At 54.4% G+C, this 57,671-nt stretch carries 54 protein-coding genes and 1 pseudogene (1 of these 55 running past the window's edge); 33 read left to right on the forward strand and 22 right to left on the reverse strand.

The window, feature by feature from the left end; translation table 11 throughout:
- Positions 1–1,163, reverse strand: a pseudogene (locus ACQY5R_RS09190) (YgiQ family radical SAM protein); the annotation flags it as partial.
- Between the two features lie 434 nt (positions 1,164–1,597).
- Here ACQY5R_RS09190 and ACQY5R_RS09195 point away from each other — a divergent pair.
- The 13 genes from ACQY5R_RS09195 to ACQY5R_RS09255 all read left to right on the forward strand — a co-directional run bounded on the left by ACQY5R_RS09195 (position 1,598) and on the right by ACQY5R_RS09255 (position 13,310).
- Positions 1,598–2,518, forward strand: coding sequence for an ankyrin repeat domain-containing protein (locus ACQY5R_RS09195; protein WP_428607296.1), 921 nt, complete (start codon positions 1,598–1,600; stop codon positions 2,516–2,518).
- A gap of 99 nt (positions 2,519–2,617) precedes the next feature.
- Complete coding sequence (locus ACQY5R_RS09200) at positions 2,618–3,484, forward strand: hypothetical protein (RefSeq protein WP_428607298.1); 867 nt, start codon at positions 2,618–2,620, stop codon at positions 3,482–3,484.
- Positions 3,485–3,907: 423 nt separating this feature from the next.
- Positions 3,908–4,267 (forward strand): DUF1304 domain-containing protein, encoded by a 360-nt coding sequence (locus ACQY5R_RS09205; protein WP_428607301.1) that lies wholly within the window; start codon positions 3,908–3,910, stop codon positions 4,265–4,267.
- A gap of 155 nt (positions 4,268–4,422) precedes the next feature.
- Complete coding sequence (locus ACQY5R_RS09210; protein ID WP_428607304.1) at positions 4,423–5,097, forward strand: alpha/beta fold hydrolase; 675 nt, start codon at positions 4,423–4,425, stop codon at positions 5,095–5,097.
- A 66-nt stretch (positions 5,098–5,163) separates the two neighbouring features.
- Positions 5,164–5,523: a hypothetical protein gene (locus ACQY5R_RS09215; RefSeq protein WP_428607307.1), complete on the forward strand. Its 360-nt coding sequence runs from the start codon at positions 5,164–5,166 to the stop codon at positions 5,521–5,523.
- Positions 5,524–5,898: 375 nt separating this feature from the next.
- On the forward strand, positions 5,899–6,195 hold the full coding sequence (locus ACQY5R_RS09220; protein WP_428607309.1) for a hypothetical protein: 297 nt from the start codon (positions 5,899–5,901) through the stop codon (positions 6,193–6,195).
- Positions 6,196–6,575: 380 nt separating this feature from the next.
- The gene (locus ACQY5R_RS09225) at positions 6,576–8,378 is read left to right on the forward strand and encodes an oleate hydratase (protein WP_428607311.1); all 1,803 of its coding nucleotides are present in this window, start codon (positions 6,576–6,578) and stop codon (positions 8,376–8,378) included.
- Positions 8,379–8,406: 28 nt separating this feature from the next.
- On the forward strand, positions 8,407–9,645 hold the full coding sequence (locus ACQY5R_RS09230; protein ID WP_428607313.1) for a patatin-like phospholipase family protein: 1,239 nt from the start codon (positions 8,407–8,409) through the stop codon (positions 9,643–9,645).
- Positions 9,646–9,992: 347 nt separating this feature from the next.
- Positions 9,993–10,985, forward strand: a complete 993-nt coding sequence (locus ACQY5R_RS09235) for a GGDEF domain-containing protein (RefSeq protein ID WP_428607315.1) — start codon at positions 9,993–9,995, stop codon at positions 10,983–10,985.
- A gap of 213 nt (positions 10,986–11,198) precedes the next feature.
- Positions 11,199–11,414: a cupin domain-containing protein gene (locus ACQY5R_RS09240; protein ID WP_428607597.1), complete on the forward strand. Its 216-nt coding sequence runs from the start codon at positions 11,199–11,201 to the stop codon at positions 11,412–11,414.
- A gap of 190 nt (positions 11,415–11,604) precedes the next feature.
- A complete protein-coding gene (locus ACQY5R_RS09245; RefSeq protein ID WP_428607318.1) occupies positions 11,605–12,033 on the forward strand; it encodes a GNAT family N-acetyltransferase in 429 nt (142 codons plus the stop codon).
- 90 nt (positions 12,034–12,123) lie between these two features.
- Positions 12,124–12,735, forward strand: a complete 612-nt coding sequence (locus ACQY5R_RS09250; protein WP_428607599.1) for a LysE family translocator — start codon at positions 12,124–12,126, stop codon at positions 12,733–12,735.
- 206 nt (positions 12,736–12,941) lie between these two features.
- Positions 12,942–13,310 (forward strand): DUF1304 domain-containing protein, encoded by a 369-nt coding sequence (locus tag ACQY5R_RS09255; protein ID WP_428607320.1) that lies wholly within the window; start codon positions 12,942–12,944, stop codon positions 13,308–13,310.
- Between the two features lie 63 nt (positions 13,311–13,373).
- On the opposite strand, the gene ACQY5R_RS09260 is transcribed toward ACQY5R_RS09255, so the two are convergent.
- Positions 13,374–14,408 (reverse strand): GlxA family transcriptional regulator, encoded by a 1,035-nt coding sequence (locus ACQY5R_RS09260; protein WP_428607322.1) that lies wholly within the window; start codon positions 14,406–14,408, stop codon positions 13,374–13,376.
- Positions 14,409–14,523: 115 nt separating this feature from the next.
- Here ACQY5R_RS09260 and ACQY5R_RS09265 point away from each other — a divergent pair, with 115 nt between their 5' ends.
- The 4 genes from ACQY5R_RS09265 (at position 14,524) to ACQY5R_RS09280 (ending at position 18,802) form a co-directional block, all read left to right on the forward strand.
- Complete coding sequence (locus ACQY5R_RS09265) at positions 14,524–15,642, forward strand: class I SAM-dependent methyltransferase (protein WP_428607324.1); 1,119 nt, start codon at positions 14,524–14,526, stop codon at positions 15,640–15,642.
- Positions 15,632–16,846 carry a flavin-containing monooxygenase gene (locus ACQY5R_RS09270; RefSeq protein WP_428607326.1) on the forward strand — a complete coding sequence of 405 codons (1,215 nt, stop codon included), beginning with the start codon at positions 15,632–15,634 and terminating at the stop codon, positions 16,844–16,846. The genes ACQY5R_RS09265 and ACQY5R_RS09270 overlap by 11 nt, the downstream gene beginning before the upstream one ends.
- A gap of 362 nt (positions 16,847–17,208) precedes the next feature.
- Complete coding sequence (locus tag ACQY5R_RS09275) at positions 17,209–18,009, forward strand: PEP-CTERM sorting domain-containing protein (RefSeq protein WP_428607328.1); 801 nt, start codon at positions 17,209–17,211, stop codon at positions 18,007–18,009.
- 157 nt (positions 18,010–18,166) lie between these two features.
- Positions 18,167–18,802: a response regulator gene (locus ACQY5R_RS09280; RefSeq protein ID WP_428607331.1), complete on the forward strand. Its 636-nt coding sequence runs from the start codon at positions 18,167–18,169 to the stop codon at positions 18,800–18,802.
- A gap of 175 nt (positions 18,803–18,977) precedes the next feature.
- Here ACQY5R_RS09280 and ACQY5R_RS09285 read toward each other — a convergent pair whose 3' ends face one another.
- From ACQY5R_RS09285 to ACQY5R_RS09300, 4 genes are all read right to left on the reverse strand, one after another.
- Positions 18,978–19,244, reverse strand: coding sequence for an anti-sigma factor family protein (locus tag ACQY5R_RS09285; protein WP_428607333.1), 267 nt, complete (start codon positions 19,242–19,244; stop codon positions 18,978–18,980).
- Positions 19,241–19,876, reverse strand: coding sequence for an RNA polymerase sigma factor (locus tag ACQY5R_RS09290; RefSeq protein ID WP_428607335.1), 636 nt, complete (start codon positions 19,874–19,876; stop codon positions 19,241–19,243). The genes ACQY5R_RS09285 and ACQY5R_RS09290 overlap by 4 nt, the downstream gene beginning before the upstream one ends.
- Positions 19,869–20,612 (reverse strand): class II glutamine amidotransferase, encoded by a 744-nt coding sequence (locus tag ACQY5R_RS09295; protein ID WP_428607337.1) that lies wholly within the window; start codon positions 20,610–20,612, stop codon positions 19,869–19,871. The genes ACQY5R_RS09290 and ACQY5R_RS09295 overlap by 8 nt, the downstream gene beginning before the upstream one ends.
- Before the next feature lie 95 nt (positions 20,613–20,707).
- Positions 20,708–21,076, reverse strand: a complete 369-nt coding sequence (locus tag ACQY5R_RS09300) for a DsrE family protein (RefSeq protein WP_428607339.1) — start codon at positions 21,074–21,076, stop codon at positions 20,708–20,710.
- A gap of 512 nt (positions 21,077–21,588) precedes the next feature.
- Between ACQY5R_RS09300 and ACQY5R_RS09305 the strand changes: the two genes are divergently transcribed.
- The 3 genes from ACQY5R_RS09305 to ACQY5R_RS09315 all read left to right on the forward strand — a co-directional run bounded on the left by ACQY5R_RS09305 (position 21,589) and on the right by ACQY5R_RS09315 (position 23,625).
- Positions 21,589–22,215 (forward strand): YbhB/YbcL family Raf kinase inhibitor-like protein, encoded by a 627-nt coding sequence (locus ACQY5R_RS09305; protein ID WP_428607342.1) that lies wholly within the window; start codon positions 21,589–21,591, stop codon positions 22,213–22,215.
- A gap of 24 nt (positions 22,216–22,239) precedes the next feature.
- Positions 22,240–22,485 carry a hypothetical protein gene (locus ACQY5R_RS09310; protein ID WP_428607344.1) on the forward strand — a complete coding sequence of 82 codons (246 nt, stop codon included), beginning with the start codon at positions 22,240–22,242 and terminating at the stop codon, positions 22,483–22,485.
- Positions 22,486–22,686: 201 nt separating this feature from the next.
- Positions 22,687–23,625, forward strand: coding sequence for a S41 family peptidase (locus ACQY5R_RS09315; RefSeq protein WP_428607346.1), 939 nt, complete (start codon positions 22,687–22,689; stop codon positions 23,623–23,625).
- Positions 23,626–23,627: 2 nt separating this feature from the next.
- Here the strand turns inward: ACQY5R_RS09315 and ACQY5R_RS09320 are convergent, their stop codons facing one another.
- The 3 genes from ACQY5R_RS09320 to ACQY5R_RS09330 form a co-directional block, all read right to left on the reverse strand.
- The gene (locus ACQY5R_RS09320) at positions 23,628–24,092 is read right to left on the reverse strand and encodes a hypothetical protein (protein WP_428607348.1); all 465 of its coding nucleotides are present in this window, start codon (positions 24,090–24,092) and stop codon (positions 23,628–23,630) included.
- 2 nt (positions 24,093–24,094) lie between these two features.
- A complete protein-coding gene (locus ACQY5R_RS09325) occupies positions 24,095–24,277 on the reverse strand; it encodes a hypothetical protein (RefSeq protein ID WP_428607351.1) in 183 nt (60 codons plus the stop codon).
- A 119-nt stretch (positions 24,278–24,396) separates the two neighbouring features.
- Positions 24,397–25,572 carry a PEP-CTERM sorting domain-containing protein gene (locus ACQY5R_RS09330; RefSeq protein ID WP_428607353.1) on the reverse strand — a complete coding sequence of 392 codons (1,176 nt, stop codon included), beginning with the start codon at positions 25,570–25,572 and terminating at the stop codon, positions 24,397–24,399.
- Between the two features lie 380 nt (positions 25,573–25,952).
- Here ACQY5R_RS09330 and ACQY5R_RS09335 point away from each other — a divergent pair, with 380 nt between their 5' ends.
- A complete protein-coding gene (locus ACQY5R_RS09335) occupies positions 25,953–26,120 on the forward strand; it encodes a hypothetical protein (RefSeq protein ID WP_428607355.1) in 168 nt (55 codons plus the stop codon).
- A 156-nt stretch (positions 26,121–26,276) separates the two neighbouring features.
- Here the strand turns inward: ACQY5R_RS09335 and ACQY5R_RS09340 are convergent, their stop codons facing one another.
- The 5 genes from ACQY5R_RS09340 to ACQY5R_RS09360 form a co-directional block, all read right to left on the reverse strand.
- Positions 26,277–27,560, reverse strand: a complete 1,284-nt coding sequence (locus tag ACQY5R_RS09340) for an HD-GYP domain-containing protein (RefSeq protein ID WP_428607358.1) — start codon at positions 27,558–27,560, stop codon at positions 26,277–26,279.
- Between the two features lie 315 nt (positions 27,561–27,875).
- A complete protein-coding gene (locus ACQY5R_RS09345; RefSeq protein WP_428607361.1) occupies positions 27,876–28,781 on the reverse strand; it encodes an MBL fold metallo-hydrolase in 906 nt (301 codons plus the stop codon).
- 201 nt (positions 28,782–28,982) lie between these two features.
- Positions 28,983–29,867, reverse strand: a complete 885-nt coding sequence (locus tag ACQY5R_RS09350; protein WP_428607363.1) for an AEC family transporter — start codon at positions 29,865–29,867, stop codon at positions 28,983–28,985.
- A gap of 247 nt (positions 29,868–30,114) precedes the next feature.
- The gene (locus ACQY5R_RS09355) at positions 30,115–31,020 is read right to left on the reverse strand and encodes a response regulator (RefSeq protein ID WP_428607366.1); all 906 of its coding nucleotides are present in this window, start codon (positions 31,018–31,020) and stop codon (positions 30,115–30,117) included.
- Positions 31,010–34,378, reverse strand: a complete 3,369-nt coding sequence (locus tag ACQY5R_RS09360; protein WP_428607368.1) for a hybrid sensor histidine kinase/response regulator — start codon at positions 34,376–34,378, stop codon at positions 31,010–31,012. Before ACQY5R_RS09360 ends, ACQY5R_RS09355 begins: the two co-directional genes overlap by 11 nt.
- Before the next feature lie 251 nt (positions 34,379–34,629).
- Here ACQY5R_RS09360 and urtA point away from each other — a divergent pair, with 251 nt between their 5' ends.
- From urtA to ureG, 11 genes are all read left to right on the forward strand, one after another.
- On the forward strand, positions 34,630–35,919 hold the full coding sequence (gene urtA / locus ACQY5R_RS09365) for an urea ABC transporter substrate-binding protein (protein WP_428607371.1): 1,290 nt from the start codon (positions 34,630–34,632) through the stop codon (positions 35,917–35,919).
- A gap of 142 nt (positions 35,920–36,061) precedes the next feature.
- Positions 36,062–37,675, forward strand: a complete 1,614-nt coding sequence (urtB, locus tag ACQY5R_RS09370; protein WP_428607373.1) for an urea ABC transporter permease subunit UrtB — start codon at positions 36,062–36,064, stop codon at positions 37,673–37,675.
- A gap of 3 nt (positions 37,676–37,678) precedes the next feature.
- Positions 37,679–38,767, forward strand: coding sequence for an urea ABC transporter permease subunit UrtC (gene urtC, locus ACQY5R_RS09375; protein ID WP_428607375.1), 1,089 nt, complete (start codon positions 37,679–37,681; stop codon positions 38,765–38,767).
- Positions 38,764–39,594, forward strand: coding sequence for an urea ABC transporter ATP-binding protein UrtD (gene urtD / locus ACQY5R_RS09380; protein ID WP_428607377.1), 831 nt, complete (start codon positions 38,764–38,766; stop codon positions 39,592–39,594). The genes urtC and urtD overlap by 4 nt, the downstream gene beginning before the upstream one ends.
- Before the next feature lie 15 nt (positions 39,595–39,609).
- Entirely contained in the window at positions 39,610–40,305 is a 696-nt protein-coding gene (gene urtE, locus ACQY5R_RS09385; RefSeq protein ID WP_428607380.1) for an urea ABC transporter ATP-binding subunit UrtE, read from the forward strand.
- A gap of 2 nt (positions 40,306–40,307) precedes the next feature.
- Positions 40,308–41,165 carry an urease accessory protein UreD gene (locus ACQY5R_RS09390; protein ID WP_428607382.1) on the forward strand — a complete coding sequence of 286 codons (858 nt, stop codon included), beginning with the start codon at positions 40,308–40,310 and terminating at the stop codon, positions 41,163–41,165.
- 18 nt (positions 41,166–41,183) lie between these two features.
- Positions 41,184–41,822: an urease subunit gamma gene (gene ureA, locus ACQY5R_RS09395; protein ID WP_428607384.1), complete on the forward strand. Its 639-nt coding sequence runs from the start codon at positions 41,184–41,186 to the stop codon at positions 41,820–41,822.
- Between the two features lie 20 nt (positions 41,823–41,842).
- Positions 41,843–43,546: an urease subunit alpha gene (gene ureC / locus ACQY5R_RS09400; protein WP_428607386.1), complete on the forward strand. Its 1,704-nt coding sequence runs from the start codon at positions 41,843–41,845 to the stop codon at positions 43,544–43,546.
- A gap of 130 nt (positions 43,547–43,676) precedes the next feature.
- Positions 43,677–44,156 carry an urease accessory protein UreE gene (gene ureE / locus ACQY5R_RS09405; RefSeq protein ID WP_428607389.1) on the forward strand — a complete coding sequence of 160 codons (480 nt, stop codon included), beginning with the start codon at positions 43,677–43,679 and terminating at the stop codon, positions 44,154–44,156.
- Positions 44,137–44,826, forward strand: a complete 690-nt coding sequence (locus ACQY5R_RS09410; protein ID WP_428607391.1) for an urease accessory protein UreF — start codon at positions 44,137–44,139, stop codon at positions 44,824–44,826. The genes ureE and ACQY5R_RS09410 overlap by 20 nt, the downstream gene beginning before the upstream one ends.
- 16 nt (positions 44,827–44,842) lie before the next feature.
- The gene (ureG, locus tag ACQY5R_RS09415) at positions 44,843–45,475 is read left to right on the forward strand and encodes an urease accessory protein UreG (RefSeq protein WP_428607393.1); all 633 of its coding nucleotides are present in this window, start codon (positions 44,843–44,845) and stop codon (positions 45,473–45,475) included.
- A gap of 144 nt (positions 45,476–45,619) precedes the next feature.
- Here the strand turns inward: ureG and ACQY5R_RS09420 are convergent, their stop codons facing one another.
- The 8 genes from ACQY5R_RS09420 to ACQY5R_RS09455 all read right to left on the reverse strand — a co-directional run bounded on the left by ACQY5R_RS09420 (position 45,620) and on the right by ACQY5R_RS09455 (position 57,294).
- Complete coding sequence (locus tag ACQY5R_RS09420; RefSeq protein WP_428607395.1) at positions 45,620–47,506, reverse strand: methyl-accepting chemotaxis protein; 1,887 nt, start codon at positions 47,504–47,506, stop codon at positions 45,620–45,622.
- 530 nt (positions 47,507–48,036) lie between these two features.
- Positions 48,037–48,576: a hypothetical protein gene (locus tag ACQY5R_RS09425; RefSeq protein WP_428607397.1), complete on the reverse strand. Its 540-nt coding sequence runs from the start codon at positions 48,574–48,576 to the stop codon at positions 48,037–48,039.
- Positions 48,577–48,633: 57 nt separating this feature from the next.
- The gene (locus ACQY5R_RS09430) at positions 48,634–49,620 is read right to left on the reverse strand and encodes an ABC transporter substrate-binding protein (protein ID WP_428607399.1); all 987 of its coding nucleotides are present in this window, start codon (positions 49,618–49,620) and stop codon (positions 48,634–48,636) included.
- Positions 49,621–49,817: 197 nt separating this feature from the next.
- Positions 49,818–50,906 (reverse strand): enolase C-terminal domain-like protein, encoded by a 1,089-nt coding sequence (locus ACQY5R_RS09435; protein ID WP_428607401.1) that lies wholly within the window; start codon positions 50,904–50,906, stop codon positions 49,818–49,820.
- 152 nt (positions 50,907–51,058) lie between these two features.
- A complete protein-coding gene (locus ACQY5R_RS09440; protein WP_428607403.1) occupies positions 51,059–53,896 on the reverse strand; it encodes an FAD-binding and (Fe-S)-binding domain-containing protein in 2,838 nt (945 codons plus the stop codon).
- Between the two features lie 58 nt (positions 53,897–53,954).
- Positions 53,955–55,343, reverse strand: a complete 1,389-nt coding sequence (locus tag ACQY5R_RS09445) for a TRAP transporter large permease (RefSeq protein ID WP_428607405.1) — start codon at positions 55,341–55,343, stop codon at positions 53,955–53,957.
- A 3-nt stretch (positions 55,344–55,346) separates the two neighbouring features.
- Complete coding sequence (locus tag ACQY5R_RS09450; protein WP_428607408.1) at positions 55,347–55,985, reverse strand: TRAP transporter small permease subunit; 639 nt, start codon at positions 55,983–55,985, stop codon at positions 55,347–55,349.
- A gap of 223 nt (positions 55,986–56,208) precedes the next feature.
- Positions 56,209–57,294, reverse strand: a complete 1,086-nt coding sequence (locus ACQY5R_RS09455) for a TRAP transporter substrate-binding protein (protein ID WP_428607410.1) — start codon at positions 57,292–57,294, stop codon at positions 56,209–56,211.
- A 355-nt stretch (positions 57,295–57,649) separates the two neighbouring features.
- Here ACQY5R_RS09455 and ACQY5R_RS09460 point away from each other — a divergent pair, with 355 nt between their 5' ends.
- On the forward strand, positions 57,650–57,671 hold the start of the coding sequence (locus ACQY5R_RS09460) for an FCD domain-containing protein (protein ID WP_428607412.1). Its footprint extends 719 nt past the window's final position; 22 of the gene's 741 nt are visible here — the first part of the coding sequence; its start codon is at positions 57,650–57,652; its stop codon lies off the right edge, out of view.

Below are 57,671 nucleotides of genomic sequence, written 5' to 3' on the forward strand. Positions count from 1 at the left end.
ATGCGCGTCACGACGACGATGCGACGCACTGCGGTGTCGGCATCCTCCATCGCCTGGATCGAGTTGCGCACGAGGTTGAGGAACACCTGCGTGAGGCGCGCGGCGTCGGCCTCGATCTCGGGGATCGACGGGTCGTAGAGCCGGTCGAACTCGTCGGTCTCCAACGGGATCGGCGGCGGATTGAGCCAGACATCGCGCTTGCCGTGCTGCTGCACCAGGGCACGGGCGTTGCCGGGATTGGTCTCCAGATGGAACACCCGTGAAGCGTGGGCATAGAGCACCGGGTCCGCCACCACTTGGTCGTAGGAGGGGATGCGCACCACCGCATGGGCGCGATCGGATTTTTTCGGTCGCTGATGGAAACTGACTACCTTAGCCCCGGCATCCGGGGTGCTCTCACAGGCCGGTTCGCTCTCATAGGGTGACGGCTTGGGATCGATGCGTCCCGGCTCATCCACCGTACTGGAGTCGATCTCCAGCCACCCTTCGGGAAGACCCTGGCGCATGAAGCCGGTGCCGCGCACATCGGTGATCTCGCCGATCGCCTCACCCTGGGCCAGCCGATGGGCCACCTCGACAATGGCCCGCTCGGCATTGCCGAACATCAGCAGGTCAGCCTTGGAGTCCGGCAGGATGGAACGGCGTACCTTGTCCGACCAGTAGTCGTAATGGGCGATGCGGCGCAGGCTCGCCTCAATGCCGCCGATGATGATCGGCACACCCTTGAATGCCTCCCTAGCACGCTGGGCATAGACCACCACCGAGCGATCAGGCCGCTTACCGCCCTCCCCGTCCGGCGTGTAGGCGTCATTGGAGCGGATCTTACGATCGGCGGTGTAGCGGTTGACCATCGAGTCCATGTTGCCGGCGGTGATACCGAAAAACAGGTTCGGCTTGCCCAGCCGCTGGAAATCCTCCACCGCACGCCAGTCCGGTTGCGAAATAATCCCCACCCGGAACCCCTGCGCCTCCAGCAACCGCCCGATCAACGCCATCCCGAAACTGGGGTGATCCACATAGGCATCCCCGGTCACCAGAATCACATCGCAACTGTCCCAGCCCAGGGCATCCATCTCCTCGCGGGACATGGGCAGCACCGGCGCGGTACCGAAGCGCTTGGCCCAGTACTGGCGATAAGAGAAGAGATGGGGAGCCGATTGCATGGGGGAGTACCGTGAAAAAGTTGACGGGAGAGTATACCGGGTTGAAACACGAAATGCAGGTGGATTCGCCCTTAACCTGATGAAATAAAAGGTTAAAATAGGAAAAAACACCCAGTCCATGGCTCAAAGAGCAAAACACCCCAAGAAAGTACCAGCCCTCCTCCGAGCCGCCAACGGAGAAACTGTTTCACCTACCTGCGATTCTCTGATAGCCTCAAGGAATCTAAGGGATATCTGATCGGCAGGAAGCTAAAAGCCCCGCACTTTTCAGCCGCCGGTCGAATCAGTCCGAACACGGCAGGAAAAATAATGCATAGAACAATAAGTCGTATCATTCACTTACCTGAGCGGGCTTACTGTATTTTTCACTTATCAAAGTGAGGAAGTTGGGTAATCAAATGTTAGATTTATTAAACCCGGAATACTGAGTAGACATGAAAACCGAAGTACAACTGGCAACTCAGAAGTTTAAAGAAGGAAATTGGCATGAGTTTTGTGCCATTGTTAAAAATAATCCAGAGTTCTTGCATACGGCGGGAATGTTCTGGTTTGACATGTCGTCAAGAAAAGAAAACTTGCCGGCAATGGATTGTTTGTATGGGCTTGGAATAGATCTGAATAAACCAGATAGTACTGGGACGCCACTAAGTAAGGCAGCCTCTGATGGCGCTATGAAGAGTGTACAGTGGTTACTAGACAAAAACGTAATCATAGATGAAAGCAGCATTACGAATAACCCCTTATTCGCCGCTATACAGGGCGATCATGTTGAACTAGTCAAATTATTTATAGAGTTAGGTGTTGATACAAAAAAGGTCTATCCGTGCGGGCGTGATGCACTAGCATTTTCTGAGAATTGGGGTAATAGCGATATTATTTCCTTACTGGGAGGTGACCCCAATAGAATGAAAGAACCTTGGGTTAATACAAAGTTACGTGATTTTACAGGTGAAAAAGTAACAGAAGAAATGCTAGAGGGGATACAAAACGAGTTACATATAGTGTTTCCAGAGTATTTTAAAAACTACTTACAGTATTCATTTCCTCCTGATCTGTTTTTTAAAGAATCCAAAGATAACGATGATTGGGAGTGGTTAGGCAGTGACAGCTTGTTGTTCCACACCGCACGTAGTTATATTGCATACAATAGTAAAGACCCTCAAGTATCAAGAAAAGAGTTGCTGTACAGCAGCCATATAGCATTCGGCACAAATGGCGCCGGAGATTTTTGGTGCATTAAGAAAAACGGAGAAGATGACTTAGTTTCCATTTACGAACATGAATTAGATAGCTTTACGGAAACAGGCACTTCATTTGCGCCTTTTGTTCAGAGCCTCATTGATGAATATGAGTAATCGCCAATCAGTTCTAGCTGATTTGAATCTAACAAAAAAAGTCACCCGACGCGCAAAAAGCGCGCTCGGGTGCTTTAAGCGTTCGAAAGAGAAGAAAAAATGAGTATGGGGCAAATCCACGTAAGCCAGCAAAAGCGCATACGATCATTTTCTATAGATAAGGCAGGCCTAAGAGGGTTGCTCGAAATGCTTCAGGAACGGGCGTATGCGGCTGCGGAAATAGAAAAACATAATCTACCAAGAGCGCCAGAACATACTGATGAAAAGTACGAACAAGCGCTAAAAGACTTGGAAGAAGGATTTAAGTTATTTCTAACAGTTTCGGGTTCTGATGGTAGGAAGTTGACTGGTAGCATAGCAGAGGTTTTCGACTCTCCTAATTTTCCTGAAGAGGTTAAAGATGTGTTTTTCGACACTTCGACAACCCTAAGAGCAAGACATAATTATGTACCGTTAAATAAGATGATTCTTTATCTCGATTTCAGTCGACCCGAAATTTTCAATTTTACGATCCTCCCATCGCAGGAAACGCAAAATGAAAGCAAACTGGCCGTTGAAGGTAAAGATGCAACATGGGTGAATGGCGTCTTTAAAGAGTTCTTTGATTTTATTCAAAGCAAACCATCAACATCGCCATGGCTTCATCGACACTCTATATATGATCTTTTGCTTTGGATTGTTGGTTTTCCTCTATCGTTTTGGATCTGCAGCAAACTCTCGCCTTATATAAATTCGGCGTTTTCGCAACAATCAGTGTTTTTAATGTCGGCCCTATATTTTTATGTGTTCATTTTGGCGCTAAATATATTAAGGGTGGCTTTCCATTACGCCCGTTGGATCTGGCCGTTAACCGAGTTCAAAGGGGAACGTAGTTCGACGACAAAGCATAAAGCAATGTTTTCTGTTCTTGCAAGCGGCCTTGGGCTACCCGCTTTGTACGATTTTTTGAAATGGCTCATTCGGTAAAATTCGACTCGGGTAGCCGGGGGTCTTTAACCCCCAGCCCCCACAACACCCTGCATGCGGCTCCGCACAGGGCGTTTCACTTGAAGAAATGGGGACGCAACTATTTTTAGGAGGAACAACCGGGAACAGACCACGGTTTTCTTGGATTGCCCTATAAAAAAACTTGGGTTTCTCCCTGATTATTCCGTTGGCGGCTGAATTATGACTTTGAGCAGAACAAAAGACCCCCACCATTTAGTCGCCACCACACCCCTCAGAGGACTGATAATCTATAAGCCCTTCTATGTATGCCTGACACCTATCTTGGATATCACATATAGCGTGACATTACATGTGTCCATTTTATTGGGGAAAGATCAGCCCTGATTATTCTCATCGGCGGCTGAATTATGACTTTGAGCAGCATAAGAGGAAGACGCTAAAGTGCAAAACATAGCAACTATTGCGACAGGTTTCGTGGCTCTGCTACACCTATACATCCTGTATTTGGAGATTTTTTTATGGAACACCCCAAAGGGACGAAGGACGTTTGGTCTTTCCGAGGAGTTTGCCGCTGCATCAAAGGTTTTGGCTGCTAATCAAGGGCTCTATAACGGCTTCTTGGCCGCAGGTCTGATCTGGGGCATATGGCAAGGTTCCACGGGCCAATCGATCAAGATTTTTTTCTTGGCTTGTGTCGTTGTAGCAGGTGTTTTTGGCGCGGCCACCTCTAGTAAGAGAATCCTGTTTGTTCAAGCACTTCCTGGTGCTATTGCATTGGTATTGGTCCTCTTGTCGGGTTAATCAGAATCAACCCAGAAGGTCAAAGAAATAGAGGATCTATCATATGTTGAGACGAGCCAAACATGGGGCCATCTATTATTTATGAGAAAGGCAGATGCATCCAATTTCATCACGCAAGGGCTACCGTTGTGCATATCGCTGGAAGGTAAAATCAATTGAGAATAGTGCTACTACCAGGTATGGATGGAACAGGGAGGTTATTTTCTCCTCTATTGCCATTTCTGGATAAAGATAGCACTACCATAATCTCATACCCCACTGTAGGAAAGCAGGACTACGACACACTCGCAGAGCATGTTAAGTCAAAGTTACCCGATGAAGAGTTTATATTGGTGGCTGAGTCATTCTCAGGTCCAATAGGGGCTATTCTGGCTAAGAGCAATATACCCAATCTTAAAGCTATAGTTTTTGTAGCCACATTCTTATCAACGCCGAGTCGACCCCTTTTAAAGATCGTCCGCCATTTACCAATAAAACTATTTTCGAAAATGCCATTTGTGTCGGCAATCTATCGATTTTATATGTTCGACCCCCATGCTGGTGAAGGAGTCTTGTCTCTATTTAAAGACGTATTAGCCGAATTGCCATCTAAAACTCTAAAACAGAGAATGGCAGCCATTCAATCGTTGAAGCCAAGTGGTGGGTGTATAGAACTGCCTGCTGTCTATATACGGCCAGAAGAAGATAGACTTGTCCCATATAGCAAGTGCCTTGAATTCAAGTCACTGTTTAAAAATCTTTCCGTAAGAAGTATTTCAGGCCCACACTTCATTATTCAAGTAAATCCTGAAGAATGTGCCAGGGTTATAAATAGTGTTCACGCTTGTTAACAAAGGCCATTAAACGGCTCGCGCTAAGATATATTTACCGCTAGCACCAACATTAACCACAGAACAATGAACAAAAAGAATTCAACTCTATTTACGCTGTTTCTGATAGCCATTGGCATGACGATTGTGGAAGTTTTACTTAACAGCAAGGGTGAAGTCGTATCTGATTCAACCCAATCTCTTTGGGGACTAATTTCACTTATCTTAACCATAATTTGGGCCGTGGCTGATTCAGAAACCAATAATTTTGACAAGCCATTTGATTTTGGCTTTCTCATGTATGTGTTTTGGCCTATCGCATTGCCTTATTATCTCTGTAAAACTCGCGGCACTGATGGATTGATTCTGTTTATCGGCTTCATAGGCATTTGGCTTGGCCCGTGGCTGGCAGGACTTGTAGCCTACACCTATATTTATGCGCCTTAGCTCAGCTAAAAAACTGATGGAACATTGTCGCTTCATGGACTGACCCGTATTTTCTCCTGGCACTACCCTACAGCAGTATGTCGGATGTTAAATGCCACATAGCCATTTAAAAATTAGGTTGGAAAAAACAGCCGCAGCGAACAACCTGGGACAGACCAGAATGGCACTAACTTAAGCTCCCTTATCATAGATTTTATCTCTACTACAGGCACAATTCTGAGACAATTGGGTATGCAATACACGACCCCCTTGCTTCCCGGATTTCATCTTCCCAGATCGTGGCTGGGCAGAACATGGGACACCATTTAGTCGCCACCACACCCCTCAGAGGACTGATAATCTATAAGCCCTTCTATGTATGCCTGACACCTAATCTTGGATATCAAATATAGCGTGACATTACATGTGTCCATTTTATTGGGGAAAGATCAGAGCCAGAAACCGCCACAAATCGAAAGGGCGAGCCAAAGTCGTGCACGTCTTTGGGGTGATGAAGGGGCGCTTCGGGCCCACAAAGGTCAGGTACAAGGGAACGGCGAAGAACGCCCATCATCTCTTTTTATCCTGTACACGGGTGAATCTGGTCATGGTCAAAAAAACGCTCATGCGACGAAATCGGCTGGTATTACAGGCGTAGTGCGCATGGCTATCGGGCCGAAATGGCTGGTCTGAAGGATGAAATGGCCTCCGTGGAGACCCAAGATCATCGGCAATAGAGCAGGTCCTCGCATATTTATTGCCCAAGCGCTTGAAGACATCGATTAACCAGACCTTCCCTAACTATACCGGGGGAAGATCATACCCGCCCAGCACGCCTTCCTGATTCATCAGTATTTTCCCAAGCAGGCTCGCTACTGGTTGTAGCCGAGACCGAGCTTCGAAGGGATGAAGCGTTACTGAGCCACCGCCCTCGAAAGCGACTACAGTGGCGTACGCCCTACAAGTCTTTTTTTCAAGAAAACTGAACTGACGGTTGCACTTGGGAGTTGAGTTCGCATACATTCTATTTGGCAATATTTTCTCGGGCAGAATTAAACTAATTGGGGAGCCTTATGATCGGTAGCTACAGAAATGTCACTGCAGCTCGAAAAGAGGGGATCGAAAAGAAGCGCGCCTATCTTATCGGCGGCGGCATTGCATCACTGGCAGCAGCCGCATACCTGATAAGAGATGGCCATATGACCGGTGAGCAAATCACCATTCTGGAGCAGCTCGACATCGATGGCGGATGCCTGGATGGCAGTGGTAATGCCATTGATGGTTACCTCATGCGCGGTGGGCGCGAGATGGAGGCACACTATGAATGCACCTGGGATCTCTTCTCGTTCATCCCGGATTTAATGCGCAAAGATCCTGACGAGGTGCCCACGAACCCGAGACCCGAACTCGTTTCCAATCCGGACCAAACCGTTTTGAAGCGGATACGCGATGTCAACCAATGGGACCCCAATTCCTCAAAATGCCGTTTGATGAGTAACTGTGGCGATCCGGACCGTGATCCCTCGTTGGGATTGTCGATTGGACATGTCATGGAACTGACAAAATTGACCCTCAAAACGGAAGAAGAACTAGGCGCAATGAGCGTGAAAGAGTTTTTCTCAGACTCTTTTTTCAAAACCAACATGTGGTACTTCTGGACATCAATGTTCGCCATGGAGACCTGGCACTCGGTCGTGGAGATGCGGCGTTACATGCAGCGTTTCATGCACCTGATGCCGACGATGAGCACACTGGAACATATTCTGTTTACTACCTATAACCAATACGAGTCGATGGTTCTGCCACTCCAGATATGGCTCAGGGATAAGAGCGTTAACTTTGACATGAAAACCCAGGTCACCGACCTGGATATAGAAATTACCAACGGTGAAAAAACCGTAACGGCCATTCATCTGTTCCGCGACACAGCCGATAACCACGAAACGATTACCACCACAGTGGATGATCTGGTATTCGTCACCAATGGCTCAATGACGGAAAACTCCACCACAGGTAATACGCATGAGCCCGCTGTTCTCAATAGAGAAGAAGGCGCTTGCTGGACGCTATGGAAAAACATCGCGGCAAAAGACCCCGCCTTTGGCAGGCCCGAGGTTTTTTGCTCGAATATTGATAAAAGCAAGTTTGTTTCTTTCACCATTACGGCAACCGACTCGCCGATAGCGGATTTGTTAAAAGAATTTACCGGTGTGGATCCTTATTCTCACAAGGCCGTGACGGGCGGCATCATGACGATCAAGGATTCCAGCTGGCTCATGAGTGCCACCTGTAACCGACAGCCGCAGTATCGAAGTCAACCTGTGGGTAGCTACCAGCCGAAACAGCACAAGGATGAACCGGACAAAAACGTGCTGGCGATCTGGGCCTACGGCCTGTTTCCGGACAATATCGGTGACTACGTCCAGAAAAAGATGAGCGATTGCAGCGGCGAAGAGTTGCTGACTGAACTGCTCTACCATTGGGGGGCCAAGGATCGGATTCCAGAAATCATGAAAACGGTCAAGGTGATCCCCTGCATGATGCCCTATATCACCAGCCAGTTTTTACCACGCGTAAAAGGTGACCGACCGGAAGTGGTCCCTGAAGGCTGTAAGAATCTCGCGTTCCTGGGTCAGTTCAGCGAGATCCCCGATGATTGTGTCTTTACCGTCGAGTATTCGGTTCGTTCAGCCATCATGGCTGTGTACACATTACTGGGTATAACCGACAAATCGCCACCCGATGTTTACCCTTCCAAGGACGATGTGCGTGTGATCCTCAAAGCAAGCGAAACCATGTATGGCGGGGAGATTCCGGGTGAGCACTTGCTGAAGCACCTGCTGAAAGGAACAAGCCTATCTGGTTCGCTGGATTAGCATCGTAAAGAACTTACGGGTCATGAGTATGAAAACCGAAAAAATCCTGGTCGTTCTTTTATCCGTTTTCGCCCTGAGCACATACAGTGCAACGGGGCTAACCGAACAGGTCATCAAGAAATCCCCTACGACAAAAACCATCATTCTGTCCATTGATGGCGGTGGCATAAAGGGCGTTATTCCCGCGATTATTATTCAACAAATTGAATCATCACTGGGGAAACCGTCTTACCGGCTATTTGATATCATCGGCGGAACTTCTACCGGCGGCATTATCAGCGCCGCCCTGACCACCCCCCGAGAAAACACCGGCAAACCCTATACCGCCAGTGAGTTAGTGGATATCTACCGCAAGGACGGCGATCAAATCTTCCTGGCCCAGGGTTGTGAGATTGAACAGTGTGCAACCTACTTCGCCGATAACGGCAGCGGAAGTGGAATCGAACCCTATATGCGCAAGATGTATGGCCCCGATGTTTCGCTCATTAACAGCCGTAATAAAATGCAATCTTTACCGGGTAACCGCGTAAAGCATATGTTCACAACTTCGTACATCGTGAATAACAGCCATAATAAAGTATCGGTACCCGCCCGTGGTCGAAACTTTGGCCCCTATCTTTTTAACTGGTTTGATGCTGTCAATCGACCTGCGACGGATAACTACACTGTGTGGGAAGCCGCCAGGGGAACGAGTGCCGCACCCACCTATTTCCCGATTGCCCATGTGGGGGGAGGAATATCCCCCAGATCGTCTGCGGCCAGCAAATGGGTAGTGGATGGTGGAACCATGTCGAATAGTCCGGCTGTCTGGGGTGTGACAGAAGCCTTTAGAATCGGCATAGCCTCACGCCTTGAAGACATCATTGTTATATCGCTGGGAACGGGAATCCATGAAGGCGGTGCAGGTGTTGGTATTGATAGTAATGCGATAAAGAATGTTGTTCCTAAAGAAGGTAACTGGAGCACACTGCCCTGGATGGTCGAGAAGCTGGATGATCTTGAAGGTGCCGATCACAGTCGGGGGGCATTATTGAGTATTATTCTGGATGCCGTACAGTCGGTCACTAACAGCCAGTTGACCGCATTGAAACAGGCTGGACTAAAGTATTATCGCCTGGAACCGAAACTCACATACAGTCAAAGCCATATGGATAACATCGACCCGAACAATATCCAGTCTTTAATGACAACGGCAAAAACGTACATAGAGGGTGAAGGCGCAGCAATTTTTGAGGCTGTTATTAATGAATTACGAAGCTCACCTTAACCTGGGATATGTGAGACAGTACTGATTGTCACACTATTGATTTGCCTGTTGAGGCATCATCAACGTGCCGAGTTCCATCATGGCTGGTCGATGGACGACATGGCCTCCTTGGAGGCCTAAGATCAACGGCAATAGAGCAGGTTCTGGCATATTTAAAGGCATCATTGATCAGACTTTGCTTAACTTAACTGATAGTTTTAGCATATCTGGTCATTTACCGTATGAGTGGCAGAAAAAATACAGTCCCGTACCGGAATACGGGAACAGGAAACCGGCATTCGCGATGAAACAGGGGTTGAGTCTGTACGAGCATAAAGATAGTAATCGGCGAATTATAAAACTAAATCATGAAAACTATAACTTCGCTGCACGAAACAGATTTTCATCTTAAATCCACGTTCTGGCTTTCTATCACTGCCGGAACCCTGGTATTGCCTTTTGCCTATTATCATTTGGCATATCAAGACCCGGTAATCGGTATCGGCGCCGTGATTACCTCGGTGAGTTTGTACATGGTTGCCTGGCTCTGTTACAAGAAGATCTATAAAACAATCTATACCTTTATCTGGCTGACCCCTTTTACGACAATTTTTGTCGCTTACCTGACGAATAAAATTGGAATCAGCGGTACCTACTGGTGTTATTCAACGGTGCTGTTGTATTACTTTATGATGTCGGAGCGCCAAGCTTGGCTATCCAATATCTTGTTTATTCTGGTCAATCTACCGGTGGTATGGCAACTTCTGGAGACAACCGAGGCCATCCGGTTCACAGTCACTTTCCTGTTAGTCTGCACTTATTCGGCCATTTTTCTGCACGTCATTACCAGGCAGTATAGTGAACTTACCCATCAGGCGATTACCGACAAACTCACCGGTCTATATAACAGAACACTGCTTCAGGATTCGTTGATTTATGCGATACGTCAAGCCAAACGTACCAAAACGGGATTTACGCTCATCATCATGGACATCGATCATTTCAAGAAGATCAATGACGAACTGGGCCATGATATGGGCGATCAGGTTCTGATACAGCTCGGAGCGTTTTTAAAGAGCTTTTTTCGCGAGAGTGACAAGATATTCAGAATCGGCGGCGAGGAGTTTTTGATACTGACTTACAATACCGAGGAAACCGACTGTATCAAAATGGTGGAAAAACTACGGAGGAAGATTGAAAACCTCCCACTAATACCCGACAGAAAGGTAACCGTCAGTATCGGCGTGGCCAGTCAGGGTTCCGCAAAAGACTGGAAGCAATGGATGAAGGCCTGCGACGAGAATCTGTATGAGGCCAAGAATGGTGGGCGTAACCGGGTAGTTGCCAGTTCGGTTGTCTAGTCAGAACAAAAAGATGTTGCCTAGTCTGAAAGCCAGTTCTGCCCAGTTTGATTAGATTGGATAAGCGAAACGAAACCATCATAGAACAGAACATGGGACACCCGCCATTTAGTCGACAGTAAAACGCGCTATATATGTTCATAAAGACCCCGGAAAACAGGATCTGACACGAATGGCACGTTTGACGGTAAATATCTAACGGCAAATGTCGGAATAGTTCATGACCGTGGAAACGCGCTTCATACTCAGAATCACCACGACGAGTTACTCGTAATCATTGAGGGCAACGTAGATTTCAAAGTTGGCGATGAAGTAAAGAATGTGAGCAAAGGCGATCTGGTATTCATCCCACAACACACGCTCCATGGGCCAATACTCGAGGAGGGACAAAGTCTTGCAGCACTTTCCATGTTTGCCCCCTTATTTTGACCGATCCAAGAGCGATATTGTGTGGACAGAGACTCGCCTTGGTTAAGCCGGAGCCAAACCAAGCTCTGAAGGCAGGCAATTCAAGATAATATTGCAAGCATAGTCGTAATTCATAAACAATTCGCAGAACAAGAGACTACAGTTGACGCTCCTGTTGTTGCATAACCTTCACTCAACTGTGCTGAATATTATGCCTGAAATGACCATCGAAGCCGTCAACCAAGCTGAACTACCGAAGTTGTGCAATCTATTCAATCTGGCTCGGGTTAAGAATGGCTGTTTTCCTGACGAGACTTTTGAGATGGCAGAGTTTGCTCAGGTGATCGAGGGCGAGCGTCTGTTTGTATCGCGAATTGCCAATAAAATCACTGGATTCGCATCGGTCTGGGAACCAGATAACTTTCTGCACCATCTGTATGTGTCGCCCCAGTATCAACGTCAGGGTGTAGGGAGTGCACTGCTTGATTACTGTGTAAACCTGTTCGGGTTACCGATGACACTTAAGTGTATCAAGGCAAATGTCGCGGCATGCGATTTTTACGAGAAGCATGGTTGGCACATTGCTGAGAAAGCCGAAGGTCCTGAAGGGAAGTATTTCCTGTATATCAGGGAGACGTAATCAATGGGGGCAAACCTCGTTGATTAGATTTCACTTTGCTGAGGGACTTCGAGTCAAAGCATGCTAATAGGAGAAACGACTGTGACGTTAATGACAATCTTACTTTTTATACCTGCCTGCTTTGCTTTGAATATGGCACCTGGGCCAAACAATCTTCTTTCAATGGCCAATGCAAAAAGGTATGGCATAAGAACTGCCTGTTATGCGGGAATCGGCCGCCTCGTCGCGTTCTTAGGTATGATTACTCTTGCGGCGACGGGGCTTGCAACCGTTCTGTACACATCTGAAAAGTTGTTCTTTTTAATAAAGGTTGTCGGAGGGCTATATCTCATTTGGTTAGCTTTCCAATTATGGATGGCAGACCCTTCAGACAGTGGAAGTGAAGCGCCAGGAGGAAGCAGCTTATTTCAGTTGGCGAAGCAAGAATTTTTTCTCGCGGCCGGAAATCCTAAGGCCATCTTGATTTTCACCGCCTTTCTGCCTCAGTTCGTAGACCCTACAGGTGCTGTTGGGTTACAGTTTTTAATTTTAGGCGAGCTGTTCTTAGTGCTTGAATGGATAGCAATAGCCGGGTACGCCTTTTTCGGAAAGGCCTTGCGGCATTGGTTCTCTCGGCCGTCAATGAGGCGTCTGTTTAACAGAATTTGCGCGGGGCTGCTTGGTAGCGCCGGGGTTGGACTTCTATTAGCGCGTCGTGAATAGACCAAGAAGATCAATGGAGTCTGACTCCATTGATAGTTTGACTGAGTGATATGCGTAAACAACCGGGGACACAAACAACCGGGGACAGACCACGGTTTTCTTGGATTGTCCTATTAAAAACTGGAGTCTGTCCCTGATTATTCATCTGCTCCCCTACGTCGGCGACTGAACTACGACTTTGAGCGGCATAAGAGGAAGACGCTAAAGTGCAAAACATAGCAACTATTGCGACAGGTTTTGTGGCTCTGCTACACCTATACATCCTGTATTTGGAGATGTTTTTGTGGAACACCCCAAAGGGCCGAAAGACGTTTGGTCTTTCCGAGGAGTTTGCCGCCGCATCGAAGGTTTTGGCTGCTAATCAAGGGCTCTATAACGGCTTCTTGGCCGCAGGTCTAATCTGGGGCATGTGGCAAGGTTCCACAGGCCAATCGATCAAGATTTTTTTCCTGGCTTGTGTCGTTGTAGCAGGTGTTTTTGGCGCTGTAACATCCAATAAGAGAATCCTGTTTATCCAGGCGTTTCCTGGTGCTGTAGCATTGGCATTGGTGTTCTTGTCGGGTGAGTCACCATGAGTACCAAGACAAAATGAGTACAGGACAGAACTCCACCTCACTAGGGTTCAATAGACACCACGTCTAACAAGACCGTCCGCCTCTGAGTGACTGGAAACGCTGGCGGTATCGGCCAGGTGTGACTCCTGTCAGGCGTTTGAACAGTCTGCGAAACGAGGTTGGATCTTCGTAGCCTGTCTGGTGTGCGATCAGGTCGATCGCAGCGTCTGTTGCTTCGAGCAGATGTTTGGCCTCTTCGACGCGTAGCGTCTGCACATAGTCGATCGGCGTATATCCGGTCGCCGCCTTAAAGCGGCGTTTGAACGTGCGCTCCGCCAATCCGGATTGTTGCACCATACCCATGACCGGGTTGGGGGCATCGTAATGTTCAGCCAACCATTGTTGGGAGTTCGCAATTACGGCATCTTCGTGACGTTTCGGTTTGCTCATTGCCGCAAACAGGAGTTGGCCCTCGCTGCGGTCCCCGAACAGGTACAGCTTCGCGGCGTTTACCGCCATGCCTTCGCCGTAATAGCTTGCAATCAGGTAAAGCACCAGATCTTCCCAGGCCGCCATGCCGCCGCAGGTTACGATGCGTTTCTCTTCATCGACCGGCACCAGCACCCGCCCTGCTTCGAGTTTCACCTGTGGATAAAAGCGTTTGAAATGGGCGACATAGGCCCAATGGGTCGTCGCCGGTTTGTCATCGAGGAGCCCGCTACCGGCGAGCAACACCGAGCCGGAGCAGACCGAGCAGACCGTCCCGCCCGCATTGTAAATGCGCTTGAGCCAGCTTTTGACCTGCGGCCACTTATGGTCGTGGCTGGTATCCGGATTGATCGCGAGATCGGTAACAATCACCACATCCGCATAGTCGATCTCATCCAGCGATGCATGCGGCGTAATCGGAACACCGCCCACACAGGTAAAGGGGTCACGCGACGGCGCCACAATCCGCACGTCAAATTCCACCGGATTCTGGGGCCCGCCCATCACTTCGGCCCAGGCGGCGCCAAACGACGAAAGCACTTCAAATAGGCCGTACAACACGGCCCCGGATGATTCGGGAACGGCAACAATACCGATAACCGGCGGTTTTTTGGATTGAGAGGCAGTCATTTCGCCAGCCATATTGGCACGTTTGGCCTGTTTTAGTCCATTTTCACTCTAACCAAGCCACACACGTCCTCATACCATGACCCCTCGAGTAAGCCCATTACGAAAGGAAACGGACATGTACACTGAAGCCGAAAACCGAATACCGTTTGAAAACAGCACCCCTACCCCCGAGGCCGGGGAAAAATTCCTCGAACGTACCTGCGACATCATCAATGCCGGTGCGCAGGCGGTGATGATCTCCATCGGCCACCGCGCCGGGTTGTTCGACACCCTGGCTCGTCTCAAGCCCGCGACAAGCCTGCAGATTGCCGATCAAGCCGGACTGGCGGAGCGTTACGTGCGTGAATGGCTGGCGACCATGGTGACCGCCGGTATCGTCACCTACTCGCCCCAGGGAAAGACCTATTACCTGCCGCCCACGCACGCCGCCTGCCTGACGCGCGGCGCGCCACTCGGCAACGTGGCCGTGTTCGCACAGCATGTGGCAATGATGGGGGCGCTTCAGGAGCAGACCCTGCACTGCCTTGAAAGCGGTGCCGGCACCCGCTATGGCGATTACCCCTGTTTTCACCAAGTCATGGCCGAGGATAGCGAACTGTCGGTGGTCGATTCACTGATCGACACCATCCTGCCGATGATCGACGGGGTCGTTGCACGGTTACAGGCCGGTATCAACGTCCTCGATGCCGGTTGCGGCAAGGGACTGGCCCTGATGAAGATGGCTGAGCACTACCCGCAGAGCCACTTCACCGGTTACGACCTGTGCGCGGACGCCATCACCGAGGCATCGCATACCGCCAAATCCCGGGACCTGCACAATGTCCGCTTTGCCGTTAAGGATATGACCGATTTTGAAGAGCCCGAGAGATACGATTTCATCACCTCTTTCGATGCGATTCACGACCAAAAGCATCCGGCAGCGCTGATTGCCCGCATCCAGCGCGCACTCAAGCCTTCAGGAATTTACCTGATGCAGGACATCGGCGGTTCAGCCCGGCTCGAAAACAATCTCGATTTTCCGATGGCATCATTGCTCTACGCCATATCCGTTACGCACTGCACGCCGGTTTCGATCGGCCAGGGCGGCGAAGGACTGGGTACCATGTGGGGCTGGGAGACGGCCCAGGCGATGCTCGAACAGGCCGGTTTCGCACAAATCGAACGCCGCTTGTTGGAACACGATCCGATGAACGTGTGGTTTATCAGCCGCAAGGAGCCGTCTCATGTCTCCTAATGCCACGGTAAAAGACGATAACGTCGTCATCATTGGTGCGGGTGCCAGCGGACTGGCAGTTGCCGAAGCGCTGCGCGAACGCGGCATCCCGGCTCGAATAATCGAGCAAGCGAACCGCGTGGGCGATGCCTGGTATCACCGCCACCCGCAACTGCGCCTGAACACGCACCGCCATCTGTCCGCCCTGCCGGGGCTCGCCATTCCAAAAGCCGCTGGCGCCTTTCCGTCACGCGATAGCATCATCCGCTATCTCACCGATTACGCGAAACGGCTCAATGTACCCATCGACTATGGCGTAGCGGTGACGCGCATCGACCGGGGTCAGACGGGATGGATGATCACTACCGACTCAGGCCATTATCATGCGCGTCACGTAGTCGTCGCCACGGGCCACGCCCGCATACCCACGATCCCCTCTTGGGAGGGCCGCGAAACCTTTGGCAAACCGATCATCCACGCTGCCGAATTCGGCGATCTCGCTCAATACCGCAAGAAGAAGATCCTGGTTGTCGGCGCGGGCAATTCGGGTACCGATATCCTGAACCATCTCGCCACCATCGAGACGGACCAAGTCTGGGTATCCGTCCGGCACGGACCGGTGATCTTTCCGGTTCGGCTGTTCGGTATCCCGATGCAACGCCTGTCGCCGCTGTTCGCCGTCATGCCGGTGCGCCTGGCCGATGCGATGCTCGCGCTCACCGAGACCGTGGCCTTCGGTAACCTGGCAAAGTGGGGGCTGCGTAAACACCCGCAAGGGGGCATAACGCGCCTGCTGGATACCGGCACCGCACCGGCTATCGACAACGGATTCGTCGCCGCGCTGAAGGCTGGAAAGGTAACCGTCGTGCCTGAAATCACAGGCTTTGAGGCAACCGGTGTGCGCCTGGCCGACAACCAAACCATCGAGCCGGATATCGTCATCGCGGCAACCGGTTACCGTACCGGCTTACAGTCGATGCTGGGGCACCTTGATGTGCTGGACGCCTCGGGTGTTCCGAAGACACATGGCGACGCGCAACTGGATGCTTATCCCGGTTTATGGTTTACCGGCATGCAACCCCGATTGACGGGCTTTTTCCAGCTGGCAGGCAGCACTGCCCGCGCCATTGCCCTGGCAATCGATCGTAATCTGGATCTCTGGAGCGCCAGCTTACCCGCCGACCTGTTCGAAATGCCGATGGATACCCCGTCGCCCCGGGGTTGATCGGGTCATTAAACATAACTAATGGGTCAGCGCCCTTTAGTTAGCGTGGCCCCAGTGGTGGGTGACGGCACACCGAGTCGTGGAGAAAAATCGGCACACAATTGCAGGCCCCTAGGGTTTGGGGGTTAGTGGTCGAATACGGAAAATAAGGCATGATGAAGGAAAATCACGCCTACCCCCCCAAACAAGGGATTTCACATTACCGGGTCTCTGTTTAATCTACGCCACGGATATCAACCTACTGAATCGATACTCTTTATTGTCAATCTAAGTACAGCTTTCAGTAAGAAAGGCGACAAGTTCCGACTCTGCATGTGATGCTGCCGAGAGTAGCGTAAGTAAAAAATATATTGGATAAAATCATGAAGAACTTCTTATCAATAACAATGGCTCTCGTCTGTTACTTATGCAGCAACTCCGCAATGGCGGTGCTTTACGATGTCACCATGACAGGCCTGGTCGAAAAAAATCAAACCAACCTCGGCATCTGTCCGGCGCAAGGTTTTAACGTCTGTCACTACTTTCCATTAAATGACACGATCAGCATGACTTTTCGTTATGATGACACTACACCGGTTGCTTACAACCTCACCGCTAGCAATACCGTCTATGACAACGTGATTAAATCGCTTTCCTTCTCCTCTGATGCAGTGGGCTATACGGGCAGTTATATCGGTGATTTTGGGCAGGTCATCGTTCGCAACGGGACTAAGGATGGCTTGACGTTTCGGTTTTGGGAAAGCACGCAGAATATATTCGCCAATGCCACAGCAGACCCGATGGACTTAACCACTTTACCTACCAGCCTCGCCTATCCGGCCGATGACATCTATGGTGATTTGGAGATTGATGCGATCCGTATCAACCTGACCAGCCTGAGCGACACCCTGTTCAATTCGTCCGACCTGCCAACCGCATTCAGTCTCACCGATTTTGATGATCCGGTATCGACCAACTGGAGCTTTAATGTGCGCACTTCAAGCGGATGGAGAGGCTCTGTTGGGGTTGGTATTAACGGCGTATCTGTTCAACAGGTAGCAGCATCTCCCGGCACCGCTACCAGTGCTACGGTTGCAGAACCTTCCAGCATCATCATAATAGGTTTGGGTTTAGTCGGACTCAGCACTACAAGACGCCGTTTACCGACGGATAAATTGGGATAGTCGGTATCGGCAATCCCAGCGGCGGGTATACCAGGGACGGACCAGGATGACATCCAAACCGAGTCCGCCCCTATTCCACCATGCAAATTCAAGATATTGCCGGCACTGCATTTAACGATACAATATTGCCTGCCATTGACATGCAGGCAGTAAATCCATGCAACAGACACTGATCGTTGAAGACGTCCCTGAAGCGCACAACTGGATTATCGACGGTGTGTCTACGGCTTTTCCGGACACAGTGATTTCCTCTGCCTTTTGTGCCAGGGACGCCAATGAACTTCTGGATAAGCATGACTACAATCTCGCGCTGATTGATCTTCAACTTCCCGATGGCAGTGGTGTTGATCTTATCGAGCGAATCAAGCATGCCACGCCGGCAACAGTCTGTGTGGTGGTTTCCATCTATGACGACGACCAGCATCTGTTCCCGGCGTTACAGGCTGGTGCGGGTGGCTACCTGCTTAAGGACATGCCATTCGAGCAATTTGTCCGCCGCTTAAGGGGGGTTCTGGATAATGATCCGCCACTCTCTCCTGCAATAGCCAGACGCCTGTTGAGTCATTTTAGCGACTCCCGACCAATGCCGGAGCATAATCTCACATCAAGGGAACGCGAAGTGCTTACACTGATCGCCAAAGGCAACAAACTGACCGATGTAGCTTCCAGCCTGTCAATCAGCCCTCATACGGCAGCCGATCATGTTAAAAACATTTATCGCAAGCTCAACATTTCATCCCGGGCAGAGGCTTCATTGGAAGCCACCCGCCTCGGCTTGATCACGCCACCCTGAAGTTTCGATATTTGTGCGGCGCCACTTCGGTGGCAGGTTGAAAAATGGGAAAAGCAGAAGGAACTGTCACCTTGATGCGGCAACGACATGGGTAGGGGGATAACCTGGCGACATCCGGCAGGTTATCCCCTCTTATTACTCACTCAACACCTTTAAGAAAAACCATCATGCTTGATCAGAGGGCATCCATCAGATCTTTCAATCGGTTTTTGAGAGATTCGGGCACTTCATCCTGGCCTGCCTGCTTCATCCGCATATTCAATTCCCGCTCCATCTGCGCCCGGGAGAAGCAGCTCTTGCAGTGAGCCAGGTGGTGCTCCATCTTGTCGAGAGTCTCTTGATCCTCTATTTCGCCATTGAGATAAGCATAAAGATGATCAAAAGCTTCCAGGCAATCACTATCAAAGGTATGGGTGTGATGCATCTCAGTTTTTTTAGTCATGTACTGCACTCCAATTTACTGCTATCGGTAATCAGCCCGGCTTCATTGGCGTGATGCCACAAAGCCTTTTGCAACAGTGTTCGACCACGGTTCATGCGTGATCGAATCGTACCGGCTGATACATTTAATACTTCGGCGGCTTCGTCATAGGAGAAACCGTCAACATTGATCAGCAAGACCGTGGCACGATAAGCCTCCGGTAAACTGTCAATCGCCTTGGTGATCTCTTCGCTTAACAGGTTGCTGACAAACTCCTTTTCCGGGTTCGCCCACCAATTGAGAAAATTGTCCGGTTGCTCGACCAGTAACGAGGCAACCTCTTCCTTTTGATATCCGCCCGGACTCTCTTCATAACAGGTCTCCTCCGGGCGGCGAGACTTTTTTCGATAGTGACTGATATAAAAGTTTCGCATAATGCGAAACACCCAGGGCCGGAATCGGCTGCGGTCTTCCAGTGTGGAGACGGCGGACCAAGCCTTGGCCACCGCATCAGCAACCAGGTCTTCAGCCTCTGCACGATTGCGGGTCATATGCAGCGCCGTCGAGTAGAGGGGACCCATCATCTCTTCGACGCGATTGCTGAACCAGCGTTTTATCTCCCTATCCAGCGGATTGGATGACACCTCAGCCATCGAGCGCCTCCATCCCCCGTCCATCCCGGTAGACCCGGATACTCCCCGGTTTCAATGCCTGCCAATTGTCCTGAGTTAATGGCGCGGTAGCCAATAACACGGTGCTCTGTAGATTGCCGGAAGCAGCGGGGGCCTGTACCAGTTCGTGCAAGTGGGTGTGAGCATGAACAAACAGATACTCGCCATTTCCCAATATGAAATTGAATTCACCATAGCGGCACAGTGACCCAACTGCCGGGCTGATCGCCTCGACCACTCGGGCTGGGGTAACCGCTTCACCGTAATCGATCCGTGATGCCAGGTTCTCCATCAGATAGCAGAAGGCCAACTCCGAGTCCGTATTGCCCATTGGTTGAAAGCGGCTATGGCGCAGGACGCCGGATTCCTCGAAGCCGGGTAGTTTGCCGTTATGGGCAAAGACCCAGGAGTAACCATTCCACTCCCGTTCAAATGGGTGGGTGTTGGCGGTGGCACGACCCACTACGGAAGGATTGGCCTTGCGGATATGGGCGATCACCACCGTGCTTTTCAGTTGGGATCTGGCCAACATGCGTAGATAGCGACTCTCTGCGGCCGGATTGGCGTCCTTGAAGACCCGTGACGCGTGACCCTCATAGTAGGCCACACCCCAGCCATCAGCATGGGGCCCTATCTTGCCCCCTCTAGGCATCAATAATGTCAGGTACTTGTCGACATCCATCGGTTGGTTAGCACTCATGGCGAACAGTTCGCACATCGCTCTCTCCTCCCTCTCAGTATAATCAGTTGTCCTTCACTTGCCGGGTTATTCGATACCGCCGGCATCCACATCGAATGCCGGCGGGTACCCCGTCAAAAGGTCAGCGTCTTCGCGCCTTCACTGACGACACCCAGCATGGCGGTGGAACCGGCCAGTTCGGCCCCTTCGATCAGGTCCTCCTTCTCATATCCGCGCACCATGGCACAAGGTGGGCAGACAAAGATAGAACCACCGCTGTCGATCACATTCTGCATCATCTCGGTAACCGGCGGATCCAGTGGATTAGGGCGGGCATTGACCGCCGCACCCTTGCGTGCCCAATCAGCACCTGAACTCACCAGGAACATGGTGACCTGGTAACCGGAAGCGATCCCACCATTTGCCACACTCCATGCCACTGAGGAACGCTCATCATCACAACCGCGGGTAACCACTACGACCAATTTTTTTGTATCAGACATGACTCTCTCCTTTGGTATTTATAAATAACATCGGCCTGCTTGCCGATTAGCACTTGCCGCTTCCTGAATCGGGGTGTTTGGCAATGTGTTATCGGTAAAGACGCAGGGGGAGAGATTTAGGTCCAGGAAATTTGAAAAAATATTGCAGGAATTAATGCCATATCAGGAATAGGTTCAGATGCGCTAAATCAAGATACTGGTGATCTTGCCTATCGGGGGTTACGGGAGACGCATCATTCTTCATATTGCCAGGCATAAACGTCACAGTAAAAGCCTGCCGTTAAACCGGCTATTAGACAGTCAGAACCGAACACGTTAATCGGCTACTCTTCATAATGTACCGATACAAAACATGCAGTCGATCTTTACGACATAGGTCAGGCCCCCGTCGGTGAAGTGTGACAAATGCATCTAATATGCCGCTGCAAATAGCCAATCGACGGAATTCGCAGTATTGTATTGCCACATCACCATAACGGATTCGCCAAGACCAAAAGGGAGAGGAGAACGCCATGAAACTGACCAGCGGCCAAATCCACAACAACCAGCCCGTCCCCGTTGCGAATACCTTTGGCAAGCATGATGACAGCAGTCATGTGGCGCTTGCCGACAATAGGAACCCGGACCTGAGCTGGGACGACGTACCCGCAGGCACACGCTCCTTTACGCTGATCTGCCACGACCCGGATGTGCCGAGCAGACCGGATGACGTGAACCAGGAGGGACGCGAAGTGCCCGCCGACCTGCCCCGTATCGACTTTTATCACTGGGTATTGGTTGATATACCGGCCAACCAGCGACAGATTGCCGCCGCGTCGGATGCCGACGGCATCACGGCCAAGGGCAAACCGGGCGGAGCTTCACCGGCCGGCGGCATTCGCGGCATCAACAGTTACACCGACTGGTTTGCAGGCGATGCCGACATGGCGGGCGACTACTATGGTTACGATGGCCCCTGCCCGCCGTGGAACGACAGTATCGTGCACCACTACCGGTTTACACTCTACGCGCTGGATATAGAAAGCTGCGGCCTCAGTGGCCGCTTTGGCGGTCCTGAGGCACTGGCGGCCATTGAAGGGCATGTGCTGGATAGCGCCTGTATCACCAGCACCTATGTGATCAATCCAAGGTTGGCCTGAGTGTAGAATCATAAGGGGTAAAATATGCGAATAGTTTTGCTATTGGTGGTAGTACTCATTGTCAGCCTTCTTGCATTGCGCCAACTCAATACGAGTTCTCCCACCCATACTGAAGCGAGCATTGATAAGATAAGCGAAGATATGGGTAGCAACCCTCCGAAGGTCCCTACAAAACCGCAAGATGTTCAAGCGTTTGGTGAGCAAATGAATAAATTTATCAACGATGCCGCCTCCACCCGACAAAAGCAGATAGAGCAACAAAAACAGTAATAGGTACGACACCAGGCAACTTGCTGAATCCGCATCGATGCCATCCCGTTAATGGAACGGCGGGTATTGTTGACTTATCATACCCTATCACGCATTCCTCCTCCGGGAGTACAGGTCACAAGGTGAAGTGGTTCGACATGTAAAACCGGGTAAGCTGAACAAAGAACAAGGCTATTGCTGAAACGACCTTTTGAATTAAACATGAATATCGACACTGCTATTTATTCGAAATCACGGCACACCCTTATGAAACAACTTATTGCTTTGACACTGTTCTTATCGATTGCCGGTTGTGCCACAAATCAAACTCAGGTACACCAGGCAAGCCAATGCGATCTGCTTGAAACGGTAGCGGGCTATCGCCTGTCAGTCACCGATCTGGTCTCCCTGAAAAAGAAGATAAATCAGCAATATACCTATCCTGATGGATCCCGACCGCAGCAAGCGCTGAATGATGGAGAGATATGCGGCCTGATCAAAGCCAGAACCGTGAAACTGTTTGATTCTTCGGAGATAAAGAGGAAGCAGGCAGACCCGGAGAAAGATGTTGTCACCGAGCAGCTTGATAATGGTCTGTTCTACATCAGCATTAAGCGTTTTGTCGATAATACGGCGATTGAGTTAGAGCGAATTTTGGCGGACCAGGCCTTCCAATACGCCGACGGCGTGGTGATTGATCTCAGAGGCAACCTGGGCGGCACACTATACAGCGTCAACAAAGTTGCGCAGCTGCTTGGGCCAACCAACAGGTTAATCGGCGAAACCAAAGGCTCCATGCCTGGCCGGTATTATACCGATAAACGAGCCTCACCGATCGGGTTAAGGAAACCGATGGTTGTTCTGGTGGACGACAAGACGTCCAGCGGTGCAGAGTTGCTGGCCGCATTTATCAAAAACCATCATCTCGGCACAGTGGCAGGGAAGAAGACAGCCGGCGCGGGAGTAGTCAGGACGGTAGTCAGGGTCAACTCCGCGACAATCATGCTGGTACCGGTTAATTATCTATTCGACTCAAATGGACAAGCGATTGAAGGGCATGGCGTTGAGCCAGATATAACCCTCTCTCAAGATGACTGTAAAGAAATTAATCGCTATGGTTTGTGCAAGGCAACACTGGAAAATATCCTAAGCCTCCGTTGAAATCATACCCGTCCACCTGTCTGTGCCAGCCGCAAACACTGCGCCAGTTCCTGCGCTGCCCGTTCATCAATAGTCAGGCGTACCAACCGCTCCATGCGCGCTATCGCCTCGGCACGCCCCTCCCCCGACGCCGCCATTCCGGCAATAATCCCGAACAGCGGTTTGGCATGCCCGTTTAGATAAGCAATCGCCAGATTGGCCACCAACTGCTGGTAGGGAGGGAAATCGGATACTGGCAGTGAACCCGTCAATTGAGTCGCCACCAAACCGCGGCACAACAACTCGCACAGGTTGCGGTCCAGACTGGAATCTCCATCCAGGAGCCGTCTCAGATCCCCTATCCGTTTTTTGCCATCAATCAGGATTAGCAATTTGCGTTTCAGCACGGTCAAGGTTCCCGACCGCTGTTCAAGTTCACTGCGTCCTGCAGCTGTTCTAATTGGCACCAGATCATTGTGCAGCGGCATGTCTACTCTGCCAGGGCACGAATAACGTCACCGAGCAGTTTGACGCTGATGAACACATAGATAGCGCCAAACACGGAAAACACCGAGACCAGCAGCGGACGCACGCCCTCAGGTACCATGCTGAGAAATGGCGGCACCAGGTAGCCGACAGCAAAAAACAGCACCAGCAGAAACAGGAAGTCCAACTTGCGCTTGATCAGCCGAAAGAAAGTTAACAGTAAAAACGCTAGGCTTTATTGTTTTAATCAACCACACAACAAAAAGCCTCGATATCGGGGCTTTTTGTTGTCATACCGCGCCACGTTTAGTGCCGATGTCTCCAGCGTAAGGTTGCCCCGAGACCCAGCAGGCCAATGGCTAAAACAAACAGGGTTGAGGGCTCCGGTACGTTGGTAACCCGGCTGAATGTGGAGATAAATGCCTGCTCGTAGCCATTATCTTCACCGGACAACCGCATATCCACGTGCATCACGTAATCTTCCGGATTGAGCAGTCCGGCGATAAATTGATTCAGCCACGGAGAATAGATGGCATAGGCCGCGTTGTTTGCGCCCAGGTTGTGGTTGAATTTTTCAATCCCGGGATCATTCGGATTGTACACCTGGCAACCGATATCGATACCGGCAGCGATGTTGTTGGTGTCGATACAGACATCACCCGGTGCCAGAGCCCAGTCATCCAGTTCGGGATTATCGATACCGAAATTGCCGTCTCCCAGGTTATTGACACCGTTGTAGAACGTATCCCGTAGATAGAAGGCGTCTTCGGTATCGTCACCGGTGTAGAAGCCGCCGTTCTTATCCACCTCGATAATATTGCCATCAAGATCGGTAAACCAGACTTTAACCCAAGCGCTCAACTCTTGGGTATCACCCAGTTCATTGTGGTTGAAGAACACCACCATCTCTTCGCCATTTAAAAAGTCGACGAGTGATCCGACGTTGATATCCCATGAATCAGTGGAGTCCTGTGTAAAGTCCGGGAAACCATCGGTATTGCCGTTAGGTGTATCGCCATAATCCGGCTCCTCGGCACCTGCCAGGGTCCCACCGTATGGGTTGGCCGTGGAATCACTGGTAACGGTAGAGAAGCTGTCCGAGTTTGCCCCACCGCCATCCGGTGTTTCATAAGCGGGATCGATCAGGGAACTGACATCACTGTTATCATTCACACCCTGATTATTCGTTCCCGTCGCCAGCACGATGTACTGTCCATCCTTACCCAATTCGCCGGGTGACGAATTAACATACCAAGGATCTCCGGCATTCAGGGTATCATCCAGGGTGGCCGTGCTCAGATTGAGTACCACCTGTCCTGAAGGATCAGAAAAGTAGTTCAGTAGTGGCAGTGAATAGGAGTAGAAATCGTCGTACTGCCCATAGAAAGGACCAGTCGGGCCGTAGATCGGAGCAGGTAGCGTAACAGCGGATGCACTCCCGACAAAAACCAGCAGACATATTGCAGAAAATTGTCTAAACATGATGAGCTCCTTATACAAAAACAAGGTTCGTCATCCTTTGCTAAAAAACATGCAATATTCGCGCTAAAACTTAAAATAAACACCACATCAATAAATTATAAAATCACGTTTTCTGTAAAGAGAGCAAAATGTAAAAAATACCGACACTTTCCGTCTCAATCAACGCCGTTGCCAATTTTAATATGTACTGCCACTACCTGTGACACCCACGCCGTTCACCAGACATTCCAGCAAATCACCGGGCGAAGAAAAGTCATCTTGATCCATCACATGGCGATCCAGGACTACCCTGCATACAGCCATTGGATTGCCGAGAGTGAAACTCGAAAAGGCAGCCGGCGCTGCACAGAATACAGGTTGACCCCGTTCCAAGAGAGGGTATGTTGATCGATGAAATCCTGATTGATGAGTTTGACTCAACCGATTCGGCATTGGCCTTTTTAAAATCTTATGGCACAACGTTAAAACGACTTTGTTCTACGCGTACCACGCTTGCCGTTATACCGGAGTCTCCTATAACCTTTCGTCTTGTCAAGGTCGTTTCCTGATTAATCAAGTAATTCAAAGGCGTTAAAGACCCTCCGTGCCAACGGCAAGCTAACGAGCGAAAAAATGTCGTCGTATAGCCCGATGCGTAGCGATGCCTGACTGGAACGCGTCGCTATCTTTATGGGTAGGTCAGCGGATTAATCTAAACTCGAAGCTTATCCGTCATACTGCAAAAACAGCTGCAGTGAATTTTCACCATCCTGTCGCGCTTCGACTTGTGCGATGTTGAAGCAGACATCGGCGTGCTGTCTGGCCAAGGCAACAATTTCCGGATCAAGCTTTCCTTGGTCGGCAAATGCATTAAGGTTTTCCAGCACCTTGTCCAGTGGCATACCGGACCGGTAAGGCCGATCCTGAACCAGTGCCTGGAAAACATCAGCCACGGCGATAATCCGTGCTTCCACGCTTAGGTCCCGCTCCCGCGGGTGGAATGGATAACCAGCACCGTTTAGGCCCTCGTGGTGAAATGCCGCCCAGCTGGCAATCTCATTCAGTCCCTTGATATGGCGCAGGATCTCAAAAGTCTCATAACTATGCTGGTTCATAATGGACCGTTCCAGATCGTTCAACGGCCCCGGCTTCTCAAGAATATTATCCGGTATATGCAACTTACCCAGGTCGTGCAGCAACCCGGCAATCTCAATCTTTTCGCACTGTTCGTTTAGTAGTCCATAGGTCCCGGCCAGATACTTCGCCAGCGCAGCGACACGCGCCGAGTGTTGCGCCGTGAACGGGCTCTTTTGATCAACGATATACGCCATAATCAGTGATAGCTTTTTAACCTGCGCAATACTCAATCGTTCACTGCTTTCGAACTGCCCCATGTCCCAGACATATCGGGTCACGTGACGACTTTCCAGCGCGATCCAGAATGCTTCCGAGCGTTCCGCTTCCTGGAATGCGTCAACCAGCACCGGATCAAAGTAGCCCCCGCTGTAACCGACGATGGATTTCACCACCTCCTCTTTTGCCAGCAAGATATCGGTTTCGTAATGGGCCGCAGCCAAGACATCGATACGGTCGGACAGGAAGATGAGATTCGCCATCCGCTTGTCCAGATTGCTGATATCCAGCTCTTTGAGTTCCCGCCAAGGGGTATGGTGGTAGAGAATGGGGATGGCAAAAGGCGCCAGGGGTTCGAAGTCCTTCAACAACCGATAACCGATTTCACAATGGATATGGGCGTCGCTCCAGTCGAAATGGTTCACAAGACTGGAGTGCATCTGCTCTGTTGAAACACCGCAGTCATGCAGCATACCCAAATCAAAAGCAAATTGTATCGACTGTTCACTGTAACCAAGCTGGTGCGACAACTGGCTGGCGATGTAACCCACGCGTTTGCCGTGATTGGTATCGTTCATACCTACTTGAGAGACGGCCGTCTCGATGGCAAGAATCATCTGACGAAGATCGATGGTCAATGTGGAATATGAACTCATAACAGCACCGAATAAAAGTCTGCACACCTAGGTTACAGTCTATATCCTCTTGCCATCTTTGACAGTTTTAAGTGCAGATTCGTTGACTCATCCCAATCTCTCGATTGGACGGTGGACAAAGCCGTTCGGTGAGCACAGCACATCCCGTGCACCTTTCAGCACCGTTTCAAACAAGCGACCGGCTTAGATTTCAGCCACAGACGATTACAAATCCAGCGAGAGAGGCTCCACTTGGGGCGCAACCTGTTTGGTCCATCCCAAGTGGAGTTTGTGCGTAGTCCTTTAGCGGATGCCGTTCAGCGAAGCAGGCCCCATTTACATTGCCTGTTTAAGTCCCTTATAGAGCTGTCGCGTCATCCCTTCGGTATTGATGAATCCCCAACTCCATTTCTCATACTTGGTTAATGGGTTGAGTTTGACTACTTCTTCTTCCGATTTCCCATCGGCGACCAATTTGGCGACGATATCACGCGTCTCCTCAAGCATGCTAATAGCCGCTTCCAGATCGGCTTTACTGGCCAGTGGTCCATGGCCGGGGATTATCTTGGTGCCGTTGTCCGCTTTGGCAAGAATCTGCTTTTGGCCGGCGATATAGCCGTCAATGCTGCCGCCACTTTGCAGATCGATAAACGGGAACAGCCCATTGAACAGCACATCGCCCGTATGAATCACATTCAGGTTTCGGAAATGAATCACCGCGTCACCATCGGTATGGGCATGGGCGACATGGAACACGTTAGCGGTGTTGTTGTTGAGATAAAACGTCATCTCTTCAGAAAAGGTGATAACCGGCAGTGCCTCACTGGGTGCATCGATCACGCCATCCACACCGGGAATACCTTTGCTCACCATGTGCTGACGCAGGTTTTTGTGCGCGACGATACGCACCCCCTGTTTACCCAGGGTGGCGTTATTGCCGGTATGGTCGCCATGCACATGGGTGTTGATCAGAAAATCCAGCGGCTGCTGAGTGACGGTTTTTATCTTGGCGGTCAACTTGTCCAGAAACGGTGGCATTGCGTCATCGATAATCACCACACCGTCCGGACCGATAGACAATCCGATATTACCGCCGACAAAACCACCGACACCGCTCAGCATATACAGTCCCGGTGCAACCTGAGTTACCTCAAACTGCGGATCCGGCTGTTCATCCGCCTTGCCGGCGATCGTGAACAAGAGCAACATGCCGGTCGCAAAAATGCGCATCAATAGTGCCACGGATATCCTCCTTGGATTGATTGGACGGGTATAACCCAGGTGGCTGGAAACCAACAGCCTGACTTAACTTTATAGCAGGTACAAACAACAATAAAAAACGGGTAAGCCGTAAGGTCACTATTCGCCGATCTGCCCCGGAGTCACCGCTGCTGTGCAATTCATCTGGGTGAAAGCAGACTAACGAGGCACTGATAACCGATATCAGAGTCCGTTCTGTGCCAGGATGTAGGCCAGGACAAGCGGTATGATGAGCAGACTGCCAAGATTGCCAAGCATCACAATCGAGGCCACCTTGCGTGGCTCCTGGTTGTATTTCTCCGCCACCATGAAGTTGAGTACGGCCGGTGGCAATACGCTGAATACCAGCAGTTGCCCATACTGGAGCGCCGGGAGATCAAGCAACGGGGTGATCATCAACAAAACAATCAGGCCGGTCGCCGGGCAGACCAGCGCGCCAACAACACCGATACGCCAATCCCGCAGATCCACGCCGGTCAAGCGCACCCCGAGCGAGAACAGCATCAACGGGATCGCCACCTGCCCCACCATCTCTATCGAGACCGACAGCACATTGGGCAGCACCCAGCCGGTGAGACTGAATGAGATGCCGGCGACCGTCGCCATTACCATTGGAATACGCAGGATGCCGATTAATGAGGTGCGGTGATCCAGCATCTTCATGCCTACGCTGAAATGCAGGGTATTTTCGACGATGAACAGCACCACCGCGGCCGGTAGCGCCTGCTCACCAAAGGCAAACAGTGCCAACGGCAGTCCCATATTGCCGGAATTGGAAAACATCATTGGCGGCACAAAGGTCTTCGCCTCATACTTCAGGAGCCGCGCCACACCCCAGGCCAACAGGCCGGAGCCCATCACCACCGCCAGTGCAGCGAACGCCAACGCCTGATACGCCCCCAGTTCAAAGCTTTTCTGTGACAACACATGAAAAATCAGCGCCGGGACAAAGATATCGAGATTGAGCTGGTTGGCCGCTGCCATATCCGGCGCATGCCGACGCCCATATAGATACCCCACCAGGACGATAGCGAAGATGGGAAAGATGATGCTGAAGATCTGTTGCATGGATGGGACAACCTGAGTGCCGGGGTTATTTTTTAAGGCGCTAGTATCTCTGGTTGGATGGGGAAAGACCAGTGGCCCGGCGCAACGGCAGGGTGCCGTATCTACCCGCCATGGTATCTGCCGCCAAGCTGCAATCTCTATCCGTCGCGTAGGGGCAATCCCTGTGGTTGCCCGAACCATGCCGGCTCATCTCAATCGGGCACGCACAGGAGCCTGCCCTACGAATGCGGCCTGTATTCGATCGCGCCTAAACCGACATGCCTAACAGTGATTGAATGGCGATGGAGGTGGCGGCGGCACGGTTATCCACCTGGATCTTGGTATAGATCTGCTCCAGATGTTTATTGACGGTACGCGGACTCATGGTCAGTATCTCGCCGATCTCGCGATTGGTCTTGCCTTGCGCCACCCACAGCAACACTTCGGCCTCTCGTTTTGTCACCGGCAGGGCCGCCTCCAGCACCTTCGGGTCGAGCAACTGATGCTGGTCGACGATACGCAACAGATGCTCATCGGCATGCACCCTCTTGAAGTAGCGGATAATCAGCGGTCGTTGCTGAGTATGGATGATCAGGTCCTGCGCCGGCTCCTGGTCACCGAGCCAAGCCTTGATCTCCCTGCTGAAGATAAATTCGCCAAGCGCCACCTCGATACCGTTGACGGCCAGCAGTTCCCGTGCCTCCGGCGTGGTCCACAACAGCTCTCCCCTATTGTTGACCGACAGGACGTGCTGGCGAGCGGAGTCTAACGCTTCCCGAGCATCCCTGATCAAATGGGCACTACGCACATGGGCGGTGATGCGTGCCAACAATTCATCGGGATTTAGCGGCTTGGTGATGTAGTCGGTACTGCCGTGCTCAAAAGCCTTAACGATATGCTCGGGCTCGGTCAGGCCGGTCATAAACAGGATCGGTATCAGGGGAAGTTGTTGACGCATCTGCCGACAGCACTCAAAGCCATCCATCACCGGCATCACCGCATCCATCAACACCACATCGGGCTGGATCTGTGCCACGATATCCAGGGCCTGCTTTCCATTAAGCGCCACCAGCACCGTGTAACCGCCCATCTGCAGAGCGGTGTGGATCATGCCTAACGAGTCGGGTGAATCGTCGACCACAAGTACGATAGAACTGTTTCGGTCAAGCGGCATAGTTGAACTCCCGGACAGTTCGAATGAGGCCTTCCAGGTCGCAGGCCTCGGCACGAGATTTCAGATAACGCAATAGGGCGGAGTCCCGGTAGCTTTCGCCCAGCTCATCCAATTTATCCAGCACGCCATTGAGATAGCCGATCTTGGCCATGGAGATCAGTTCATCCAACTCGGTCTGGGGCGGCGCCGACTCATCCGTGCCGCTGGCATACGGAAGCACGGCGGGCAAAACGACTTTTTCGGTATCGAACGCCCAGGCCAATTCCAGCGCCGAGCCAATCTTTTCCAGCAGATTCTCCAAATTGATCGGCTTGATCAGATACTCGTTGTGCAGACGGCTGGTGAGTTCTTCACGCTGATTTTCTATGGCGTTGCCGGAGAGCATGAAGATGGGCGCCTCGATACCCCGGTTGCGTAACCGTTGCGCCAGTTCCCACCCATCCATCAGCGGCATGCGCACATCCAGCAGGAAGAGATCGATCGTCTCGTCTTCGGCTATCTGCAGCCCCTGCTGTGCCGTCTCCGCATCGCGTATGTTGAATCCCAACGGCGTCAGAAAATCGCGGATCAATGCACGATGCCAAGGTTCATCATCCACCACCAAAAGTTTTTTTCGCGCCCCGCTATATCCCAGGATGCGCCGTTTACTGATCGCCGGGCTGCTCGGTTTATAGACAAAGGGCAGCATGATGGCAAAGGTGAAGGCGCTGCCCTGTCCGAACCGGCTCTGCAGTGCCAGATCGCCTCCCATCAGGGTGCAGAGCAGTCGTGAAATGGTCAAACCCAGGCCGGTACCGGTAACAAAGCGCGTCTCTTCGTTCTGGATCCGTTCGAACGGAGCATAGATGCGCTCCCGGTCATCCGCATGAATACCGATGCCGGTATCGCTGATGGTGAATTTGGCCACCTCGTTGCGGTAGCTGACATGAAAGCTCACCGTTCCGATGTGGGTGAATTTGACCGCATTGGAGAGCAGGTTCATCAGGATCTGCCGCAGGCGCTTTTCATCGGCCAGGACAAAGTTGGGCAATTCCGGATCGCAGTGATAATCAAACTGCAGGTTCTTGGCCTGGGCCTGTACCGCGAAGGTCTCGGCCAACTGATCGATCAGTACGCGCAGATTCACCTCATCTCGGTGGATGTCGATGCGACGCGCCTCGATTTTGGATATCTCCAGCAGCCCCTCGATCACATCGGAGAGATGTTCGCCGTTGCGATGAATCACCTCGGCTGCTTTGCGATTGCGCCCCGCCAGATTGACATCCGCCTTCAACAGTTGCGCATAGCCCAATACGGTATTCAGCGGGGTGCGCAATTCATGACTCACGCCCGACAGGTAACGGCTTTTGGCTTGGTTGGCGGTGACGGCCACCTCCTTGGCATCCTGCAACTGCCGTGTCGTCTGCTCATGGGCCGCCACCTCCTGGCGCAACTGATCGGTGCGGTGCAGGGAGTCTTCCAGCGCCTTACGCTTACTGTCCTGCGCCAACACGTAGAGCCAGACCAGCACGCCGTTGACGATGAATAGCAGCAGGAAGGTTTTATTCAATGCCGATTGGGTCATCGCCGCCTGTTCGGTCGAGCCGTAGTCACCGGAGAGATAGACGACAAAAAACAGACCGGCGATCAACAGACTGGTCATCGTCAGGATGACCAGAAAATGGACCACCGTGGCATGTACCCGTAACCCCTGGGTGTTGGGAAACAACCGGCTGATAATCTGGATAAACTGCGCCTGGAGATGGGCACGGGGGCGGCAGCGATCCCGGCAACTGGCGTCCAGGGCACAGCAGAGCGAGCAGATGTCCCCGCCATAGACCGGACAATCCAGCATATCCTGGCTCTCGAAGCTGTTGGCGCAGATGGAGCAATCCGCGGCGTGTGCATGGTCCTGGTGATCATGGTCTCTGACCAGGTAGTAGCGCCCGCCGGTGAGATAGGCGATAAGCGGCGCCGTGATGAAGGGGATGAACAGCGACACAAAAGGGGCCAGCGCCTTAAACGTGGTGCCCAGTAAACCCAGTTGCCCGACGATACCGAACATGGATGCGATCGCCATCGACCCCAATCCCACCGGGTTGATGTCATACAGCCGGCCGCGCTTGAACTCCATATGCCGGGGCCGCAGGCCCAATGGCCGATTGATCACCAGATCGGCAACCAGGGAACCCATCCAGGCCAGCACCAGCGTTGAGTAAGTGATCAGGATATTCTCAAACGCCTGATACAGCCCCAACTCCATCAGCAACAGCGCAATCACGACGTTAAAAAAGAGCCAGACAATGCGCCCCGGATGATGGTGGGTGATACGGGAAAAGAAGTTGGACCAGGCCAGCGATCCGGCATAGGCATTGGTCACGTTGATCTTGAGCTGGGAGATGATGACGAATGCAGCCGTCAACACCAGCGCCACCTCCGGATGCACGGTGATATAGCTGAACGCCACCAGATACATGTGAGCGGGATCGTCGGCCAACTCCGGCGCTACCCCGTGTTGCAGCGCCAACACTGCCAGAAAAGAGCCGGCCAGCAACTTGACCACACCGAACAGCGTCCACCCCGGCCCCGACAGGGTCAGAGCCAACCACCACTTGCCCGTGCCCTCCTGATCCTTGGGCAAAAAACGCAGAAAATCCACCTGCTCGCCGTTCTGCGCAATCAGGGGAAAGATCACTCCGGCCGCGGCACCGAAAAGCAGCAAATTAAAGCTGCCCGCACCGTTCGCTTCCAGGCCGGTAAAGTGGGTCCAGCCGGCAACCGCTTCCCCGTGGTGATAAAAGATAAACCCTAAGGGTGCCAGTTGCAGCAGCAGCCACAACGGCTGGGTCCACAACTGGAAGCGGCTGATGCGGGTGATGCCGTGCGTGGCCAGGGGAATCACGATCAGCGCGCTGACCACGTAACCCCAGGCCAGCGGAATTCCCAGCAGCAGTTGCAGGGCCATCGACATGATGGCCGCTTCCAGGGCAAAGAAGATAAAGGTGAAAGAGGCGTAGATCAGCGAAGAGATGGTGGATCCGATATAACCGAAGCCGGCACCCCGGGTCAGCAGATCGATATCCAGGCCCGACCGGGCCGCGTGGTAACAGATAGGCAGGCCGAACAGGAAGATCAAGCTACAGACTACCGCGATGGCCCAGACCGAATTGGTAAAACCGTACTGCAGGGTAATGGCGCCACCGATCGCCTCCAGCGCCAGGAAGGAGACGATGCCCAGAGCGGTGTTGGCCACCCGTGCGTCCGACCATTTTCGGGCACGCGTGGCGGTATAGCGCAGGGCAAAATCCTCCAGTGTCTCGTTGGCCACCCACTGATTGTAGCGGCGCTTGGTCGGATTGATCACTTGTGGGGACGCCATCTTTCGCTTCATCTCGTCGCTTAATGGTTTCGCAATGCACCCTTTTGGGGCGCCCTTACACTAGGTTCGCACCAACCCAGTGACCATACGTCATTTGACGTATCCCGCTCTGTTCAACGCCGCATGGCGATTCACCCCGGCAGGGGGGAGACTGAAATCGCAAACAACTGGCACCCGGTTACCGGGATGAGCAATTCCAGTGCCAAATCATAAGCAACCCATCATTTTCTAAAGATTGTGGAGAGTCCGAGATGAAAACGAGTTACCTGAAAAGCAGCCTGATATCGATGGCGATCGCCTTCGCAGGCATCAGTAGCGCGCAGGCCGCTGACACCATCAAGGTGGGCATTCTGCACTCCCTGTCCGGCACCATGGCCATCAGCGAAACCACGCTGAAAGACACCATGCTGATGCTGATTGAGGAGCAAAACAAAAAAGGTGGCCTGCTCGGCAAAAAGCTGGAGCCGGTGGTGGTCGACCCCGCCTCCAATTGGCCGCTGTTCGCCGAGAAGGCACGCGAGCTGTTGAGCAAAGAGAAGGTAGCCGCCATCTTCGGCAACTGGACCTCGGTATCGCGTAAATCGGTCTTACCGGTGGTTGAAGAACTCGACGGCCTGCTGTTTTATCCGGTGCAGTATGAAGGTGAAGAGTCATCGAAAAACGTCTTCTACACCGGCGCCGCACCCAATCAGCAAGCCATTCCGGCGGTGGATTACCTGATGAATGATATCGGCGTAAAACGCTGGGTACTGGCTGGCACCGACTACGTCTATCCGCGCACCACCAACAAGATCCTGGAAGCCTACCTGAAGGCCAAGGGTGTCGCGGACAAAGACATCATGATCAACTACACCCCGTTCGGTCACTCCGACTGGCAGTCGATTGTGTCCGATATCAAGAAATTCGGCTCCACCGGCGTGAAGACCGCCGTGGTCTCCACCATCAACGGCGACGCCAATGTCCCCTTCTACAAAGAGCTGGGCAACCAGGGCATCTCAGCCGAGGATATCCCGGTGGTGGCATTCTCGGTGGGTGAAGAGGAGCTGTCCGGTATCGATACCAAACCCCTGGTCGGTCACCTTGCTGCCTGGAACTACTTCATGAGCGTGGATGACGAAGCCAACAGCCATTTCATCAAAGAGTGGAAAACCTTTATCAAGAATGACAAGCGGGTCACCAACGATCCGATGGAAGCGCATTACATCGGCTTCAACATGTGGGTGAAGGCGGTTGAAAAGGCCGGCACCACCGATTCCGACGCCGTGCAGAACGCCATCATCGGTGTCTCGGTACCCAATCTGACCGGCGGCTACGCCTCCATGCTGCCCAACCATCACGTCACCAAGCCGGTGCTGATTGGCGAGATCCAGGAAAACGGCCAGTTTGAAGTGGTTTGGCAAACCTCCGGTCTGGTCGCCGGTGATGCCTGGTCCGACTTCCTCCCCGGTTCCAAGGACATCATCTCCGATTGGAGAGCACCGCTGGCTTGCGGTAACTACAACGTAAAGACCGCAAAGTGTTCCGGTCAGAACTACGAGTAACCGCACGACCCTGAGCTTGCCAGGCAAGCCGCAACAAGCCGGCCCGGTTGGGTCGGCTTGTTCTCAACCACCAGAGCGCAGCAATCCGGATAACCTTGGTGGCTTTATGAAACCCGATAACTCTGAGCGAATGCGCAGGCCTATGTCACAGCGAATAACCTGGATACTGCTGGTTCTCTGCCTCACGGCCGCTCCACTCCATGCGGTATATGCCGCGGCTGAAACATCGCCGCTCAATGCCGCCGCCGAACTGTTGACGGCAAAAAACTTCAAACAGAAATACCAAGCCATCCAACTGCTGGAGAGTGACGGCAGCGAACAGGCCAGGCAAATCCTTTTGGCGCTCATGGATAGCCGGCTCTATTACGTAAAACTGGGGAAACGACTGATTATCCTGGGCCAATCGACGGGCAATCTCACCGCAGTCGATGCGCTGACCCAAGAAACCGTTGCTGACGTCAGCAAGGGCGCCATAAAAAAGATCACCTTGAATAACCGCATGCGCAGCCAGATACGCAATGCGCTGGCGATGCTGGACTTACGCAACCCCGATAGCGATAAACGCCTCGCCGCCGTCAATCAAATGCTGGATCACCCCGATGCCGAGAGTGCCGCATTGATTCAATCCCTGCTGGAACAGGAGACCAACGGACAGATCCGTGAAGCGATGCAGATCGTTATCGCCCTGGGAAAACTCAGCGCCGGTGACAAACAGGAGCGACTCGCCGCCGTCGACACACTGGACGGCAACATTCATCCGGCGGTACGTAACGGTCTGTTGAAGCTGCAGCAGCGTACGCAAGACCAGGCGTTCGCCGCCGAGATCAAACAGGTACTCGACCACATCCACAGCAAACTGCAGCTGTATAGCCTGGTGGAGAATCTCTTCTTCGGTCTCAGCCTCGGCTCGGTATTGGTACTCGCCGCCATCGGCCTGGCCATCACCTTCGGTGTGATGGGCGTGATCAACATGGCCCATGGCGAATTGATCATGATCGGCGCTTATTCCACCTATGTGATGCAGCTGTTGATGCCGAACCACATCGGCGCCTCCCTGCTGCTCTCGGTACCGGTTGCCTTTATCGTCTCGGGGCTGGTCGGCATCGGCATCGAGCGGGGTGTCATTCGCTTCCTGTACGGTCGCTCCCTGGAGACGTTGCTCGCCACCTTCGGTATCAGCCTGATCCTGCAGCAGACGGTGCGAACGATCTTTTCACCACTCAACCGTTCGGTGGAGGCACCCGGTTGGATGAGTGGCAGTTGGGAAATCAACAGCGCCTTGTCACTCACCTTCAACCGCCTCTATATCATCGCCTTCTGCCTGCTGGTATTCGCCATCCTGTTCCTGGTACTGAAAAAGACTTCACTGGGACTTCAGGTTAGGGCCGTCTCACAAAACCGGGCGATGGCTCGCGCCATGGGTGTGCGTTCCGAGTGGGTGGATGCGATGACCTTCGGTCTCGGCTCCGGCATTGCCGGGGTGGCCGGCGTGGCCCTTAGTCAGCTGACCAATGTGGGTCCCAACCTGGGGCAGTCTTACATTATCGACAGCTTTATGGTGGTGGTGTTTGGCGGCGTGGGCAATCTCTGGGGCACGCTGGTGAGCGGCATGGGATTGGGTATTGCCAACAAATTTCTTGAACCCTGGTCCGGTGCCGTCTTGGCCAAGATCCTGGTACTGGTGTTCATCATTCTGTTTATCCAGAAACGGCCGCGGGGACTCTTTCCCCAGAAAGGTCGGGCAGCGGAGGGTTGAGGGATGGGCTGGCTTAACCTGTTGAAACAAGACCGTGGCGGCCAACTGTTCCTGGCCCTGTTGGCACTGGGTACCCTGTTGGTACCGTTGCTGAATCTGCTGCTGCCGGACGGCCACCCCCTGCACCTCTCCACCTACACCGTCACGCTGCTGGGCAAGTACCTCGCCTTCGCGCTGTTGGCGATAGCGGTGGATCTCGCCTGGGGTTATCTCGGCATTCTCAGTCTCGGCCACGGCGCCTTTTTCGCCCTGGGCGGATATGCCATGGGCATGTACCTGATGCGCCAGATCGGTGAAAGGGGCGTCTATGGCGACCCGATACTGCCGGACTTCATGGTATTCCTGAACTGGGATGCCCTGCCCTGGTTTTGGTACGGCTTCGATATGTTCTGGTTTGCCGCTCTGATGGTGTTGCTGGTTCCTGGGCTGCTGGCGTTTCTGTTCGGTTGGCTGGCGTTCCGCTCCCGGGTCACCGGCGTCTATCTCTCCATCATGACCCAGGCGCTGACCTATGCGCTGATGCTCGCCTTCTTCCGCAATGAAATGGGTTTTGGCGGCAACAATGGCCTGACCGATTTCAAGGAGCTGCTTGGCTTCGACCTGCAGGCGGACACGACCCGTATCGGGCTGTTCGTCATCTCCGCGTTGATGCTGGCACTCGGTTATATCGTCTGCCGGGCGATTGTCCAATCGCGGCTGGGACGGGTGGCGGTGGCGGTGCGTGACGCCGAAGACCGCACCCGCTTTATCGGCTATCGGGTAGAGCATATAAAATTGGCGATCTTTACTTTCTCCGCCGTGCTGGCCGGCATCGCCGGCGCCCTCTATGTACCGCAGGTGGGCATTATCAATCCGGGGGAATTCTCACCGCTCAACTCCATTGAGATCGTCATCTGGGTCGCCGTCGGTGGGCGGGGCACGCTCTACGGCGCCGCGGCCGGCGCCCTGATGGTCAACTACGGCAAAACCTATCTAACCGGGGCGCTGCCGGAGGTATGGCTGTTTGCGCTCGGCGCGCTGTTCGTGCTGGTCACCATCCTCCTGCCAAAAGGTGTCATTGGATTGATGAATCGAAAAGAGGCCGCATCATGAACGCCATGCAGCGTTTCCGTAACGCCATACAGCCAGACCGGTTGTTTGATTTTATGAAACAAACCGCCGGCGCAGAGGTGGACGTGAGTCACGGCACCATCCTCTATCTGGAAGATATCTCGGTCAGCTTCGACGGCTTCAAGGCGATCAACGCCCTGAACCTCTATATCGATACCGGCGAACTGCGTTGCATCATCGGCCCCAACGGGGCCGGCAAGACCACCATGATGGACATCATCACCGGCAAGACCAAACCGGACAGCGGCAGCGCCTACTTCGGACAGAACATCAATCTGCTGGAACTTAGCGAACCGGAGATCGTCCAGGCGGGGATCGGCCGCAAGTTTCAGAAGCCGACCGTCTTTGAGTTCCATAGCGTGTTTGAAAACCTGGAACTGTCGATGGCCGGCGACAAGCGTGTCTGGCCGACCCTCACCGCCCAATTGAACCCGGCACAACGGGAACAGATAGACAAGGTGCTGGAGATCATCGCCCTGCAGGCACACCGCGACCGCTACGCCGGCGCCCTGTCGCACGGTCAAAAGCAGTGGCTGGAGATCGGCATGCTGTTGATGCAGCGACCCAAACTGCTATTGGTGGATGAGCCGGTCGCCGGCATGACCCATCAGGAGATGGATCGCACGGCGGAACTGCTCACTTCACTGGCCGGCGATCACACCGTGCTGGTGGTGGAGCATGATATGGATTTCGTGCGCGCTATCGCACGCAAGGTGACCGTGCTGCATCAAGGCAGTGTACTGGCCGAAGGCAGCATGGATGAAGTGCAGAACGATCCCCGGGTCGTCGAAGTTTACCTGGGCGAATAGTTAAGGCGGATAAGCATGCTGAATGTGGCAAAGATCAATCAGTTCTACGGCGAGAGCCATACCCTGTGGGATCTCGATCTGCAGGTTCCCGAGGGCCGATGCACCTGCCTGATGGGACGCAACGGCGTCGGCAAGACCACCCTGCTGCAGTGTGTGATGGGCCTGCTACCGATCCGTTCCGGGGAGATCCAGTTCTCTGGTGAGTCGCTTAACCGGCAGATTGCCGAGCGACGCGCACCGCTCGGTATCGGTTATGTGCCACAGGGACGGCAGATATTCCCTCTGCTGACCGTGGAAGAGAACCTGCGTATCGGCTTGCCGGCGCGCCGGGAAAAATCCAACCAGATCCCTGCATTTATCTTTGAGCTGTTCCCGGTACTCAAGGAGATGCTGGGGCGTCGTGGCGGCGACCTCTCCGGCGGCCAGCAACAACAGCTGGCCATCGGCCGCGCCCTGGTAATCGATCCCAAGCTATTGATCCTGGATGAGCCCACCGAGGGGATTCAACCCAACATCGTGCAGGAAATCGGCGACATCATCCTGCGCCTGAACCGGGAGATCGGACTCACCGTCTTGCTGGTGGAACAGAAACTGCCGTTTGCACGCAAGGTGGCGGATAGCTACTGCATCCTGGACCGCGGCCGGCATGTGGCCGCCGGTGAGATGGCTGAACTCAACGATGAACTGATTCGTCAATATCTGACGGTGTGAAGATGAACCAGCCCGCACCTGCCCTCGACGCTCTGTCCCATACCGCCAAGGATGGCGGCTGGCTGGCCGTTCTGCATTTGGGTTTTCGACAGGTGGCCGGGAAGACACTGCTGGCCGACCGCTCCCGGCAGGGTCCCTTGGCGGTGCAACGGGCACTCTATCCGGAGGGGGATTGCTGCCACATCTATCTGCTGCACCCGCCGGGAGGCGTGGCCGGGGGCGACCGGTTGCGTATCAGCGCCGATGTGGCACAAAACGCCTCGGCGTTGGTAACCACACCCGGCGCCACCAAGTTTTACCGCACGAGCGGGCCCTGGGCGTCGCAGCGGCAGACGCTGACCGTCACCGATGGATCGCTCGAGTGGCTGCCGCAGGAAAACATCCTTTTCCCCGGTGCCAAAATCGAACTGGCCACCACCATCCATCTTCAAGGCAATGCCCGTTTCATCGGCTGGGAGATTCACTGTCTCGGCCGCCCGGTCAACCGGGAACAGTTCGACCGGGGTGAGGCGTTGTTCCGCTTCAGTCTGCAGCGGGATGGCCTGCCGTTGTTGCATGAGCGGCTACACCTCAAGGGGCCCGATGATCTGGCTGCCCCTGCCGGGCTGCGCAACCAGCCGGTGATCGGCACGCTCTACGCCACCACCGAAACGAGCGGGCAACTGGAATCGCTGCGCGCCCTGATCCCGCCGGCACTGCAACAGAACGTGGGCATTACCCGGCTCGACGGCCTGTTGATCGTCCGTTATCTGGGCAATTCCACGGAGGCTGTCCGCACCCTGTTCAGCGAACTCTGGAAAGCCCTGCGACCCGTTGTGGTCAATCGGCCACCCTGTGCACCGCGCATCTGGAACACCTAGAAAACCGAGGAGCCCCACATGGATCTCACCCCCAGAGAGAAAGACAAACTGTTGCTGTTCACCGCCGCCCTGCTGGCGGAGCGGCGCAAGGCCCGCGGCCTCAAATTGAATCACCCGGAGGCGATCGCCTATATCAGTGCCGCCATTCTGGAAGGGGCGCGTGACGGCCAAAGTGTAGCGGAACTGATGGACTACGGCCGCACCCTGCTGACCACCGATGATGTCATGGAGGGCGTGGCCACCATGATCCACGACGTACAGGTAGAGGCCACTTTCCCGGATGGTACCAAACTGGTAACCGTGCACGATCCGATTCTCGCCACCGACAATGCGCCGGCCGACACGCTGATCCCCGGCGAGATCATCACGCTTCCCGGTGAGCGGGAACTCAACAGCGGCAGAGAAACCGTGACACTGTCGGTCGCCAACAGCGGTGACCGGCCCATTCAGGTCGGCTCCCACTACCACTTTGCCGAAACCAACCCGGCCCTGCAGTTCGACCGGGAAAAGGCACGCGGCTTCCGCCTGGATATCCCGGCCGGTACCGCGGTGCGCTTCGAACCGGGCCAGACCCGGCTGGTGACCCTGGTCGCCTACGCCGGTGAACGCAAGGTGTACGGCTTCAATGGCGCGGTGATGGGCGACTTGGCAGACTGAGCAACGGGGAGAACCAAACAATGGCGATAATCAGTAACCGGGCCTACGCCGAAATGTACGGCCCCACCGTGGGCGACCGGGTGCGGCTGGGCGACACCGCCCTGCTAGTCGAAGTGGAGCAGGACCACACCCTGTATGGCGATGAGGTGAAATTCGGCGGCGGCAAGGTGATCCGCGACGGCATGGGACAGAGCCAGCGACCGGCATCGGAAGTGGTGGACACGGTCATCACCAACGCCCTGATCCTGGACCACTGGGGTATCGTTAAGGCCGACGTGGGCATCAAGGATGGCCGCATCTGCGCCATTGGCAAGGCCGGCAATCCGGATGTGCAGCCGGGGGTGACGATCTTCATCGGACCGGGCACCGAGGCGATTGCCGGTGAGGGGAGTATTCTCACCGCGGGCGGCATCGATTCCCATATCCATTTCATCTGCCCACAGCAGGTGGAGGATGCACTGATGTCTGGAGTCACCACCATGCTCGGTGGCGGCACCGGCCCGGCCACCGGCACCAACGCCACCACCTGTACGCCCGGGCCGTGGAATATCCACCGTATGCTGGAGGCGGCCGAGGCGCTGCCGATGAATCTCGGTTTTCTCGGCAAGGGCAACGCCAGTCTACCCCAGGCCCTGGAGGAGCAGGTGGCCGCCGGCGCCATCGGCCTGAAGCTGCATGAGGACTGGGGCACCACCCCTGCTGCTATCGATAACTGCCTGTCGGTAGCCGACGCCTTCGATGTGCAGGTGGCGATCCACACCGATACCCTGAATGAATCCGGCTTTGTCGAACACACCCTGGCGGCGATGAAGGGGCGCACCATCCACACCTATCACACCGAGGGGGCGGGCGGCGGCCACGCGCCGGATATTATCAAGGCGTGTGGACAGTCCAACGTACTGCCCTCCTCCACCAATCCGACCCGCCCCTACACCGTCAACACCATCGACGAGCACCTGGACATGCTGATGGTCTGTCACCACCTCGACCCCAACATCGCCGAAGATGTAGCTTTTGCCGAGTCACGCATCCGCCGCGAGACCATCGCCGCCGAGGATATCCTGCACGACCTGGGCGCCTTCTCCATGATCGCCTCCGACTCCCAGGCGATGGGCCGGGTCGGTGAGGTGATCACCCGCACCTGGCAGACCGCGCACAAGATGAAACAGCAGCGCGGCAGTCTCTCCGGCGATCCCGCCCGGCACGACAACCTGCGCGCCAAACGCTATATCGCCAAATACACCATCAACCCCGCCATCGCCCACGGTATCGCTCACGAGGTGGGCTCGGTGGAGGTGGGCAAGCTGGCCGATCTGGTACTCTGGAAACCCGCCCTGTTCGGCACCAAGCCGAGCCTGATCATCAAGGGGGGGCTGATCGCCGCGGCACCGATGGGCGATCCCAACGCTTCCATCCCCACGCCGCAGCCGGTGCACTACCGACCGATGTTCGGTGCCCTGGGTCGGGCACGCTTTTCCACCCGCATGACCTTTCTCTCCCGGGCGGGGCTGGGTGCCGGGATTGCCGAACGGCTGCGCCTGCAATCGCTCATCGGTGTGGTACGGGATTGTCGTGAGATCAGCAAGGCGGACATGCGACTGAACGATTACCAGCCGGTTATCGAGGTGGATCCGCAGACCTATCAGGTGCGCGCCGATGGTGAGCTGCTGCTGTGCGAACCGGCCGCTTCGCTGCCGCTGGCGCAGCGCTATTTTCTGTTTTAGTGGGCAGACAACGTGCCATCTTGTTATCCCCTCATCCTGTCCTTCTCCCTGAGGGAGAAGGGACGCGCTAAGCCGGGCCGTGGGAGCGGAAAACGTGCCCTACCAAATTTGAAAACCGGGAGAGACAAACATGATCCGTCTCATTGATAAAACCAGCGGTATCGCCGCCATCGACACCACCCTGACCCTGCCGCTGCAGAGTCGCATCAAGTGCCGCTTGCGGGTGACCCTGGACAACGGTCGGGATGCCGGGCTGTTCCTGCCACGCGGCACCACCCTGAAGTCGGGAGACCTGCTGCGTGACGACAGCGGCTATACCGTACAGGTCAAGGCCGCTGACGAGACCGTCTCCTGCGCTCAATCCGATGACCCGCATCTGCTGGCCCGGGCCTGTTATCACCTGGGCAACCGGCATGTGCCGTTACAGATCGAGGTGGACCGGGTCAGTTATCTGCACGACCATGTGCTGGATGAGATGCTACAGGGGTTGGGATTGGCGGTGACCGTACAGGCGGCCCCTTTTGAACCGGAACCGGGCGCCTATGGCGGCAGTGCGGAGAAAGGACATCAACATACGCCGGGAGCCGGGCATGGCCACCACCACCATTGAGCCCGACCTATCACGGCTCAGGCTCCTGCAGCTGGTCAGCCCGTCACTACCGACCGGCGCCTTCACCTACTCCCAGGGGTTGGAATGGGCTGTCGAGTGCGGCTGGGTCAGCGATGAACAGACGCTGCGGGAGTGGCTGATCAGCCTGATGGAAACCGGCATGAGCAAACTGGAGATCCCGTTGCTGGCGCGCCTCTACCGGGCCAGTGCGGCCGACGACGTTGCCACCGTCACCTACTGGAGCCGCTACCTGATCGCTTGCCGGGAAACCCGGGAGCTACGGGAAGAGGAGCAGAATCGCGGCCGGGCCATGGCCAGCCTGCTGCCACAACTTGGTATTGATCTGCCGCCCGAGACGCTGGCCGCGGTCAAGTGTTGCCAACTGACCGGTTTCGCCGTGGCCGCCCAGCGTTGGCACATTCCCCTGCGACAAGCCGCCGAAGGTTATCTCTGGGGCTGGCTGGAGAACATCGCCCTGGCCGGCGTCAAGATCGTACCCCTTGGCCAGACCGCCGGGCAGCAGATTATCGCTTTACTGAGCGGCGAAATCCCCCGCCTGGTGAACGCCGGTTTGACCTTGCCGGACGACTCGATCGGCGCATCCTGTCCGGCCCAGGCACTGGCCAGCAGCCTGCACGAAACCCAATACACCCGAATCTACAGATCCTGACACCAAGGAGCAGACCATGCACAGTTCAGCTTTACGTATCGGCGTCGGCGGCCCGGTCGGATCCGGAAAAACCGCCCTGCTGGATGCCCTCTGCAAGGCGATGCGCGACCGTTATCAACTGGCCGTGGTGACGAATGACATCTACACCCAGGAAGACGCCCGTTTCCTCATCCACAGCCAGGCCCTGGAGCCAGACCGGATCATCGGCGTGGAGACCGGCGGCTGTCCGCACACAGCGATTCGCGAGGACGCCTCCATGAACCTGGCTGCGGTGGAGGATCTGTGTGAACGCTTCCCCGATCTGGACCTGGTGTTCATCGAAAGCGGCGGCGACAACCTCAGCGCCACCTTCAGCCCGGAGCTGGCCGATCTCACCCTCTATGTGCTGGATGTGGCCGAAGGCGAAAAGATGCCGCGCAAGGGCGGCCCGGGAATCACCCGCTCCGATCTGCTGGTGATCAACAAGATCGACCTGGCCCCGCATGTGGGCGCGTCGCTGGCCGTGATGGAGCAAGACACCCTGCGCATGCGCAAGGATAACCCGTTTGTCTTTTCAAATATGAAAACGGGTCAAGGGCTTCAGGAGATCATGGCGTTTATCGAACACCGGGGTATGTTGCAGGAATCCCGGGCCGGCTGCGGTGGTTGAGGGAGTCGGCTGGTACCGTTGCAACCTGAAGCGGTGTACCCGGTTTGCCGGGTCCCTCGGAACAGCGGGCAACCACAGGGGGTTGCCCCTACAACCGATCTGAAATAACCACTGCCCCCCTTGAGGCCGGCACTTGCAATCTGTTCAGGTCTTGAACGCTCCGGTAACGGCACTCAACTGACTCGCCTTGTCCGCCACCACGCGGCTGGTATTGTCGATCGAATCGGCGGCTTGCTGGCTGCTCTTAACCTCTTCCGCCACCTGTTCGATGTTCTTGCTGATCTCGCGGATGGTGACGCTCATCTGCTCGATCGCGGTGGCGATCTGGGCGGTACGCTCCGACGATTTGGCCGTCTGATCGCGCATCATATCCATCGACGCCTTGGCCTCTTCACCCAGGGTGACGCCCCGTTCTGCCGACTGCTGGCCCCGCTCCATCGCCGCCATCGCTTCCCGGCTGCCCCCCTGAATCTCATCCACCGAGGAGACAATCTGGGTGGTCGCTTCAACAGTCTTGGTCGCCAGGTTGCGCACCTCATCCGCCACCACGGCAAACCCGCGTCCGGCATCCCCGGCACGCGCGGCTTCGATCGCCGCATTCAACGCCAGCAGGTTGGTTTGCTCGGCGATTTCATTGATCACATCCACCACCACGCCGATCTGGTTGGATCGCTCACCCAGCTTGCGGACCATCTCCGCGGCATCGTTCACCACCCTGGCGATATCGCGTATCGCCTCTTCGGTGCGGGTAACCAGACGTGTGCTTTCGTCACCGGCTTCAGACGTCTTCTGGGCGGCCCGGTTCAGATCATTGACCGTACTCGCCACTTCATTGGCGGTGACGCTCATCTCTTCGGAGGCGGCCGCCACCTGCTGTGTCTGATCGTTGATTTGTCGGTTGACCGAAACCAGTTGACCGGTCGAGCCGGATAGCTCTTCAGAGATACCCACCATCTCCCGACTGGCATCGTCCGCCTGATGCACCAGCCCACCCAGGCTCTCCGCCATGGCATTGGCCGACGCCACCAACTGGCCGAACTCATCCCGGGTATTCTCGTAACCGGTGAGTCTGGCGGCCAGATTGCCGGCCGAGAAATTGGCCAACAATCCCAGCGTATCGGTCAGACCCCGGTTTACCGTACGGCCGATCCACAATAACAGAAGGATCAGTATGGTGGCGGTGATCACGGCGGCGGCAATCAGCGTGTAGCGAGCCTGCTGGCTCACCGCCTGTTCGGTACTCCGCGCCTCAGCCAACAGTTTGACATTGATGAATTCGGCGGCGGCCGTCACCGCCTGCTCTATCTGCGGAACCTGTTGCAACAGCGCCTGATCGATTTCGGCACGCTTTTGATACTGTTCGTGCGCGGCCTGAAATGCCGCGGCGTAGGCATCGATCGCCGGCATGAAGGTGTCTTCAAACTGCAATTCCACAATCAATGCCTTCAACACGCCCGACTCGGTCTCAAAGGGTTTCGCATCGGTGGGCTTGCCGCTGCTAAAACTCTCTCTCTCCACACTGACCACTTTGGTGAACGCACGCTCCATGGCGGAAAACCCCTTGACCAGCGCTTCCAGTACGGCGGCCTTTTCGCGTAATACACCCAGCGAACCCGATTGATCATCCAGTCCCAAGGTCAGGCTCACTTCATGCCACAGAAGAAGTTGTTTGAAATACCCCTGCAACGATGTTTGCAGATGTTCGATATGGCCGGTCAATTCGGCCGATTTCAAACCCTCCGCAACGGCGCTTAAATGTTGTTGCTGCTGCTCCAGGGCGCGCTCCAGACTGGCACGATAGGCCGCTTCCGTTTCCCGGTTCACAGCGCGCTTCTGTAACGTCAGGGTAAGCACCTCCGACTGGGTGCTGGCAATCACCTGGGCTGCCTGTTGCGCCGCTTCAAGCTGACCGGATGCTTCATTCATATCGTCCAGCACACCAAAGGTCACGACACCCTGAATAACAAAGCCGATCAATGAAATGGCGATGACCAACAGGAGCTTATATCTGATCGAAAGTGATTTGAGCATCAACCTTTCCTCTTGTCTTATTTTGTCTGCAAATCCGCTGCTGCAGGATATCAATTGTGAGCGGAGCACCCGCCAACAGGTGCTTCAGGTCACGGCTGTCCCATAAACTCCCTCTCCCTCAGGGAGAGGGTTGAGGCGAGGAGATAAATACCGTTAACCGCTTGGTTTTATTACCCCTCATCCTGTCGTTCATGGTCCACATCCCGGTAGACCACCCTTCGGGTGCCAGAGGCATACAAATCGGCTCCCTGCCGATTTGTCTCCCTAGGGGAGAAAGGACGCCCTAAAAGGCACTGTCATGTCGCCAATAATTATGAAGTTCCAAAAGCTATCCTATTACAAGCACTTAATTCAGGCATGACGATTCTGAATGGGACGGCAGTGGTTTCAGATATAACGGCTAGACGCCGGAGAACTTAAATATCCAAGTATCCACAGTCGATCACAATTTGAGCGTCGCCCCTACCGTATTTTCCCTTAGATTGGGTAAGTGTTTTTGACGAGACAAACCTCACCGAATATTTATCAGATCAAACTCGCGACCATCGGCGTAGCAACAGGAAATGGGACAGCACCAACAAAATTCCAAGCACAAATAACTCTACCGCCCGCTGCCCAATCGCTGCGAGCAAAGTCGTATGCATGAAAGCGCGAGAGATATGCACCCGGGCAATGCCAATCGGTTCACCCGCCTCAGTGCTGACCGTTTGCTTGGCCGTAATCGCCGCTTGTTCTGTGAGCGTGACGCCGGTTTTAACCCCATCCCGCGCGCGTTCAAACAACACCCGCCCATCTACCGGATCGACAATCTCCACGCCGTCCAATTCCGATTGCGACATTTCCGACTCCAGCGTGGCATTGACCTGTTGTTCATTGATCGACCAGAGCGGTGCCGCCAGTTGCCGGGCAAGCCGATTGGCTGTGGATTCGGCAACCGCCGTCATATCGCGCTGCAGGTTGTCACGCAGCTCAAAATAGTGGAACAACAGATACCCCGATAAAATAGCAGTTACCAATAGGGTGACAAACAGCATCAGACGGGTGCGACTAGCGACATTCTGGTTCTGCATGTTATTTCTCCTCAGATAGGTGATCAGCACAACGTGCTACGCGTGAAGAACAGGGTGTCAGTCAACCAGGGTGCTAACCTGATTAATGGCCGCCGGCAGTGTCAGGTGGTATTCATTCAGTCGGCTCCGACTGAAAAGGTAACGCCCCTGTTCGGCGGTTTTCGGATAGATGTGTGAAGGATCGGCTCCCGACAATATCTGCTGGGCGATGGCACCGGCCAACCGCCCCTGCTCTTCACCGCTCAGCACCAAACCGCCTGCCGTCATATCCTTGCCGACACTGAAATCCCAAAACGAGAACAGCGGTACCGTGGCGTGCTCAACCGTCCAGGCCATCACTTGTTGAGCCGGGATATTGCGCCCATCGATATCGGTGATGGTGTGGTACAACCCCATGATGATGGCGTCATAGCCGTGCCGGCGTGCTTCGGCAATCTGTATTTTCCATTCGACCCAGCTTTTTATCAGACGCAGCTTTGCCGACACGCCGAATACGTTGACCCAGATATTGCCTTCGAACGCTTCATTGACCGCCGCCTTTGCCGTGGTGCCGGCGTCGAACAGTAACAGAATTTTTTTAGGGCGGGGTTTTAATATCTTGGCCAGGGAAGCGATTGAGCGCTTGAATAATGGCCGCTCCAACACACCGGTAAAATTGCTCGGCGCCGTATCGAAGTAACTACGTGGATTATTGTTGATACCCAGATAGACCACCGGTACCGACTCTTTGGCCAGCCGCGGCCCGAGATATTTCAACGCATTGTCATCCCCCAGAATAACCAAAGCGGGTTTCAGTTTTCGATAGGTCAACCACGCCTTTTCAGCTTGTTCCGCATGCGCCGTTGCCGGTAACCGCTTGGTATCCATCTGGAAGAAAACCAGCTTGTTTTTATCACCCAATACCGCCTTTAATGCATTGGTATAACTGGCATCCCACGAATAGGATGGGTGATAGCTCTCAACCACCAGGATATCCGCCGCGGAGAGCTGACCGCAAAAGGTACCCAGGGACAGTGCCAATAATATGGCTGTTATCGTTTTCATCCTCTCTCCATCATTTTTTATTTAATAAATAAACTACGACTATAGATCGCCTCCCTGGTCGTTATAATTTTTTAGTGAGCGTGTGCTACTGCGCTCACGAAAATCGTCCAACATGTTAAAACCCGGCGACGCGCATAAAAATGGCCAGCAGGCATTAGGCAACCTGAAGCTTTATTCGCCGTTTAACTTCCGATTAGTTACGCCGCATATTTTTCTATTGCCGATTCATTCCAGATCAAGCCGGTGCCCAGTTCACCGTCATGCAACACCGTACCGTCTTTGACCTGGAGTGGATCCACCAGGATCGGGTTCCACCAATCCGCATACTCCAACCAGTGGGCGGTGGGCGTTAGCGTCAACAGTTGCGCGCTCACTTCCGGCCAGAGGTGGTTCGATAACAAAATCCCTTTTGCGTGCGCCAATTCGGCGGCACGCAGCCAACCGGTCACACCGCCGATCTTCATCACATCAGGCATCATGTAATCGGACGCCTGGGCATCGATGGCGTGCTGCATATCCAGGATGCCCCACCAATTTTCACCACACTGAATCGGGGTACGCACGGCCTGTGCAATTTGCGCGTGGCCGGCATAGTCGTGGGCCAGGGTCGGCTCCTCGATCCAGGTCAGCCCCTCGTCTTCCAACCGGTGAATACGGTTAATGGCTTCTTGCGGACGCAGACACTGGTTGTAATCGATCATGATCGACACCTCGGGTCCGATGGCGCTACGCATCGCCCTGATCACTTCCAGATCTTCCGCCACGGATGGGTAGCCAATCTTCGCCTTGATCCCCTTGAAGCCTTGCTTGGCCCAGGCTTCCGCTTGCCGGGCGGATCCCGCGACACCGTCAAAGCCGACGGCGCCATAAGCCGACACCGGTTTTTCTGCGCCGCCCAGCAGGTGCACCAGTGATTTTCCTTGCGATTTCGCCAGCGCATCCCACAGCGCCATATCGATACCGGACAACGCCATGCCTACCAGCCCCTGTGTACCAAGCAGGCGAAATCTGTTCTCCAACGCGAGACTGACGAATCGGGGGGCCAACGGTTGCCCCACCACCAGGTCCTGAATGCCGTGTATAAAATCGGCCGTAGGCTTAAGGGCCGCCTTGGTATAGGTGAACACGATGCTGTGACCGACAGTGCCGTCACTGGCAATCAGATCGGTCAATACCAGGGGGGACTCCGATACCACCCCACTGGCCGTTTTGTGTGGGTTGGGCATCGCTACGCAGACGGTTCTGATCTGTATTTTGGAAATGGTGGGGAGCGTGGATCGTGTCATGGTCATACTCCTGCGTCATCAATACCAAATGGATAAGTGTCGCCTTGCATCGGCGATCGGTTTGACTACGGAATTAACAATCAAGCTTTTCAGCTACTCCCTCGGCAAAAGCCGGCGTCGACAATGATTCGGTTCAGCCATTCTCTACCCCATCAAGCAGACTCTCTTCCGGTAAAACAGTGATCCACCAGATAGACGATGGATTGATAAGCGATTCTTCCATGCCGTGACAGGCCGATTTCACAGGTACGGCTGTTGGAGACGCCCATTTCACAATTCGGAGGCAAAGCTTCCGATAACCGTTTCAAGGCCGAGGCATTCAACTCGGGCCGGGTAAAACCTTTATCACCGGCAAACCCGCAACACCCTTTATCCTCCGAAACAGTCACTTGCCGGGCACACTGTTCTGTCAGCTCGCGCATGGCATCGGCCAGTCCCATCTTGCGGCTGCTACAGGTGACATGCAGCGCGATTTGATCCACCTGTTGGGTGCGCTGCAGATGCGGCAGCAGATAACGATTGATGAAGCTTACCGGCTCATGGATCTGCAACGGTTGTGTGAACTGTTCAATCATCCGAAAGGTACAGGGGCTGGTATCGCACAGGATCGGATAGCGCCCCTGTTCACTGGCCGTCCACAACGCCTGCTCCAGCCGTTGCAGGCTTTGCGCCGCCTGTTCCGGCAACCCCTTGCTATCCAATGCCATGCCGCAGCAGAGCCCCTCGGGCCGAGGCGGCATGATGACTCGATAGCCCGCCTTAGCCAGCAGGTCCTGTACAACCTGATGCAGATCGTCCTGGAAGGGATCGCCCTTGGCCGGCCCCATGGTGCGGGTAACACAACTGGGGAAATAGACTACGGTACCGTTATAGTTAGCTGCCTCACTGACGGGCGGCTGCAGTTTTCCTGCTGCACGCGGCATGGCGGGATTCCATTGTGGAAACCGCTCGCCACTCAGGCGGCGTATCAGGCCGGTGGTTTTACCCATCAGCCGATCACCCAACAGGTCTTGGGAGAGCGCAGCCAGTTTCAGTCCAGCCCGAGTCATGGCGGCGACACCGGCAAAATGGTGATCCACCCAATCACCGACACGGGCCGCTCCCGCACCCTGTCGGGTCTGGCGAATCTGCTTGGTCAATTTGCCGGTATCGATGCCCACCGGGCATTCGATGGCACAAAGCCCATCCACCGCACAGGTGTCCAACCCCTGGTAGCTGTAATCATTTTCAAACTGCCGCAACCGCTGGGGATCTTCACCGGTCCGTTTCAAACGGGAAATTTCACGCCAGGAGACGATGCGCTGACGCGGCGTGAGCGTAAGGTTGCGCGAGGGACAGATCGGCTCACAAAAACCGCACTCGATGCACTTGTCGATCAACGGGTCGGCCGCCGGCAAGGGTTTGAGATTTTTCAGATGAATCTCGGCATCTTCATTCAGGATCACACCGGGATTCAGCAGGTTGGCGGGGTCGAACAGCTTTTTCAGCCGCCACATCAACCGGTAGGCATCGCTGCCCCACTCCATTTCCACAAACGGCGCCATATTGCGTCCGGTACCGTGCTCCGCCTTCAGCGAACCGCCGTAGTCAGCCACCACCAGTTCGCACACTTCATCCATCAACCCCTGGTAACGCTGGACCTCTTGGGCGGTACTGAAATCCTGGGTAAAGACGAAATGCAAATTCCCTTCCAGGGCATGCCCGAAAATCAGCGCCTCATGGTAATGATATTTTTCGAATAGCTGATGCAGCCCCCTGACCGCCGCCGCCAACTGCGGCACCGGGAAGGCGATATCTTCGATGATGACCGTCGTGCCGGTGGTACGCACCGCCCCGACCGCGGGAAACAGCCCCTTGCGAATATTCCACAACGCCTGATAGGCCGCTGCATCAAAGGTGAATTCCGCCTCACGCACCAGTTCTATCTGCTGCAGCACTTGCCGTATATCCGCCACCTGCCGCTGCAGCGCATCCGGATCAGCAGCACGCACATCCACCAGCAAGGCGGCCACTTCCTCATCCAGTTCTCGCAGCCAGGTCGGCATGTCCGGTTTATCCTGCACGGAGCGCAAGGCGGCGCGGTCCATCAACTCCACCGCTGTCACCGGCGACTGCTTGAGTTTGGCCACCGCCTGACAGGCGATTTCGACCGTCGGGAACAAAATCAGGGCGGTCGACTTGAACGGATGATCCGGCACCGTGCGATACCCGATCTCGGAGATAAAGCCCAGCGTCCCTTCGGAGCCGATCATCAAGTGCTGCAGGATCTCTATGGGATCTTCAAAATCGATCAGGGCATTGAGACTGTAGCCGGTGGTGTTCTTCAACCGATACTTGTGGCGGATACGCTCGGCCAGTTCATCATTGGCGCGCGTCTCTTGCGCCAGTGTGACGAGCGCCGTCAGCAGTTCAGCGTGAGATCTCTTGAAGCCGGCTATCGAATCCGCGTCGGCGGTGTCCAGCACCGTACCATCGGCCAGCACGACACGCAGACTGGCGAGTGTGTGATAGCTGTTCTGGGCCGTACCACAACACATACCGCTGGCGTTATTGGCGGCAATACCGCCGATCTTGGCGGCATTGATGGAAGCGGGATCGGGGCCGATCTTGCGCTGATAAGGTGCCAGGTAACTGTTGGCCCAGGCACCGACCACCCCCGGCTGCAACCGGATGATGGAAGCGTCCTCATTGATCGTGTAACCGCGCCAGTAATCGCCGGATAGCAGCAACAGCACGGAGTCGCTGATCGCCTGCCCGGAGAGACTGGTACCGGCTGCGCGAAAGGTAACCGGCGTGTGGCAACGGTGTGCGGCCGCCAGAATCCGCACCAGCTCGGATTCGTCATCGACCTTTACCACCAGTTGCGGAATCAACCGGTAAAAGCTGGCGTCGGTGCCATAGGCCAGGGTACGCAACGGATCATCGATCAGCCGGTCAGACCCGATAAACCCTTCCAGGTCGCGCTTTAACGCTCTGTAGTCAGCTGACATCGGTTACCTGCACCAAAGGTAATTGATTCATAACCATCTTAATCAGGAAAACTACCGCCTAATTAGCATAGGCCACCGAAGGCAGCCAGGTGACCACTTCGGGGAACAGCGCCACCACCAACAGACCCAACAGTTGCAACAGGATAAATGGGACCACGCCCTTGTAGATATCCAGCAACGTGATCCCCGGCGGACAGACACCTTTCAGGTAGAACAGGGCAAAACCGACCGGTGGGGTCAGAAACGAGGTCTGCAGTGTCACCGCCACCAGCAGGGCAAACCAGACCAGTTCCGGATTGTCCACCACGCCGTGACCATCGATATCCAGGCCCAGACCTTTGATCACCGGTGCCAGCAGCGGCAGGATGATCAGGCTGATCTCGATCCAGTCGAGGAAGAAACCGAGCAGGAATACCACGCCAAGGATAAAGGCGATGATGCCGTAGGGACCGAACGGCAAGCCGGTCAGCGTGGCCTCGATCAGCTGATCGCCACCCAATTCACGCAGCACCAAAGCGAACACCGTGGCGCCCACAAAGATGGCAAAGATATAGGCCGAGGTGTTGAAGGTGTTGATGGTCACCTCCTTCAATACCTCCCAACTCAGTTGCCGGTAACCGGCCGCCATGATGACGGCGCCCAGGGCACCGATACCGCTGGCCTCGGTGACCGTGGCGATACCGGCGAAGATGGAACCCAGTACCGCGAGGATCAGGGCCGCCGGCGGCAGGATGGTCTTGAACACACTCCAAACCACCGCCAGGCTGACGGGTTGGGCATCGGTCGCGAGCGGCGCCGAGGCCGGCCTGAAGAAGGAGAAGCCGAGGATATAGAGCATGTAGAAGATACCCAGGATGATGCCCGGGAAGACGGCCCCCATGAACAGATCGCCAACCGACAGGCCCATCTGGTCACCCATGATCACCAGCATGATGCTGGGGGGGATCAGGATACCGAGGCAGCCCGCGCCGGCCACGGTACCCAGTGCCAGACTTTTGCTGTATTGCTGGCGCATCATCACCGGCAGGGACATCACGCCCAGCAGTACCACCGAGGCACCGATAATACCGGTGGAGGCGGCCAGGATAATGCCGATCAGGGTCACGGCGATCGCCAGGCCGCCGCGCACCCGGCCAAACAGCCCTTGCATGGCGTGCATCATGCGCTCGGCGACGCCGGACTTGTCCAGCATCAGCCCCATGAAGATAAACATCGGCAGGGCCACCAGTACCCAGTTGTCCATGATGCCGAAAATACGCCCCACCGCCAGGCCGAGGGTCGAGTAGTCGAGACCGGTCATGGTATCCAGGTGGTTGTCCGCCAGGTAGCCCACGCCGGCGAACAGCACGCCGACACCGGCCAGCGCCCAAGCCACCGGAAAACCGGTAAACAGCAGCGCGATGAAGCTGACGAACATCGCGATGACAAGGATTTCATTCATTTCCATGGCTCAGCCCTCCCCATGTTTATCGGTGGTACGGTTCGCGTCATCGCTCAGCTCCTGGACACGGAACAGGTGACGCAACATGGAGACGCGCCCCGGATAGGGCTCTTCCGGCTCACGGGCCAGATGCAGCAACAGCGTGATCTCGCGGATCAGGCGGGCAATGGCGGCGATAAACAGCAGGGCAAAACTGATCGGGATGACCGATTTGACCACCCAGCGGTAAGGCATGCCGGTGGGATTGGCGGAACTCTCGCCGATGTCGTAGGAGTAGTAGACCCACTCCAGGCTGTGCAGAAAAATCACCACGATAAACGGCAACAGCAAAAACAGCAGGCCGAAAATCTCCCAGCGGTGCTGGGCGGCGCGGGAGAGGTTCATGTGCACAATATCGACCCGGATATGCGAGTCGTTGGTAATGGCGAAACTGAGACCGAACATGAAGCCGACCGCGTAGACGTGCCAGATCAGCTCCTCCAGATAAACCAATCCGTGATTGAAACCGTAACGCAGCACCACCTGCACCAGAATAATGCCGATCAGCAGGACGTTACTCCAGGCCATTACCTGACCGATACGTTGCACGAATCCGTTCAGGGCATCGACGATGGGAATGCGATATTCCAGATCGTTGGGTTGATTCATCTCATGCCTCGATACTGTCTCGGAACCGCCCGGCCTGGGTCGCGTTGGACGCGCAAACCGGCGGATCATGGGGAAAAAAAGGGTGGTATCGGTCAGGGGCCGGAGCCAAACCGGCTCCCACCTGCGCGGTCGCCTCCCGCACGTCGGGAACAAATTTGACTCCGACCCCTAACCCGGGGTCTGTCCGTGGAACCCGGAACCGGGTCCCGCGGACAATTGCGAATTACTGCTCGCGTACCGTGCCCGGACGGGGCAGGAAGGCCCACTTGTTCCAGACCGCATAGTCGTTGCGGAAGCTCTCCAGATTATCCCAGATGGCCTTGAACTCGGGGTCCTTGGCGGACTCCTCGGCCACTACCTCGGCCCACTTGCTCCTGAAGGCATCCAGGATTTCGGCCGACCAGTAGCGGTTCTCAACGCCATTCTTTTCCAGGTTCTCCTTCATCTGCGGGAACTGGATCGCCTCGCCCAGCGCCAGGCCGTCCAGCATGGCGGCCTTGCAGCTCATCTCCACCAAGCCTTGCTGTGACTCATCCATACCCTTCCAGGTATCCCCATTGATGACCAACTCGAAGAGGGTGGCGGGCTGGTGCCAGCCGGGGTAGTAGTTGAACTTGAGGATCTTGTGGAAGCCCAGCAGCTTGTCGATGGCCGGCATGGAGAACTCGGTGGCGTCGATGGCTCCCTTCTCCAGCGCCGGGAAGATTTCGCTGGAAGGCAGCAGGCTGGTAGAGACACCCATCTTCTCCATCACCAGGGCACCCAGGCCAAAGAAGCGCATACGCACGCCCTGCAGGTCCTCGGGCTTGTCGATCGGCTTGCTGAACCAGCCGGAGGTTTCGGGAGCGATGATACCGCAGGGGATGGCATGCACGTTCAGCCCCTTTTTGTCATACATCTCCTGCCACAGCTTGCGGCCTTCGCCGTAGTAGATCCAGGCGAGGAACTCCGGCGCATCCGGACCAAACGGTACGGCGGAGAAGATACCAGCCTTGGTGCCCAGCACGCCTGTGTTGTAACCCGGGGTGGTGTAGCCGGCATTCACCTTGCCGCTGGCCACCGATTCCAGGATCTCTTTGGGGGGAATCAGTTTGCCCGGCTCGTAGACCTTGATCTTGACGCTGCCACCGCTGGCGACATTCAGATGCTCCGCCAGCCACTTCGGGGTGCTGCCCAGGCCGGTCAGGTGGGTACCGAAGTAAACGGGAACTTTCAGCAGGGTTTTCTTTTCCGCAGACAGTGCGGCGCCGCTGGCGACACTCATGGCCAGAGCGGCGGCGGATACTACCGAGATCAATTTTCTCTTCATGGTTCTTTTCACTCCAATGGGGAAACAGGGTGACAGCCTCCCGGTCAACCACCTTCTCTCCGGCTTTTACCCTGCGCGGATCACTATCCCGAGGTGGTTTGACGAGGCCATCCTGTCGCCTGACAAACTGGTTAATTGGTCAGGCCACTTAATTTTTACCCCATGGCTTCCCTAATGTCAAACAGTTCACAATCGCTCGAAAAGCGCATTTTACTCCCTATATATACCCCCCTTATGGCGTTATTTTCGTTGGGAATTTGATAAAATAGCCCGGTAAGACTTCTCTTTTTTAAAAAATCCATCTACACTCAAAAACAATTGGTCTTACCAGTTGTCGGGAGCCAAGAGAGCAGAAATGAAACATCAACGATTGTCCG

This window comes from Sedimenticola sp. (genome assembly GCF_050289425.1).
In the GTDB taxonomy this organism is placed as follows: Bacteria; Pseudomonadota; Gammaproteobacteria; order Chromatiales; family Chromatiaceae; genus Sedimenticola.

What these genes read in the sequence shown, in the direction of transcription:
- ACQY5R_RS09455 (WP_428607410.1), bottom strand. Translation starts at nt 57,294, where the DNA reads ATGAAGAGAAAATTGATCTCGGTAGTATCCGCCGCCGCTCTGGCCATG.
- ACQY5R_RS09420 (WP_428607395.1), bottom strand. Translation starts at nt 47,506, where the DNA reads ATGCTCAAATCACTTTCGATCAGATATAAGCTCCTGTTGGTCATCGCC.
- ureC (WP_428607386.1), top strand. Translation starts at nt 41,843, where the DNA reads ATGGCGATAATCAGTAACCGGGCCTACGCCGAAATGTACGGCCCCACC.
- ACQY5R_RS09410 (WP_428607391.1), top strand. Translation starts at nt 44,137, where the DNA reads ATGGCCACCACCACCATTGAGCCCGACCTATCACGGCTCAGGCTCCTG.
- urtE (WP_428607380.1), top strand. Translation starts at nt 39,610, where the DNA reads ATGCTGAATGTGGCAAAGATCAATCAGTTCTACGGCGAGAGCCATACC.
- urtC (WP_428607375.1), top strand. Translation starts at nt 37,679, where the DNA reads ATGGGCTGGCTTAACCTGTTGAAACAAGACCGTGGCGGCCAACTGTTC.
- ACQY5R_RS09355 (WP_428607366.1), bottom strand. Translation starts at nt 31,020, where the DNA reads ATGCCGCTTGACCGAAACAGTTCTATCGTACTTGTGGTCGACGATTCA.
- ACQY5R_RS09260 (WP_428607322.1), bottom strand. Translation starts at nt 14,408, where the DNA reads ATGACTGCCTCTCAATCCAAAAAACCGCCGGTTATCGGTATTGTTGCC.
- ACQY5R_RS09250 (WP_428607599.1), top strand. Translation starts at nt 12,124, where the DNA reads ATGACAATCTTACTTTTTATACCTGCCTGCTTTGCTTTGAATATGGCA.
- ACQY5R_RS09435 (WP_428607401.1), bottom strand. Translation starts at nt 50,906, where the DNA reads ATGACACGATCCACGCTCCCCACCATTTCCAAAATACAGATCAGAACC.
- ACQY5R_RS09310 (WP_428607344.1), top strand. Translation starts at nt 22,240, where the DNA reads ATGCGAATAGTTTTGCTATTGGTGGTAGTACTCATTGTCAGCCTTCTT.
- urtD (WP_428607377.1), top strand. Translation starts at nt 38,764, where the DNA reads ATGAACGCCATGCAGCGTTTCCGTAACGCCATACAGCCAGACCGGTTG.
- ACQY5R_RS09330 (WP_428607353.1), bottom strand. Translation starts at nt 25,572, where the DNA reads ATGTTTAGACAATTTTCTGCAATATGTCTGCTGGTTTTTGTCGGGAGT.
- urtB (WP_428607373.1), top strand. Translation starts at nt 36,062, where the DNA reads ATGTCACAGCGAATAACCTGGATACTGCTGGTTCTCTGCCTCACGGCC.
- ACQY5R_RS09335 (WP_428607355.1), top strand. Translation starts at nt 25,953, where the DNA reads ATGTTGATCGATGAAATCCTGATTGATGAGTTTGACTCAACCGATTCG.
- ACQY5R_RS09200 (WP_428607298.1), top strand. Translation starts at nt 2,618, where the DNA reads ATGAGTATGGGGCAAATCCACGTAAGCCAGCAAAAGCGCATACGATCA.
- ureG (WP_428607393.1), top strand. Translation starts at nt 44,843, where the DNA reads ATGCACAGTTCAGCTTTACGTATCGGCGTCGGCGGCCCGGTCGGATCC.
- ACQY5R_RS09295 (WP_428607337.1), bottom strand. Translation starts at nt 20,612, where the DNA reads ATGTGCGAACTGTTCGCCATGAGTGCTAACCAACCGATGGATGTCGAC.
- ACQY5R_RS09230 (WP_428607313.1), top strand. Translation starts at nt 8,407, where the DNA reads ATGAAAACCGAAAAAATCCTGGTCGTTCTTTTATCCGTTTTCGCCCTG.
- ACQY5R_RS09315 (WP_428607346.1), top strand. Translation starts at nt 22,687, where the DNA reads ATGAATATCGACACTGCTATTTATTCGAAATCACGGCACACCCTTATG.
- ureE (WP_428607389.1), top strand. Translation starts at nt 43,677, where the DNA reads ATGATCCGTCTCATTGATAAAACCAGCGGTATCGCCGCCATCGACACC.
- ACQY5R_RS09445 (WP_428607405.1), bottom strand. Translation starts at nt 55,343, where the DNA reads ATGGAAATGAATGAAATCCTTGTCATCGCGATGTTCGTCAGCTTCATC.
- ACQY5R_RS09215 (WP_428607307.1), top strand. Translation starts at nt 5,164, where the DNA reads ATGAACAAAAAGAATTCAACTCTATTTACGCTGTTTCTGATAGCCATT.
- ACQY5R_RS09305 (WP_428607342.1), top strand. Translation starts at nt 21,589, where the DNA reads ATGAAACTGACCAGCGGCCAAATCCACAACAACCAGCCCGTCCCCGTT.
- ACQY5R_RS09290 (WP_428607335.1), bottom strand. Translation starts at nt 19,876, where the DNA reads ATGGCTGAGGTGTCATCCAATCCGCTGGATAGGGAGATAAAACGCTGG.
- ACQY5R_RS09430 (WP_428607399.1), bottom strand. Translation starts at nt 49,620, where the DNA reads ATGAAAACGATAACAGCCATATTATTGGCACTGTCCCTGGGTACCTTT.
- ACQY5R_RS09350 (WP_428607363.1), bottom strand. Translation starts at nt 29,867, where the DNA reads ATGCAACAGATCTTCAGCATCATCTTTCCCATCTTCGCTATCGTCCTG.
- ACQY5R_RS09195 (WP_428607296.1), top strand. Translation starts at nt 1,598, where the DNA reads ATGAAAACCGAAGTACAACTGGCAACTCAGAAGTTTAAAGAAGGAAAT.
- ACQY5R_RS09280 (WP_428607331.1), top strand. Translation starts at nt 18,167, where the DNA reads ATGCAACAGACACTGATCGTTGAAGACGTCCCTGAAGCGCACAACTGG.
- ACQY5R_RS09440 (WP_428607403.1), bottom strand. Translation starts at nt 53,896, where the DNA reads ATGTCAGCTGACTACAGAGCGTTAAAGCGCGACCTGGAAGGGTTTATC.
- ACQY5R_RS09275 (WP_428607328.1), top strand. Translation starts at nt 17,209, where the DNA reads ATGAAGAACTTCTTATCAATAACAATGGCTCTCGTCTGTTACTTATGC.
- ACQY5R_RS09225 (WP_428607311.1), top strand. Translation starts at nt 6,576, where the DNA reads ATGATCGGTAGCTACAGAAATGTCACTGCAGCTCGAAAAGAGGGGATC.
- ACQY5R_RS09270 (WP_428607326.1), top strand. Translation starts at nt 15,632, where the DNA reads ATGTCTCCTAATGCCACGGTAAAAGACGATAACGTCGTCATCATTGGT.
- ACQY5R_RS09300 (WP_428607339.1), bottom strand. Translation starts at nt 21,076, where the DNA reads ATGTCTGATACAAAAAAATTGGTCGTAGTGGTTACCCGCGGTTGTGAT.
- ACQY5R_RS09235 (WP_428607315.1), top strand. Translation starts at nt 9,993, where the DNA reads ATGAAAACTATAACTTCGCTGCACGAAACAGATTTTCATCTTAAATCC.
- ACQY5R_RS09425 (WP_428607397.1), bottom strand. Translation starts at nt 48,576, where the DNA reads ATGCAGAACCAGAATGTCGCTAGTCGCACCCGTCTGATGCTGTTTGTC.
- ACQY5R_RS09390 (WP_428607382.1), top strand. Translation starts at nt 40,308, where the DNA reads ATGAACCAGCCCGCACCTGCCCTCGACGCTCTGTCCCATACCGCCAAG.
- urtA (WP_428607371.1), top strand. Translation starts at nt 34,630, where the DNA reads ATGAAAACGAGTTACCTGAAAAGCAGCCTGATATCGATGGCGATCGCC.
- ACQY5R_RS09360 (WP_428607368.1), bottom strand. Translation starts at nt 34,378, where the DNA reads ATGGCGTCCCCACAAGTGATCAATCCGACCAAGCGCCGCTACAATCAG.
- ACQY5R_RS09245 (WP_428607318.1), top strand. Translation starts at nt 11,605, where the DNA reads ATGCCTGAAATGACCATCGAAGCCGTCAACCAAGCTGAACTACCGAAG.
- ureA (WP_428607384.1), top strand. Translation starts at nt 41,184, where the DNA reads ATGGATCTCACCCCCAGAGAGAAAGACAAACTGTTGCTGTTCACCGCC.
- ACQY5R_RS09320 (WP_428607348.1), bottom strand. Translation starts at nt 24,092, where the DNA reads ATGCCGCTGCACAATGATCTGGTGCCAATTAGAACAGCTGCAGGACGC.
- ACQY5R_RS09450 (WP_428607408.1), bottom strand. Translation starts at nt 55,985, where the DNA reads ATGAATCAACCCAACGATCTGGAATATCGCATTCCCATCGTCGATGCC.
- ACQY5R_RS09265 (WP_428607324.1), top strand. Translation starts at nt 14,524, where the DNA reads ATGTACACTGAAGCCGAAAACCGAATACCGTTTGAAAACAGCACCCCT.
- ACQY5R_RS09340 (WP_428607358.1), bottom strand. Translation starts at nt 27,560, where the DNA reads ATGAGTTCATATTCCACATTGACCATCGATCTTCGTCAGATGATTCTT.
- ACQY5R_RS09285 (WP_428607333.1), bottom strand. Translation starts at nt 19,244, where the DNA reads ATGACTAAAAAAACTGAGATGCATCACACCCATACCTTTGATAGTGAT.